Raw genomic sequence first — 44,289 nt, 5'->3', positions numbered from 1 at the left:
CTTTTTGTTGCTCAGGAACTTATAAATAAAGTTAAATTATAGTGTTGCGGAATTAAGGGAAAAGACATACCCCAGGATGTAACTACCTTTACCCCGATATGTAACGGCCTTTACCCCGGTGTGTAAAGAGTCTTTCCCCGGCATGTAACGTCTTTTACATAAGGATGTAACAACGCTGTAAATGTAATGTATTGACAATAAGCCCCTAAACCCATCCATCAGTTTACCACTTCTTATACTGCAAATGACTATTTCTGCCATCCTCCTTCATCGTGGAATATAGAATTAAATAATAATCACACAAAGTATATTTTCAGCAAAAAACTTTTAAATAAATAATAAAAACACCACCTTTGTAGTTCATTCTTTCAGAGTCTATGTGGAATAGTACTTTACTATACAAAGACACTACCATTCAGAATGCGTAAATGTAAGATGAATCAATATGCAGAAAGAAAATGATACTTTATTGGTAGCCAAGTTGAGAGAAGGCAATAAATTTGCCTTTGAAGCATTGTACGAAAAATACAGTGCCAGGCTGTACAACACCATCGTCCTTCTCGTATATGACAAATCATTAGCCAAAGACATCACCCAAAGCAGCTTCATGACGATATGGGAAAAACGCAGTAATCTGGATACCGAGAAAAGTTTTCCGGCATATCTATGCACCATCGCACGCAACATGGTATACAAAGAAACCGAACGAAGATTATTACACAACAAATTTGTAGAAAACAAGCTGAAAACAGAAGCAGAGGCTATCGAGGAAGATACGATGGATATGGACGTCTCCATCATTGAAAAACAGATAGAGCAACTTCTGCAAAGCCTGCCAGAAGTTTCACGGGAAGTCTTTCAGCTGAAAAGAGCAGGAAAACTGTCCAACAAGGAAATCGCCTCACAGCTAGATTTGACGGAACGTGCCGTAGAGGCTCATTTCTACCGTACTATGAAACTACTGAAAGAAGAATTACGCAAATTCATCATGCTTTTCCTCTCCTTCTACTTTCTAAATAATTGTTAAAGCACGAAAATCCGTGAGTGTTTTGGCAGGCATACAGATATATACTACAGAACATGGATAAAAAAGACAGTCATATTGAACTTTTGGATCGTTTCTTTCGAGGACTGACCAGCCCTGAAGAAGATGTACAGTTGAAATCATGGATTAAGCGACCGGATTTTCAACAGAAATTTTCCGCATACTATCAGCAATGCTGGGCACTGGCTCCGGACACGATGGACAAAGCCGTACAAAATGAAATGTTCACCGAACTTTTAAGCCAGATAGACGCAAGTTCCACCACGGAAACGAAGGTCCTGAAAACAAGGAACCGTTTCCTGCGTCAGATTGGGCGCTATGCTGCAGTTGCCTGCATCATATTGGCAGTGGGAAGCGGAGCCTATTATGCAGGAGTCAAACGACCGGCCGATGACGCCAATACAGAAGTCACCATGTCCGTATCCAACGGGCAGAAGGCCGACATCATTTTGGCTGACGGCACAAAGGTCTACATCAATTCTGATTCAAGAATTGTATATGACAACACTTACAACAAGAAAACACGTATGGTCTCCCTGGAAGGAGAGGCCTATTTTGAAGTTGCAAAGGACAAGGAAAAGCCTTTCATCGTGAAAGCAAATGGCATCAATGTACAAGCGTTAGGTACAAGCTTCAATATACGTGCACATAAAGACGATAAATCAGTAGCTGTAAGCCTGATAAGTGGAAAGGTTAAAGTAGACGACGGCAGACACGAGGCATATATGAAGCCAAACGAAAGGCTCGTTTGCAACCTGACCAATGGACAGTTCGAAAAAAGCGAGCTTCATCCTAATGCAAGTTATTTGCTATGGAGAAGCAATGAACTAGCGTTCTACGGTGAATCTTTTGAAGAAATTTGTACCATGCTTACACGAATGTATAATTGCAAATTTATATTCAAAAACGAGAAAGCCAAACAATATACTTATCATGGCATCATTAAAAACGGCAGTTTAAACAATGTATTGGAATACATCAGCCAAGCTGGCGGCATTAATTACAAGATAGAATCTGACAATACGATTATAATATATTAGTAGTGTAAAATAGCCCTTTATATTAACTAAAACAAAAAGTATATGGAATAGATTTTATAGGATTTTTACCTCAGACACAATGACCTACTTCTGGCAGCGACAATAAAATTTAAACATTCGAGAAATATAGTTTTAATATACTCTAATAGCTTAATTAGGGTTAGCCTTTGTCGTACCTTCCTTAAAGTAAAAAAGTAATTAACCTGATATGATAAGACATGAGACAAAATAAAATAATTACGCGATTTTCAATATTACTGGGAGTGCTGTTCTTCTGGGGAAATAGCTTTGCCCAAATCAGTTTATCTATAAACCAGCAGACTATCAAGCAGATTATACCTCAAATTGAAAAGACTAGCGGCTACAATGTATTCTATACCGACAAACTGCCCAATCTTGATACCCGAAAAGATTTGCTGGTATCCAATGCCCCACTTGAAGCCACCCTAAAGGAATTGTTCAAAGGGACCAAAATTACTTTCGAAATAAAACCCAACAAGCAGGTTCTACTATTTCAACAAGCCAACAAGCCCTCAGGCAATAGGAAACAAGTACCCAGCAAGTTATTGGTGGAAGCAGAAAGCTTTGACAGAAAGGGGGGATGGGTAGTAGACCAGCAATTCATGGACCTCATGGGTTCACCTTATCTGATGGCTCATGGAATGGGAGTCCCGGTTGAGGATGCCTCCACTACCATTTCTTTTCCTGAAGACGGTACATATTATGTATTTGTACGCACCTACAACTGGACTTCTCCCTGGTATGATGGTAAAGGACCGGGAAAATTCACTTTAGCCGTCGACAATAAAAAGTTGCCAGTGGTTTTAGGGGACGAGGGCAAACAATGGATGTGGCAACCTGCCGGAACAGTCTCTGTAAAAGCAGGAAGCTCTAGTCTGACATTAAAAGATTTGACCGGTTTTAATGGCCGTTGCGATGCCATTTATTTTACTACGGAAAAAGGGCAGCTCCCTCCCGCTCAGGCCACACAACTGACAGATTTCCGTAAAAAGATGCTGGATATTCCAGCCGAACCGGAGCAATACTCCTATGATGTGATTGTAACTGGTGGCGGTATAGCCGGTATGTGTGCAGCCGCAACCGCTTCCAGATTGGGATGCAAAGTGGCATTAATCAACGACCGCCCAGTACTTGGCGGCAATAATAGCTCTGAAGTCAGGGTTCACTTAGGGGGCAATATCGGAGTAGGCCCCAATTCCGGACTGGGACGTATGATAAGAGAATTCGGACATTCTAAAGAAGGAAATGCCAAACCTGCCGCAAACTATGAAGATGAAAAGAAGGAGCTTTTTATCGCCAATGAAAAGAATATCACCCTTTATGCCAACTACCGGGCCATATCTGTAAAGCCCGATGGCAACAGAATAGAATCTGTCATCATCAAGCATATAGAGAATGGAAAAGAAGTGGAACTGAAAGCACCATTGTTCTCCGACTGTACCGGAGACGGCACCATCGGGTATCTGGCCGGTGCAGACTACAACATGGGACGCGAATCCCGTGCCGAATACGGAGAAGAGCTGGCACCGATTCAACCGGACAAAATGACAATGGGTTCATCCGTACAATGGTACTCTGCAGACAAAGGTAAACCTACCCGTTTCCCTATTTTCTCGTACGGTCTGCAATTCAATGAAAAAAATTGCGAAAAAGTGACGATGGGTGAATGGAAATGGGAAACCGGCATGAACTTCAATCAAATCGACGACTTCGAACGTATACGTGATTATGGCTTAATGGTCATCTATTCTAATTGGAGTTTTCTGAAAAATGAATTAAAGGACAACAAGAAATATAAGAACCGCGCATTGGACTGGGTAGCCTATATTGCCGGAAAACGCGAGTCACGCCGATTGTTGGGCGATTATATTCTAAAGCAAGATGATATAGATAAAAATGTCTATCACGAAGATGCCTCCTTCGTCACAACCTGGAGCATCGACCTGCATTTCCCGGATTCGCTCAATGCATCACACTTTCCTGATGCGCCTTTCAAAGCAGCAACCAAACACATCCATATATATCCTTATGCAGTGCCCTATCGCTGCCTATATTCCAGAAATATCGAGAATCTTTTTATGGCGGGCCGCAATATCAGTGTTACCCATGTGGCACTGGGCACTGTCCGCGTAATGCGTACCACCGGAATGATGGGCGAAGTTGTCGGGATGGCAGCTTCCTTATGTAAAAAGTACAACACCACTCCGAGAGGAGTATATCAGAAACACCTACCGGAATTGAAAGCACTGATGAAAGAGGGAGTAGGAAAAAAAGAAGGGATTCCCGATAATCAGAAGTTCAATGAACAAAAATTATTAAAAAAGCCTCGTATATTTGTCATTGAAAAAAACAAGAAGTAAGAAACACGTTGATACTACAATTTAAGTATTAATAAAACACGCATATCATGAAAAATATTCTAACATTATTATTTGTCCTTTTCGGAGGATATTCGTTACACGCACAAGATACCTGCTACGGCCTTCTGAGAAATGACACTTTAACCATCGGAAACAATTTGGTCGAACGTACCTTTTTGTGGAACGGGGGAAATATCATAACTTACCGCCTGACCGACAAGAGTAATGGAAAATCATGGAAGAACCACAGCCTTACTCCAGATTTCAGAGTAACGAAAAATTTGCCGCAACCATCAAACGGTTCACTCAAAGTAGTTCCCGTAAAAGAGACTAAAATATTTCCCGCTTATCTGAAAGTAGAAGTTTCTTTCAGCCTGGAGAAGCTAGATATAAAACGGGTATATCGTATTTATGATGATTGTCCAGCCATAGCCTGCGACACCTATTTAAGAGGAACAGTAAACAGTATTTTCGGAGGCAGAGAAGTTAGTGCAGCCGACCGGAAGAATATTGAATTCGCCGAAGACATGAAATCTAAAGAAGTAACCGCTGTACTAGACCAGTTCCATTTCCAAGGACAACATTGGCACGCTCGCAGCGTGGAATTTTCCGATGTGACCGACTGGCACAACAACCTGGTTTTCGAGAAAGAGATTATTTCCTACCGCAAACTGGGATATCGCGGCAATCTGCTGTTTGCCTTTAATGGCGAGGACAACTGTGGCATCTTCTTTTTAAAAGAGGCTCCCTGCTCTTCGGTACAATTAGCCTATCAAGGAAAGGATTTTCTGACTGATTTCGGAAAGTTTACAGTAACCGGTCTGGGCATTACCGAGAAAGACGTGACTCCCGACCGTTGGACCAAAACATACGGATGTGTATTGGGAATATACGGAGAAGATGAACTGAGCCGCCTACAAGCGCTTCGTTCATATCAGAAGAATATACGTACTTACCGGGCCGACCGCGACGAGATGATTATGATGAACACCTGGGGAGACCGTAGCCAGGACTCAAAAGTAAACGAATCCTTCTGTTTGAAAGAACTGGAACGCGCCGCCCGTCTGGGAATCACCCATTTCCAGATTGATGATGGCTGGCAAATAGGTAAAAGTCCTAATTCAGTTGTAGCCCGCGGTTCATTCAAGAACATTTGGGACAATAAAGACTACTGGAAACCCGATCCGCAAAAGTATCCACGTGGTTTGCATCCCATCGTAAAGCGTGGCAAGGAATTAGGTATTGAAATCGGTCTTTGGTTCAATCCCAGCATACAAAATGATTTTGCCGATTGGCAGAAAGATGCGCAAGCACTCATCAGCCTCTATCGCGAATACGGCATCAAAATATTCAAGATAGACGGGCTCACCATTCCCAGTAAAGAAGCCGAAACAAACCTGCACCGCTTATTCAACAAAGTGCTGGAAGAGACGGACGAGGAAGTGATTTTCAACCTTGATGCGACAGCCAGCCGCCGCGGAGGCTACCACATGTTCAATGAATATGGAAATATCTTTCTGGAAAACCGTTATACCGACTGGCAGAACTACTATCCTTACTGGACTTTGCGTAACCTCTGGATGCTTTCCAAATATGTTCCGGCAGAAAAGCTGCAAATAGAGTTCCTGAACAAATGGAGAAATACGGATAAATATAAAGGAGAAGTCTTCGCTCCGGAAAACTATTCATTTGAATATCTGTTTGCTACGACTTTAGCAGGACAGCCGCTTGCCTGGATGGAAGGTACCAATCTACCCGAGGAAGCATTTACATTACGAGAACATACAGAAGCCTACAAGAAATTTCAGCATGACATGCATTCCGGCACTATCCTACCCATAGGAGATGAACCATCGGGACGCTCTTGGACCGGCTTCCAGTCTCTAAAGAAAGATAGAGGATACTTGATTGTGTACCGTGAAAATCATCCAGAAGGGACTACAGAAGTCGATACCTGGCTGCCAGAAGGTGTCACAGTAAGATGTATCCCACTGATGGGACACGGCAAAGCTATGACAGCAGTAACCGGAAAGAAAGGAAGGCTGGAAATCTCTCTGCCATCAATCAATGACTATGTTGTCTACAAGTATGAAATTAAAAACAAACGCTAAAATAAATAACGACATGAGAACACTTTTCTTACTCACAACATTGCTTTTCATCATCCCGAACATGTTCGGACAAAAAGAATATCGCCTAAACTCACCGGACGGCAAGTTAGAGGTTACCTTATATATAGGTGACCGGATTACTTACGAGCTGACGGAAGAAGGGCATACATTGGTAGCCCCCTCTCCCTTATCAGTACATCTGGATAATGGGACAGTCTGGGGTAACGGCTCCCATCTTAAGAGAGTCAGTCATCGCCAGGCAAATGAGGTGATTCCCTCTCCTTTCTACAAACGCAGTGAAGTAAAGGATGTCTATAATGAAATGACGTTAAGTTTCCGGGAACATTTCAACCTCATTTTCAGAATGTACAATGAAGGAATGGCATACCGGTTCGCAGCGACCGGAAACAGACCGTTCAAAGTTACAAACGAAGAAGCCGCCTTCAACTTCAACAAGGACTACAAATCGATTGTTCCTTATGTAAAAGATGGCGATAAACAACCGATAGAAGCCCAGTTCTCCAACTCTTTTGAAAACACCTATACACATATAGAGCTATCCGGACTGAACCCCCAAAGACTGATGTTTACCCCCGTAGTAATAGAGCAGGAAAACGGCCGTAAACTTTGTATTGCCGAATCCGACGTGGAGAGCTATCCGGGCATGTTCCTCATCAACAGAAACGGGGGAACAGCACTCACTTCCGCTTTTGCCGCCGTCCCCAAAACAAAAAAACAAGGCGGGCATAACCAACTGCAAATATTAGTCACAGAGCGTGAAAACTACATTGCTTCCTGCCAGCCGAAAGCCAAACTACCCTGGCGCATCATTGTTGTGGCAAGAAATGACAAGGAGCTGGCAGATAACGATATGGTTTATAAGCTGGCTGCTCCATCACGCATGAAAGACATCTCATGGATACGTCCGGGCAAAGTGGCCTGGGAATGGTGGAACCATTGGGGAATCAAAGGCGTGGATTTCGAAGCTGGAATAAACAATGAAACATACATGCACTATATCGACTTCGCCTCCCGGCATGGCATCGAGTATGTGATTCTGGATGAAGGCTGGGCTGTCAACCTCAAGGCTGACCTTTTCCAAATTGTACCGGAAATTGATTTAAAAAAGCTCACGGCCTATGCCAGGCAAAAGAATGTAGGACTCATCCTTTGGGCAGGTTACCATGCCTTTGCCCGCGACATGGAACATGTATGCAAGCACTATTCCGAAATGGGCATCAAAGGATTCAAGATTGACTTTATGGATAGGGATGACCAGGAAATGGTAGACTTCCACTACCGGGCTGCCGAAACTGCCGCTAAATATAAGTTGATGGTAGACTTTCACGGCACGTACAAACCTACCGGGCTGAACCGCACTTATCCCAATGTCATCAACTATGAAGCCGTTCACGGGCTGGAACAGATGAAGTGGAGTGACATCCATACCGACCAGGTAACCTACGATGTCACCATGCCATTTATCCGTATGCTGGCCGGACCGGTAGACTATACACAAGGCGCCATGCACAATGCCAACAAACGGTGTTACCACTCCTCAATGGATACCCCAATGAGCCAGGGAACCCGTTGCCGCCAATTAGCTGAATATGTAGTATTTGAATCACCATTGAACATGTTGTGCGACAGTCCCACCAATTACGACCGTGAAGAAGAATGCACGGAATTCATCGCTACCATCCCTACCGTTTGGGAACAAACAATAGCCATGAACGGAGAAATTGGAAAATACATTACAATGGCGCGCAGGAAAGGAGATGTCTGGTATGTCGGCTCCCTAACCAATTGGGATGCACGTACTCTGACACTGGACCTTTCTTTCCTCGGTGCAGGCAGATGGAAAGCGGAAATGTTTCATGACGGAGTGAATGCCAACCGCCTGGCTTCCGACTACCAAAAGACCGTCACAGACATTCCTGCATCCCGTAAACTGACCGTCAAAATGGCACAAGGAGGCGGATGCGCATTGAAAATATACAAAGAATAATTCATAGGCTTTTTAAACGTTAACTGATACATACGATTTATGAAAATTAAAAGATTAATGATTACTTGTTTGCTCGCAGTGTCTGTACTGGGAGGCAAGTCACAAGCACAAGACTTATTGTCCAATGTTTACGGACGCGATTACCAGCTACTGAATGGGAAGTGGGGAGCCATTGTAGACCTTTATGACCAAGGAGAAAGGATGCAGGTGTACAAAAACAGAAAACCTCAAGACAACAAGCAATTTTATGAATACTCTTTCGACGGAGGTTTGGTCCTGAATGTACCTGCCGATTTCAATTCACAAATGCCCGAGTTGAAATTTTATGAAGGAACAGTATGGTACGGACGCTCTTTCGATACCCCAAAGACTGACGGCAAACGTTTGTTTCTCTATTTCGGTGCGGTAAGTTACCGTAGCAAAATATATCTGAACGGGGAGAAAATAGCCAGTCATGAAGGCGGATTCACTCCCTTCCAGGTGGAAATCACAGATAAGGTAAAGCAAAAGGACAACTTCCTGGTGGTGAAAGTCAACAATACCCGCACCACAGATGCCATCCCTGCCATGTCCTTTGACTGGTGGAATTACGGCGGCATCACACGCGATGTAATGTTGGTAAGCGTTCCACAAAGCTACATCAAAGACCATTTCATCCAGTTGGACAAGGTACAATCCAACCTGATTCGTGCCAAAGTAACCTTATCCGAAGCAAAGCCTGGCATCAACGTACAAGTCGCCATCCCCGAATTGGGCATCAGACAGAACATGACTACCGATGCCAACGGAATTGCCCAGGCCACTATCAAAACCAAAAAACTGCAACGTTGGTCACCGGATGCTCCAAAGCTGTATGATGTAACCATCACTTCGGAAAGTGACCGGCTCAACGAGCAAATTGGTTTCCGTAACCTTTATGTAAAAGGCGAAGATATCTATCTGAACGACCAGCCCATCTTCCTGCGCAGTATCAGCTTCCACGAGGAAATTCCGCAACGCCGCGGGCGTGCCTTCTCTGAAGCGGACGCAACAATGCTGTTGGCCGAAGCCAAAGAGCTGGGTGCCAACATGATTCGTCTGGCACATTATCCACAAAATGAATATACTGTCCGCCTAGCAGAAAGAATGGGATTTCTTTTATGGGAAGAGATACCTATCTGGCAAGGGATTGACTTCAAAAATACCGCTACCCGTGAGAAAGCAGGCAGAATGATTAAAGAGATGGTGATGCGCGACAAAAACCGTTGTTCCGTTGCCTTTTGGGGGATTGCCAATGAAACAGCCACTTCCGCCCCGCGCAATGAATTTCTGAAACACATGAAACAATGTTGCCTGGACATCGACTCAACCCGTCTGATTACGGCCGCCTTCGATTTGGTACGCTTCAACCGCGAAAGCCGGAACTTTGAGATGAATGACTCCATTATCAACATCCTGGACATGGTAGCCATCAACAAATATATGGGATGGTATCATGACTGGCCACTGGCTCCGGACCAGGCTGTCTGGAATGTAGCTCCCGGCAAACCTCTTTTCATTTCCGAGTTCGGAGGCGAAGCGCTCTATGGCAAACATGGCGACGCGGAAGTCAAGAGTTCTTGGAGTGAGGATTATCAGGCACAACTCTACAAGGACAATCTGGAAATGTTCAAGCATATCCCCAACCTGCGCGGAACATCGCCGTGGATTCTTTTTGATTTCCGTTCTCCCTTCCGTTTCCATCCACACCAGGGAGGGGAATGGAACCGTAAAGGACTGGTTTCCGACCAGGGACAACGCAAAAAAGCATGGTACATCATGCGTGATTACTATAACCAAAAGAAAACAGAACAATGAAGCACAAAATAAAACACTACATGGCTGCCCTCCTCCTGACCTCTATGGTCTGGAGCGGGCATGCCCAAGAAAAGAATGAAATGGACTTGTCTGGTGAATGGGCATTCCAGACAGATGTCATGGACTTCCGGAGAGGTTCACTGGACGTACGTTACTGCCATCGCCTGCAGGAAAGCATCGTTCTGCCGGGAATTACAGATGACTATAAAATAGGCTACAAATCTCCTTACCGCCACCTGGATAGGCTGACCCGTGTCTACGAATATATGGGCCCCGCATGGTACCAGCGAGAAATAGAAATTCCTGTGGCATGGAAAGGCAAACGCATTTTCCTCTATTTTGAACGTACACACTGGCTCAGTTCGGTATATGTAGGCAAAGAAGAAGTGAGTAAAATAGACTACATCAGTATTCCCCACAACCACGAACTGACCCAATGGCTACATCCAGGCAAAAAAGAACTGATAACTTTCTGTATAGACAACCGCTACCAGTACGATACCCATAAATGGGACCATGCCCACTCCGAATTTACCCAAATAAACTGGAACGGAGTATTGGGCGAAATTAAGCTGGTAGCTGTAGACCCAGTCTATGTAGATGACATGCAGGTCTATCCGGACATCAAGAACAAAAGCATCAAAGTCAAAATGACTGTCCGCAACTGTACAGAACATACCGCCAGCGGCAAAATATCCTTCCACGTGACAGGAAAGGACTATAGACTACAAAAGGAAGTACCAGTAACAGTGACCGATTCCATTACTTATATCGAGGAAGAAATGTTTTTGGGTAAGGATATCCATTTGTGGAATGAGTTCCATCCCAATCTTTATACGTTGGACTGTAAGTTGACTTCCAGTGTAGAGGGCCAATCCTATGCGCATGAGAAAAGCACAACTTTCGGTATGCGCGAAGTAGAGGCTGGTGAGGACCATATCATCCTTAATGGCGAACCCATACACCTGCGCGGTACCGTTGAAAACGCAGTGTTCCCCAAGACCGGCTATGCTCCCGTGGACGATGCCTCTTGGGAACGTGTACTCCGTATCCTAAAAGAATATGGTATGAACCATATGCGCTTCCACTCCTGGTGTCCTCCTGCCGCTGCGTTCCGTATGGCAGACAAGCTGGGTGTCTATCTGGAGGTGGAAATGCCGATGTGGGGTAAAGATGCCCAACCCGATGAGAAGCGCTGGAATTTCTTCCGTCGCGAGCTGCGGGGTATCTTGAAAGAATATGGGAATCACCCTTCCTTCATTCTCTACTGTAACGGAAACGAAATTACCGGCGATTTCAGTTTCATAGAAGAGCTTACCGCCACGGCCCGCCAGTTGGATAACCGCCGTCTATACAGCGGTTCCACAGCCCGCACACGTGTCAAATCAGACCAGTTCTACATTACCCATCAGACTACCAAAGGACACATGGCCATCTACGAAGGACGTCCTTATACAAACTGGGACAAAAACAAGGAACTGGGAGTAGGCCTGCCCATCATCTCGCATGAATCCGGACAGCGGTGCATCTATCCCAATTTCGAGGAAATAAAGAACTTCACCGGCCCCGTACAAGCGCGTAATTTCGAGATATTCCGTGAACTGCTGGACAAAAACCACATGCTCGACCAAGCACATGACTTCTTCCGTGCTTCTGGAGCCTTGACCGCCATAGAGTACAAGGATGTCATAGAAGCCCAGTTGCGCACTTATCTGAAAGGCGGTTTCCAATTACTGTCTCTGAATGATTTTACCGGACAAGGATATGCACCGGTAGGCATTCTCGATCCTTTCTGGAATACCAAAGGGCTCATCACACCGGAAAAGTGGCGCGAGTTCTGTGCACCGACTGTTGCATTGCTCCGTTTCGACAAACGCGCACTTTACAATGATGAGGTATTTGAAGGAAAAGCGGAAATATACAATTATGGACCTACCCTATTGAAAAACGCAAAAATCAATTGGAGTATCACCGACAGCAACGGTAAAACCCTTAAGAGCGGAAAACTGAAAACACAAACTGTCGGAAAGAACGGGGTATTTCCACTTGGCAGTTTCAGTTATGCATTGAACAATATCACTGAACCACAGAAGCTGACGGTCCATCTTTCTGTTGCACACGTAAAAAACAGCTGGGATATCTGGGTATATCCCCGTCATAGCAACTTAATGCAGTCCACTAGTGAAGTGCTCTACACCACAGTATTCGATGAAAAAGCAAAACAACACCTTGCCGATGGCAAGAAAGTGGTACTCTGCCCCAAACCTTCCAAAGTAAAAGGTCGTAAATCCGTGTTCCACAATCACTTTTGGAATCCGATAATGTTCAAATGGCCTCCTATGACCATTGGCTGTCTGATTCATGACGACCAGCCTATATTCGAGCATTTCATAACTTCCTACCATACTGACTGGCAGTGGTGGGACATTCTGGAAAATGCCAAGGTTATTGAGATGAAAGATGCTCCGGCAGCACTGCGGCCTTTCATACAAGTAATAGACCATTACGACAATAATGAAAAGCTCGGTATTGGTTTCGAAGCAAAAGTGAAGAAAGGCAGTCTACTGGTACTGGCCGTAGATACCCAGAAAAACATCAACGAACGTCCTGCCACCCAGCAATTGCTGGAAAGCATTGACCGCTACGTAAAGAGTGACAAATTCGCTCCACAAATTACCGTTGACGAGTCCTACATTGAATCATTCTTAAAGAAATAAATAAAGGAAATATGATGAAATTATTCTTGCTTTGGGCTCTTTTGTTGCTGCCGGTCGGACCGGCAGCAGCACAAGAGATAAAAATGTCACAAACAGCTCCATTGGAACAAGTTTATGGAGAAACTGTAGAAGATGATGCCTTACTGCCCATGAATGAGCTGGATATGGATTTTGGCTATGCCCTCTATGAGACAACCGTTGATGTGGAAGAGGAGAATCCCACACTAACTATTGAAAACGTACGGGATTATGCTGTGGTCTATGCAGACGGCAAACTGCAAGGATATTTAAAAGATAGCAGTAAAAGCTTGAAAACCAATCTACCGATAGGTATACACAAACTTAGTATCTATACTGAAAATATCGGACGTATTACCTATGGTCCTGAAATTCTGGACAATTCAAAAGGTATCTACGGCAGCATAACATTGGGAAAGACAGATTTAGAAGGCTGGAAGATGACCCCATTGGAAATTAAGGAATGCGATGTGGCCGGAATAACTTTCAAAGAAGGTACCTCCTCCATCCCTTGCTTCCGTAAAGGTGGTGTCACAGTAAGCAATCCGGCACAAGAGACCTTTCTTGACGTGTCTGGCTGGGGAATGGGAGAAGTCTGGATAAACGGGCAATACTTGGGTGCCTACTGGGAAGAAAATACAGAAAAGACCCTGGAGATACCTGCTGGTGCTCTGATAGCAGGTAATAATGAAATAGTGGTATTTGAACTAAAAAATAACGAACAAGCTTCCATGACACTAACCGATAAGCCTATTTTCAAATAAGCCCTTGCATGTACTTGTTTATATTCCTTAAAAAAACGACCTTTGTGTAGGAGCAGATTCCGAAAAACGTGTCTTATTTAATGAGAATAGCATAATTATATATATCATGAAGAAACTAACATTTATCAGTTGCCTCCTTTTAAGTGGTTGCCTGGCCGGAGCAATGGCTGCAAACAAAAAGCAACCCATCTACAAAGATGCCAAAGCTCCCATTGAGGAGCGTGTGAATGACCTGGTCAGCAGAATGACACTGGAAGAAAAGGTACAACAACTCAACCAGTACACTTTGGGGCGGAATAACAACGAGAACAATCGTGGTGAGGAAGTAAAAAAAATTCCTGCCACATTAGGCTCCCTCATTTATTTTGATGAAGATGCCAATCTGCGTAACGAGGCTCAGAGAAAAGCAATGGAAGAATCACGTCTGGGTATCCCCATCCTTTTCGGATACGACGTCATCCACGGGTTCCGTACCATTTATCCCATCTCTTTGGGACAAGCATGTTCTTGGAATCCCCAATTGGTAGAACAAGCATGTGCCGTTGCCGCCCAGGAAGCACGCATGTCCGGGGTAGACTGGACTTTTTCCCCTATGATTGACGTGGCAAGAGACGGACGCTGGGGACGCGTTGCAGAGGGCTATGGCGAAGACCCTTATACCAATGCTGTATTCGGTGTCGCATCTATCAAAGGATACCAAGGTGAAGACATGTCCGACAGCAAGCGAGTAGCCGCCTGCCTTAAACATTATATCGGATACGGCGCTTCTGAAGCAGGACGTGACTATGTTTATACGGAAATCTCCAATCAGACTCTGTGGGACACCTATATTCCTCCCTATGAAGCTGGCGTAAAAGCCGGTGCCGCTACTTTAATGAGTTCATTCAATGACATCAGCGGTACTCCCGGAAGCGCCAACCATTACACGATGACAGAAATTCTGAAGAACCGTTGGAAACACGACGGCTTTGTTGTTTCAGACTGGTCTGCAGTACCGCAACTTATTGACCAAGGCCATGCTGCCGACCGCAAAGAAGCTGCCCGTCTGGCTTTCAACGCCGGCCTGGAAATGGACATGATGGGGCATTGCTATGACAAGCATATGGCAAAGCTGGTGGAAGAAGGTAAAATAAGCATGCAATTGGTGGACGATGCAGTGAAACGCGTGCTCCGTATCAAATTCCGCCTTGGACTTTTTGACAATCCCTACACCCCGACATCTACAGAAAAAGAGCGCTTCCTCCTTCCACAAAGCCTGGCTATTGCAGAGAAACTGGCAGAGGAGACCATTGTTCTACTGAAGAATGAAAACAAGGTACTCCCTCTGGCAAACGGGAACAAGCCAACTATCGCCGTCATGGGGCCTCTGGTACAAAACAGTGCCGAGCTCCTGGGGTCATGGTATGGACATGGACATGCAGAAGATGTCCTCCCCATCAAAAAGGCGCTGGATGCAGAATTTGCAGGCAAGGCTGAACTGATTTATACCGAGGGTTGTGGTTTCGACGGTAACGACACTTCCAAATTCAGTGAGGCACTGGCTGTAGCCCGGAAAGCAGATGTCATTCTACTCTGCATGGGTGAAAAGAAAAAGTGGAGTGGCGAAAACGCATCGCGTTCCATCATAGAACTGCCTGCCATTCAAGAGGAATTCATTGCTGAAATGAAGAAAGCAGGCAAACCGATTGTTCTGGTACTGGCTAACGGACGTCCTTTGGGACTCTCTAAAGTGGAACCTCTCTGTGACGCCATCGTTGAAATGTGGCAACCGGGAGTACCTGGCGGTAAACCATTGGCAGGTGTCTTGTCCGGCCGGGTAAATCCTTCGGGCAAGCTTTCCATTACTTTTCCACGTTCCACCGGACAGATTCCAATCTATTACAATCAGCGCAAAACAGCCCGTCCACAAAGTGGCAAATATCAAGACATCTCCTCTTCCCCACTGTATGAATTCGGATACGGCTTGAGTTATACCACCTTTAATTATGGTAATATCAACTTGCCCAAAGAAACCATCAGACGCGGTGAAAAGTTGGTAATGGAAATCCCAGTCACCAATGTAGGCAAACGTGACGGTGCAGAAGTGGTGCATTGGTTTATCTCAGACCCATTTAGCACGATTACCCGTCCATGCAAAGAATTGAAGCACTTCGAAAAGCAACTAATTAAAGCAGGTGAAACACATATATTCCGCTTTGAAATAGACCCGATGCGTGATCTTGGTTTTGTAAATGCCAATGGTGAACATTTCCTTGAAAATGGAGAATATTATGTAATAGTGAAAGACCAGAAAGTAAAATTCACGGTTATAGATTAATCTTCTTTTTATATTGCAGGCCATCCTCCTTTCATCCTTCTAAAAGACAGATGGCCTGCAATTTCTATTTTAGAACAAATAAGTATACTGTTCTCCTAAAAATTTCTTGATATGCTTCAAGGCTTTGGTTATTTGGGCCTCCACCGTCTTGACAGAAATCCCCATTTCCCCGGCAATTTCTTGATTAGTCTTCCCTTCCTCCCTACTTTTGCGATAAACCTGCCCACATTTGTCCGGAAGGGAACAAACAGCTTCTTCAATCAATCGGTTCAGTTCTTCCATCTCCACCGAAGTATCAGCCGCAAGAGCATATCCATATTCTTCTCCTCCCTCGATGGGAACCGTATCCTTTTCATCGCGTAAAGCATTCAGGCAACGATTGCGTGCAGACTGGAAAAGATAAGCCTTGAATGAGATTTTAAGAGTCAAGTCGGCCCTACCCTCCCACAAATTCATAAAGATGGAAAGGGCCAGTTCTTCTATCTCCTGCTTGTCTCTCAGATAAAGGGACATGAAGCGGCAGAGTGAAACAAAATAAGTATCGAAAAGGTGCTTGAAAGCCTTCTCGTCATCTTGTTTGATTAACTGTAACAATAGGATATCATCTTCTGCAGGCATATCGAAGTTATATTAGATAAGGGCTTCTTGAGCGGCAAAGATACTAATATTATTTGTTCCTCGAAATTTATTAAAAAAATAATTGGAATTGGAATAAGGGTTAAACCCAAGTGATGTGTCATATAAGTGAAGGCCTATAAAAACATCATGATCATGAAAAAAAGTGTTCCTTGGAATTTAATCATTCCTAAGTTGAAACAGGAAATTTCCGCAGACGAAGAGCGGCAATTGGAGACTTGGTTACGCAGCAGTAACAACGAAGCGTTATTCAAGGAATTGCAACTGTTATGGGAAAAAATTCAGGCAAATGTAGAAAACTACACGCCCAATACCGAATATTATTGGAATGAACTTGTCAACCGTATGCACGCCAGCGAGCCTAAGCAGACTGAAAAACCTGCAAAGAAACGCTTCGAACTGAAACGGATATACCGCTACGCAGTAGCTGCATGTATAGCTGTTACCATCGGTTGCTCATTCTACATAGGATTCCTTAACGGACAGCCTGAAGCCATGCCGCAGTTATACTCTAATTTGTCGGGTAAGTCTAAGGTTCTCCTTCCTGACGGAAGCGAAGTATGGATGCATACAGAGACCTCTTTGCAATACGGATCACAAATGAATAAGGATGAGCGTATCGTAAATGTAACTGGTGAAGCTTACTTCGATGTAGCACACGATGCTGACAAACCTTTTATTGTGCAGACAGAAGGTATGCGTATCGTAGTTCACGGAACCAAATTCAATGTCGATGCATTCCCCGGTTCGGAAAATACATTGGTGAGTTTGGTAGAAGGGTCCGTCTCTTTGGAAACCGAGACAGAGAACCGTTTCCTCAAACCGGGCGAAACAGCTACTTTTAATCGGAAAACCCTTACACTTAAGGTAGAAAAAGATGATGTACATTTTGCCTCTTCGTGGGCAAATACACAACTCGTATTCAGAAACCGTTCATTGGGAGACATTTGCAAACTGCTTTCTAAATGGTATCGGATAAAGATAGACGTGGATCCTACATTATCCAATAAATATTTCTATACGTTTACGTTGCGTAGCGAACCGCTGGACGAAATACTCCGCATCATGGCACGCATCCAACCTATGAAATATACCTTTAACGAAGAGAATGAGTTGACAATTTCGTTTGCAGACACAAAACAAAAAGTAAAATGAAACAGTAACAAAATTAAAAACTTATGCCAAACAAACAAATGAGAAATGCACATTATTTAATAATTAACGAAAAGTAAACACCTACATTAATCTTTAAATTTAAGACAATTATGGATATAAGAAAACAACTCATCATTCTTATACTGGTACTTCTATGTGCCCCGGTTTCTGCACAAAAGAAAGAGAAACTGATCACACTGAAGTTCACAAATATCCCATTATCAGAGGCTATGCCAAAAGTGGAAAAGCAAAGTGGATACACTTTCTTCTATGAATCGCAGCAAATAGACATCAAACAGAAAGTCAGCTTGAATGTTAAGAATGAAACTATTAATAAGACAATAGCAGCCTTATTGAAAGGGACCAATGTTAAATTTGAAATCGACGCAACACACATTATTTTATATACCGGAAAGAATAACAAGGCAATATCCGGACAACCACAGAACATCTCTGGTACAGTAATTGACGAAAGTGGTGAACCGATTATCGGAGCAAATGTCATGGTGGAAGGAACCAGTACTGGTGTCATTACAGATCTTGACGGAAAATACACAATCAACGCACCGGCAGGGAGTAATCTCAAAATCTCCTATATCGGTTATGTAACACAGACTGTAAAAGCTGGTAGAAACAGTACCGTAAAGTTAGTGGAAGACAGTAAAACACTGGCAGAAGTCGTGGTAATCGGCTATGGTACACAGCGTAAGTCCGACCTGACCGGAGGTCTGGTATCAGTAGACCAGAAGAAGCTGAACATGATAAATAGCAGTAACTTGATGGACCGTCTTGCAGGACAAATCCCGGGCTTAAGCGTAACTACTGGTGATGCGAAACCGGGTGCAGACCAAACCCTCCGTGTACGTGGTGAAAACTCATTAAGTGCTGACAATGCACCGCTCATCGTATTGGACGGTATTCCTTACAACGGTTCTTTGAGTGATATTGACCCAAACATCATCGAAAGCCTTAGTGTCTTGAAAGATGCTTCCGCAGCAGCTATCTACGGCTCACGCGGTTCCAATGGTGTCATCTTGATTCAATCAAAGAAAGGCAAGAAAGGTGCACCCCAAGTTACATACAAAGGGCAGTTCAGAATGTCGCAACCCCAACAGACCATTGATGTGATGACTCCAGACGAATACATCACATTTAAACAAGACATTGCACGCCTGAAAGATGGATGGAGCGGTGACCAATTGGCTCCTGAGAATATTCTGAGTGCCAGCGAACTTATAAATTACAAGAAAGGCGTTACAAACGACTGGCAGGACTATATTTTCCGCAATGCATTTACCATGGAACATCAAGTAGGCATTTCCGGAGGTACTGAAAGCACCACTTATATGGGGGCAGTTTCCTATCTGGATCAAGAAGGTGTAGTCTACAACTCCGCCATGAAACGTTACAATATCAATTTGAGTGTCACACAAGTATTAAATAAATGGCTGACTATCGGTATACAGACCCAATTTATTCAAAGAGATGGCGGTGGTATAACCCCGAATATTGAACATGCTGTAAAGCAAAGTCCTTATGGTATCTACAAAGATGAAAACGGCAAGTATTATGAAGAACCTATGGACCAATCTCTGATTATTAACCCGATGGCCAATGTCAATGCCGATCAAGATCAAACAAGACGTAACTTCTTCATCAACACCTATGCTGACATTCTGTTGCCGGTAAAAGGTCTTTCAGCCCGTACAACCTTTGGTTACAACTATCGTAGCGACTTTACCGGCACATACTATGGCCGTGACACCAAAGACGGTAGAACAGCCAGCGGAAAAGCCAGCATCAACAATGAACACTACTGGGATTACACTTGGGAAAATCTGCTCAAATATAATCGTGAATTTGGCAAGCACCGTTTCGACGCTACAGGTTTGTTCAGTGTACAACAAACTCAGAAAAAGACTTCCAAGTCAAGTGCCGAAAGTTTTGTAAACGATGATTCCAGTTATCATAACATCAATGCAGGTGAAAAGAATAAAACCGTAAGTTCTGGTTTATCAGAAACCTCGATGTTGTCTTATATGCTTCGCTTGAACTATTCATATGCAGGGAAATACATGCTGACTTTGACCGGACGTTCCGACGGTTATTCTGCCTTCGGTGCAAACAACAAGTATGCATTCTTCCCGTCAGTGGCTGCTGCATGGAACATTGCTTCCGAAAGTTTTATGGAAAATGCACAAAACTGGCTGGACCAATTGAAGCTCCGCGTATCTTATGGTTCTAACGGTAACCAAGCCATCAACCCCTATCAGACATTGGACCGTCTGCACCTCACAAACTATATCTGGGGTGACGGTGGAGCAGGTGTCAACGGTGCTTATCTGGCCAACGACGGTGTCGGAAATCCGAATCTAAAGTGGGAAACAACCCAAACATTCAACGTCGGTATCGACTATTCATTCTTCAACGGCCGTATCAACGGTAACATTGAAATGTATGTCGCCAACACAAAAGACTTGCTGATGAAGCGTACTGTTCCTATCATGAACGGCTATAAAACCATTTGGGATAATGTGGGTAAAACACGCAATAAAGGTGTTGAATTTACCTTGAACACCGTCAACATACGTAATAAGGACTTCGAATGGAGCACCGGAATCATCTTTTCACTGAACCGTGACAAGATTGTAGACCTACGTGGTGACAAAAAAGATGATATCACCAATAAATGGTTCATCGGCAAACCCTTGCGAGTTTACTACGACTATGACGTCGACGGCATCTGGCAGGAAGGTGACAAATTCACCTATACCGCAGCAGACGGTACAGAAAAAGAGATCCAAAAAGGTGCCAAACCAGGTTCTGCCAAAGTGAAAGATGCAGACGGAAACGGTTATATTGACTCCAATGACAAAGTTATCATCGGTTCAAAGAATCCAAGCTTCCTCATGTCTATGAGCAATACATTGACTTACAAGAACTTTTACTTGTCATTCCTCCTGAATGGAACCTTCAAAGTTACACGTGAGTTGAACGAAGCCAATATCGGAAGTTGGAGTTACAACCTATACAACTATCTGCATAATGCCGATTACTGGACACCGGAACACACCAATTCCAAATATGCTTCTCCAGCATATAACAACTTCGACGGACACAGCTATTACAAAGACTTTACATACATCCAAATAAAGAATATCACTTTAGGATACAATTTTGAAAAGAATTTTGTAAAGAAATTGGGACTGAGCGGTTTGGGAGTCAATATCAGTGTGGAGAATCCTTATACATTCTGTGATATACGCAGCGTATTGAACTATGACAACAGTTGGTTTGCCTCTTACCCGACTGCACGTTCCTACGTACTTGGACTGAACTTATCATTCTAAACTTACTTAAATATATATACAATGAAAAATTATATATCAAAAGCAACTCTAGCTCTGTTAGTAGCTCTGTCTGCTACCGGTTGCTCTGACTTTCTGGATGAGAAACTGAAAAGTGAACTGGCTCCGGACAACACATATACAAGTTCCTATGGTTTCGAAGTAGGTTCTACCGGACTTTATGCCGAAGCACGCTCTGAATACAACACTTGGGGTGAAAACGGTGCCTTCATGCACAATGCCGCTTGCCCTTACGAAGCATTGCAGATTGCCACTGACCTTGCTACCATGGGCACTAAAGACGGTTCTATCCAACCGTTCGGTTTTTTGACATTAACTCCAAATACCGGTATTGTGGGTTCCTACTGGAACTGGGCTTATAGCCTGATTGCAGGAGCCAATGAGATGTTGAAATACTCGGAAATAAACACGAACTGGGATAATAGCACAGACAAGGCGCTCTATCAGGCAGAATCACGTTTTTTCCGCGCCTATGCATACCGTACATTGGTTTATCTGTATGGAGACGTTCCTTATGTAGACAAGATTCAAGATCAGTTCAGAATCGATTTTACCCGTACACCGAAGGAAGAGGTTATTGCCCACATGGTAGAAGACCTTCAGTTTGCTGTCGAGAACCTGCCTACTGACCCTGATGCCGTAAAAGTCGGCAAGCTGACCAAATGGGCGGCAGAACACTTACTAAGTGAGGTTTACTTGATGCAGGGTGATTATGCAAAGGCTGAAACTGCCGCAGAGAATGTCATCAACAGCGGATATTTCCACTTGATGGAAGACCGCTTCGGTGAAAAGGTAAAAGCAAACGGCGATGTGTTCTCCGACCTATTCGTTGAAAACAATCAAAATCGCACATCCGGCAATATGGAAAGCATTTGGGTCATGCAGTTTGAATATAACACTACTGGTGGCGGTACAAATTCCGATGACTGGACACGCCGTGCCTGGGAACCCAAATACTTCGAAATTACCGGTTTTGTTTTGGCAGACTCACTGGGTGGCCGCGGCTTGTCGCAATTGGTACCAATGAAATGGTGGATTGGAGAAGATACCGGTTTCTTTGATGAAGAAGACATTCGTAATTCCGAATACAACATCAAACGTAACTGGTATTACAACAACGAGAACATGCCCGACCTTTATGGTAAAAAAGCCACGATTACAGACGAAACATGGTTTACCACCTTCCGTCTTTATCCGGCTCTGACAAAATTCTTCTATGGCCGTTCCGAAAACCTTTCTTTGACCGGTTCCTACCGTGACCGCATGAAGTTCCGTTTGTCCGAGACTTATCTCTTACTCTGCGAAGCAAGGTTGGGGTTGAACGATATTTCAGGTGCCCGCGAAGCAATCAATGTTGTACGCCGTCGCGCACATGCTCCTGAAATTACGGACAGTGAAATGACCATGGACTTCTTGCTGGACGAACGTATCCGCGAGTTGGTAGGTGAAGAATCACGCCGCTTTACCTTATGCCGTACCGGCAAATTATTGGAGCGTACCCGCAAATACAATACAGAATCGGGGCCCGTTATGCGTGATTACCACACATTATGGCCGATTCCTCAGAGCATAATCGATTCAAATACGGGTGCAGAATTCCCGCAAAACGAAGGATATTAACAGCACAAAGACAAAATAAAACACGAATAAAGGTAAAAAGATAGTTTTCAAGATTCTCATAAAGGGAATTGTCCGCGTCCATTGAGAACAAAGGCAATTCCCTTAATTTTATCAATAAACAATCATGAAGATACACAGACAATTAACAGCAGCAGCCTTTCTGTTTATCAGTATGGCAATCATGGCACAAGTGCCATTCAGCAAAAAGGAAGTAAAAGAGAAAATGAAGCAAGTGGCAGACTGGCAAATTTCCAATCCTAACACTGCCCACGAACACCACGACCTGGATTGGACCAATGGAGCACTTTATGTAGGTATGGTAGATTGGGCTAAACTGGCAGAAGAGGAGTACAATGACAGCACCTACTATCAATGGCTCTATAAAATAGGAAGACGAAACTGCTGGCAACCCCATCAGCGGTTGTACCATGCAGACGATATAACCGTTTCCCAATCATTCATTGACTTATACCGTAAATATAAAAAAGAGGAAATACTGGCTCCTACCCTGGCACGTACGGAATGGATTGTCAACCATCCATCCAACGGTACATTCAAACTGGAGTATGGTGACAACAAAACCCTAGAACGCTGGACCTGGTGTGATGCCTTGTTTATGGCCCCCCCGGTTTATGCCAAGCTATACCGTGAAACCAACAACCGGAAATACCTCCAATTCATGGACAATGAATACCGGGCTACCTACGAATACCTATTCGATAAGGAAGAGAACCTTTTCTACCGCGATTGGCATTATTTCGGTAAAAAAGAAGCCAATGGCAAAAAGGTGTTCTGGGGACGTGGAAATGCCTGGGTACTGGCCGGTCTGGCAGAAGTATTGCAGGAGTTGCCCAAAGGCTTGATGGAACGCGCTTATTACGAAGAACTGTTTATCCGGTTATGCACACGTATCGCCGGATTGCAGAACGAAGACGGTTATTGGCATGCCAGCCTTCTGGATCCGGCTTCTTATCCTTCTCCCGAAACCAGTTCCACCGGTTTCTTTGTATATGCGTTGGCCTATGGCGTAAATGCGGGACTCTTGAATGAAGACGATTTCATGCCAGTCATTATAAAAGGCTGGAAGGCACTGACCGATGCTGTAGATGCAAGCGGTAAACTTGGCTGGGTACAGCCTATCGGTGCCGACCCCCGTAAAGTGACGCGTGACATGACAGAAGTTTACGGTGTCGGTGCGTTTCTTGCAGCAGGATGCCAGATATACAAGATGGCTGTAGATACGGAAGCTGATTATATAAAAATCTGGCCAGACAGAAAAACCATGCAGGGAAACCCTTTAAGTGGTTGGGTTGTTTATGCAAATGAGAATGTCAGCGATGACTTCTGGAAGAAATACGACCATATCTATGTACCGGAAAAAGGAACAACCGTGAAAATCTCCGATTATGCACGCACACTCTATATCCGTACGCATTGGAGTACCTTCAATCCCGCCGAAGGAGTCTACGGCTGGGATACCAACGAAAAGTTGAAAAAAGTAATTCAAGGGGCACTCGACAGAGGTATGCGTCTCTCTTTCCGTGTAGTTGTCGACAGCCGCGACCGAAAAAATGAAGCCACTCCGGCCTATGTATTCGATGCAGGAGCCAAATACTATACAGACAATGGAAAACGCTCTCCCTATCCTGATGACCCTATCTTCCAGGAGAAATATGCAAAGTTCATAGAAGCATTTGCCCAAAAATACAATGACCCTGACCTGGTGGAATTTATAGACGGCTACGGTCTTGGCAAATGGGGTGAGGCACACACTATGAAGTACATTGACCCCAAGAACCGGGAAGCTGTGTTCAATTGGATTACAGACCTCTACGTCAAACACTTCACCAAAGTACCTTTAGTTATCAACTACCATCGTTGGATGGGTGCAGGCAAAGACTGGGCAGGTGAGGAGAATTTTGATCCCGATAGTAAACGCTTGTTGGACAGCGCTTGCGAGAAAGGCTTTTCCTTACGTCATGATGCTTTCGGAATGAGAGAGTATTACGGCCAGTGGGAGCGAAACTATGTGAAACCTTGGATTATGAAACGCCCGGTTCTACTGGAAGGTGGATGGATTGTGAGCAAGCACCCTTATCACAATGACCCGAGCGGTTACAAAACAGCCAAAGATGTGCGTATCGGAGAATTTGAAGACGGTCAGGAAGCTCATGTCAACATGATGGATTTCCGTGTAGGAGACGAAACCATGAGTTGGTTCCGTGATGCCTATCCTTTGGTTGAGCGTTTCATCTCCGAAGGAGGTTATCGTTTATATCCCGATTCCATTGTAGTTCCCAAAGAAATGAAGAGTGGTTCAAGAATAAAGATAGTACATCGCTGGAACAACTTAGGCTGGGGATATTGCCCAACCAATATACCACAATGGAACCAAAAGTATAAAGTAGCTTTCGCATTATTGAACCAAGACAATCAAGTAGTCTACTCTTATCTGGACAACAATACTGATTTATCCGTCTGGATAAAAGGCTATCCCACTTCCTATGAGTTCACTCCCAAACTTCACGGGGTAAAAAAAGGAACCTATACCTGGGCAGTAGCTTTAGTCGATACAACCAAAGGCAATGGAAGCAATGTTAAGGGGCTGGATATCTCTGCCAAGGGAACCTTCACTAATTCTGGTTGGTTAAAACTGTCAGAAGTAACTGTAAAATAAATAAGACACCCCATCGACTTTATAAACAAGAGGCTGAATTCAATCTTGAATTCAGCCTCTTGTTTATAAAGTCCAATCCATCTATTTCTTTTGCGGCAACCTCTTCAGCAAGTGGTCCACCGCCGCTTTCAGCTGTGCATCTTCTCCCTTCAAAACAGCTTCCGGTTCATTATAGACCAGGATATCAGGCTGCAACGTGCGGTTCTCCAGATAGTTGCCCTGCATATCCATGCAACCTACCTGCGGAATACCGAATACAATACTTGGATCGATCTGGCTTTCCCACCAGACAGCAGTCATGGTTCCTGCCACGGGAGCACCTATCAGCTTACCGATACCCAACGTCTTGTACACAAAAGGAGTACCGTGGGCATTGCTGTAATTATCCTCGCAAACCAGCATACACGAAGGTTTCAGCCATCTGTCAAAAGGATCGCTGCCGATGTACTGGCCACGCGGCACAAAGCGTTCATACTCCTTGCCGCTAAGTAACGTCGCTACTTGTTCGTGCAGCCACCCGCCTCCGTTATGGCGGGTATCCACCACAACAGCCTCTTTCTTACGACTGCTTTCGCTCAACAAATCGGAGTAAATCTTACGGAAGCTCGGACTATCCATACCTTTGATGTGAATATAAGCAATGCGTCCGCCGGAATATTCATCCACCTTTTTGCGGCAGTTTTCCACCCAGCGCTTATACAACAGCTCATTCTGGGCACCGTAAGATATGGGCTTCAAGGTTTCTTCAAACCGCTTTCCGGTAACAGGATCATAGACCGAGAGAATCACCTTGCGGCCTGCCTTACCTTCGAGTAACGGGAAATAATCAGCGCCAGCCTTAATGGCAACACCATCCACTTTCTCGATAATACAGCCCGGCTTGACATCCGTCTTTTTCTTCGTCAATGGACTCTGAGCTATAATTTCTTTAATCTTCAATCCATCGCCCGCATAAGCTTCATCATAGAACACTCCCAAAGCAGCCGTAGGAAGTGCTGCGCCCGAAGCATAATAACGCGCTCCCGTATGAGAACCGTTCAATTCACCCAGCATCTCACTCAGCATTTCCGCAAAATCGTAGTTATTGTTGATATACGGCAAGAAGCGCTTATAAGTTTCTTTGTATCCATTCCAGTCCGTACCTTGCAAGTCTGCCACATAGAACTTATCATTTACCTGCTGCCAGATGTGGTCGAAGATATATTCACGCTCACCATAAGGGCGGTAATCGAAGAAAGCCTCAAATTCAATTGGAGAAATCTTGCTGCCTTCAATCTCTATCTTCTTCATTCCGTCGCGGGCACAAAGGAAGATATTCTTCCCTTCCTTGTCAGGCTGCAAAGCGCCTGCACCTACTTTCTTCAAAAGAACTTTTGTAACATTCTCTTTCAGATTGTGTTCCCAAAGATCGTACCCATCCTCGAAAACAGAAAGATAATAGAGTTTATCCCCTTTAGCAGAAAGCATGGCATCTGCCATATGCGAGGAGTTGACGGTCAGGCGTACAATACGGTCAAAGCGGTTTGCGAGGTCGAACTTTAACGGCTCTACCTTTTTCTCCTTATCTTTGTCGGCATCCCCTTTTTTCTTCTTGGCATCCTTTTCGTCTTTCTTCCCAGCTTTTTCCTTCTCTGCCTTCTCCGCTTCCTCGAGTAAAGCGGTTTCTTCCTTGTTCATCAAAAAACGGTCGTATGCTTCAGCATCAAAGAACATGATATAAGTATCGTCTTCGGCTCCCCAACTGCCGTGGCTGCGATACCCCGCACGGTCACTGGTCCAAATCATGGCTTTTCCACCCAATACCCATTTGGCATTGCCATCGTTGTATCCGCTCTCGGTCAGGTTCACCATTTCACCCTTGCCATCGGCATTCAGCAGCACAACATCTTTGTTGTTCCATCCACCTACACCGATATAGTCCGAAAGAATCCATTTGCTGTCCGGACTCCACTGAAACCACTGGTCACCGTCCGAATAAGAGTATTGATACTTGCCATCCATAACGGTACGCACATCCTTTGTCTTCAAATTGATGACACGGATGGTGCTGCGTTTTTCGAGAAAGGCAATCTCTTTACCGTCAGGGCTGTATTGGGGTTGAAAAGAAGCGGCATCCGAGTTTGTCAAGCGTTCTTCCTTCAGCTCTGTGGCATAGGTAAACAGCTTTTCATCCTTACGCACAATCGTCGAAGTGTAAAGTTGCCAAAGCCCGCCACGTTCGGAAGCATAAACCAGTGTTCGGCCATCGGGGGCAAAGTCTACGGTACGTTCCTGACAAGGAGTATTCGTTATCTGCTTCGTAGTCTTATATTCCACTGAAGTGACGTAGACATCGCCGCGCAAAACGAAAGCCACTTCCTTACCATCCGGAGACACTGCCATTTCCGTGGCACCGCTACTCTTAATCTGGCGGATAATATCCTTGTCGTTTCTGTCGGAAACAATGCTGATGTTCACCTTTTGCGCTTCTCCACCGGGAAGCAGGGTGTAAATCTCACCATCAAATCCATAGCACAACCTTCCGTCCGTAGCGGCACTGAGATAGCGTACCGGATTTTTGGTATAGTGCGTCAACTGCACGGCCTTCGCATCTCCGGGAGTACGTCGGTAGATATTGAAAGAGCCGTTTTCCTCACTCAGATAGTAGAATGTTTTTCCATCAGGAGCCCAAACCGGTTCACGGTCTTCTCCTCCGAAAGTAGTCAGTTGGCGGTACTGCGGTTCTTTTCCCGGAGTATACATCCAGATGTCCCGGGCAATGGGCGATACGTGATGTTTACGCCAGTAGTCCTCGTAACCTTTCTTATCCTGATACAACATCGCTCCCTCCTTATTGATGGAGATGCACTCCATAGGCATGGACGAAATCATCGTCGGGCGCCCTCCCTCCACTGATACTCGATAGACCTGGTTGAACTGCCCGTTAGAGGGAAAGACAACAGCCTCGGCAGACGGCATGATGCCCGCAGAGAACAGGATATGTCCGGCATCTGTAAAAGCAAGCGGCGTTTCGCTTCCCGAGTGGGTAGTCAGCCGTCGTGGTTCGCCTCCGTCTTTGGACACAATGTAGACGTCCAGGCTTCCCATACGGTCCGAAGCAAAAGCAACCTGCTTACTGTCCGGACTCCATACCGGATCCGTATCATATGCAGGATTGGTAGTTATCTGCATGGCACGTCCACCGGTAACCGGCACCGTATAAATATCTCCCTTATACGTAAAAGCAATGGTGGTCCCATCGGGAGAGATAACACTATGACGCATCCAGAGCGGAGCATCTTGCGCAAAAGTAAAACCTGCCAGGCAAGCGGCAGCAATACCTAATAGTAGTTTTTTCATAATGATTCTTTTTGGGGGATAAAAAAAGCCTCACGTCTTTTCCTTGTCAGAAAAAGTCCGTGAGGCTTGCTTATTTCTCTTTAAGTTACCCTCAATTAGAGAGCACCTACTTCCTTCAAAGCGGCATTTGTCTTGTGAACGGCAGCAGCGCTGGCAGCAAATTTAGCTTTTTCGTCAGCAGTCAGTTCCAGTTCAACGATTTTCTCGATACCGTTCTTGCCAAGGATTACGGGAACACCGATACAGATGTCTGATTCACCGTATTCTCCTTCCAGATATACTGAACAAGGAATCATCTTCTTCTGGTTGTGGATGATAGACTCAACGACATAAGCGCCTGCCGCACCCGGAGCATACCATGCAGAAGTACCCAGCAACTTAGTCAGTGTAGCACCACCTACCATAGTAGAAGCTACCACTTCGTTCAGTTTTTCTTCGCTCAGCAGTGTGCTTACCGGCTGTCCTTTGTAAGTAGCCAGACGAGCCAACGGAATCATGGTAGTATCACCGTGACCACCGATAACCATGCCTTCCACTTCGTTGGCGTTGCAGCCCAAAGCCTGAGACAAGAAATATTTGAAACGAGAGCTGTCCAAAGCACCACCCATACCGATGATACGGTTCTTCGGCAAGCCCAGAGACTTCAATGACAGATAAGTCATGGTATCCATCGGGTTGGAGATAACCACAAGGATAGCATTCGGAGAATATTTCAAGATGTTCTGTGCAACCGACTTAACGATACCTGCATTAACACCGATCAATTCTTCACGAGTCATACCCGGCTTACGGGGAATACCGGAAGTAATCACTACAACGTCGGAGTTGGCAGTCTTCTCATAATCGTTGGTACAACCTACAACAGTGGTGTCGAAGCCCAGCAGTTGAGCAGTCTGCATCATATCCATTGCCTTACCTTCTGAAACGCCTTCTTTCACGTCCAGCATTACCACTTCGTCAGCCACTTCATTAAAGGCTAACACATTAGCGCATGTAGCACCTACGTTACCTGCACCTACTACGGTTACTTTTGACATAATTTCTAAAGTTTTTTGTTTATAAGTGTTCTTTAAAGATGACGCAAAAGTACAGCGAACTTCGTAATTAGAGAAATATTTCCGTAATAATTTTAGTTAAATACACATTTAGCCAATGATTAGTGGACGATGATTAATGATTAATGATTAATTTTGCGGACGATTAATGAATGTAGGACGAATAATCAGCCACCAACCATTAATCACTTAACCATTAATCATTATCAAAAATGGCAGTTAAGAAGAATACACTTCTCATCGTGGCAGGCAGCCTCCTTATCTTATTATTAATAGGAGTTACCATTCTGCTGATTTCCGAAAAGCAAACCAACAAGGAACTGGTGATGGAATTCAATCTGGATAAAGAAGACCTTGAAAATCAATACACAGACTTCGCCAGACAATATGACGAACTGAAGTTGACAGTCTCCAACGACTCCCTCTCCGTACTCTTGGAGCAGGAACAATTGAAGACCCAACGTTTATTGGAAGAACTCCGCACCGTGAAGAGCAGCAATGCCACCGAGATACGCCGTCTGAAGAAGGAACTGGCCTCTCTCCGCAAAGTCATGATAGGCTATATCAACCAGATTGACTCGCTAAACCGCCTGACTGCTCAACAGAAGGAAATCATAGCCGATGTCACCAAGAAGTACAACGCCGCTTCCCGGCAAATCAGCAACTTGTCCGAAGAGAAGAAGAACCTGACCAAGACCGTGACACTTGCCGCCCAACTGGACGCCACCAACATCTCTGTGCAGCCCACAAACAAACGCGGCAAGACTGCCAAGAAGGTGAAAGACATCGTGAAGTTCAAAATAAACTTCTCCATCGTGAAAAACATCACTGCAGAGACCGGCGAACGTACCCTCTACATCCGCATCACCAAACCGGACAATGACGTGCTGACCAAAAGTTCCTCGAACACCTTCCCATACGAGAACCGGGAACTGGTATATTCCATCAAGAAGTATATAGAATACAACGGAGAAGAGCAAGCCGTCACCGTATATTGGGATGTAGAAGAATACCTCTATGCAGGCACCTACCGCGTAGACATTTTTGCTGACGGTACCCTTATCGGTTCGCAATCATTCAGCTTGAATTAATACAAAAAAATCTAAATTATTTTGCAATATCATTGAAAGCCTATACATTTGCATCGTTGTTTATGCAATTATTGTTGCTGTATAAACAACAGATTCATCACCTTAATTAATGTATAGCCCAATGAAAAAGTTCTTCTGTTTCATCTGTTTGGCATACCTATCCTTCCCCATGAAGGCCCAGGAAGCATTAAGCTTGGATAGTTGCCGTGCATTGGCAATCTCCAACAACAAAGAACTGCTGATAAGCCAGGAAAAAATCAACGCTGCCCACTATCAAAGGAAAGCGGCATTTACTAATTACCTTCCCAACATTTCGGCCAGCGGCGGATATATGCGCAGTCAAAAAGAGTTGTCCATCCTCAGCGACGCTCAGAAAGGAGCCTTGTCCGGATTGGGTACAAGTCTCAGCGGACCGTTACAGCAGGCTGCCCAAGTCATCGCACAGCTTCATCCAGAACTGGCAGGCCAATTGCCGGCTTTAGGACAAAGCCTGGTAGGTGCCCTCGACGGTGCAGGCCAATCCTTGGTTGACGCCTTTCGTACAGACACCCGCAACATGTATGCGGGCGCACTGACCTTGACCCAACCCCTATATATGGGCGGCAAGATACGTGCCTACAACAAAATTACCAAATACGCCGAAGAGCTGGCCCGCCAGCAGCACAACACCGGTATGCAGGAAGTAATCCTGAGTACAGACCAGGCATATTGGCAGGTAGTGTCCCTTGCCCATAAAAAGAAGCTGGCAGAAGGTTATCTGAAACTACTGCAGAAGCTCGACAGCGACGTTGACAAAATGATTGCCGAAGGCGTTGCCACCAAAGCAGACGGACTCTCCATCAAAGTAAAAGTGAATGAGGCCGAAATGACCCTGACCAAAGTAACCGATGGCCTGAGCCTTGCCCGGATGCTGCTGTGCCAATTGTGTGGTCTCGACCTTTCCACTCCCGTCATGCTCACAGACGAACAGAAGGAAGACCTGGCTCCCACTACTCCGGAAAACGGTGCCATCGACATCAACAATGTTTATGCTACCCGTCCCGAAGTGCGTAGCCTGGAACTTGCCACGCAGATTTATAAGCAGAAAGTAAATGTCACCCGTTCGGAATATCTTCCTTCCATAGCACTAATGGGCAGCTATATGGCAACCAACCCTTCCGTCTTCAACAGTTTCGAGAAAAAGTTCAAGGGGATGTGGAATGTGGGTGTCATGGTGTCGGTACCCATCTGGCACTGGGGCGAAGGCATCTATAAAGTAAAAGCAGCCAAATCGGAAGCACGCATCGCCCAATACCAGTTGGATGACGCCAAAGAAAAGATAGAGCTGCAGGTCAACCAGTCGGCTTTCCAAGTGAACGAAGCTGCCAAGAAACTGACCATGGCCGAAAAGAACCTGGAAAAAGCCAACGAGAACCTGAGATACGCCACACTTGGCTTTGAGGAAGGCGTTATACCTGCCAGCAATGTGCTCGAAGCGCACACCGCATGGCTTTCTGCCCAATCGGAAAAGATAGACGCACAGATTGACGTAAAACTGACGGAAATCTATCTGAGAAAGGCAACGGGGGAATTGACAATTGATAATTGATAGTTTCTTCAATCGTAAATAGTAAACAGTCAAATAGTAAATAATATGTTGGATACAAAATCACAAAACAGTAACATGTTGTTGGCATTCCTCACGCTGACGGGAGTGATTGCCATCGTTGCCCTTGTAGGTTTCTTCATGTTGCGTAAAGGACCGGAAATTGTGCAAGGACAAGCAGAAGTAACGGAGTATCGAGTATCGAGCAAAGTGCCGGGACGTATTCTGGAATTTCGTGTAAAAGAGGGACAAAGCGTACAAGCCGGAGACACCCTTGCCATTTTGGAGGCTCCGGACGTGCAGGCCAAACTGGAACAAGCACGCGCCGCCGAATCGGCAGCCCAAGCCCAGAACGAAAAAGCTCTAAAAGGCGCCCGTCGGGAACAGATACAAGCTGCCTATGAAATGTGGCAAAAGGCACTGGCCGGACTGGAGATTGCCGAAAAATCCTACACGCGTGTGAAGAACCTGCACGACCAAGGCGTGATGTCTACACAAAAGCTTGACGAAGTTACCGCCCAACGCAATGCAGCCCGGGCTACGGAGAAAGCCGCCAAAGCCCAGTATGATATGGCCAAGAACGGTGCGGAACGCGAGGACAAAGCCGCTGCCGCTGCCTTGGTGGAACGTGCCAAAGGAGCTGTGGCCGAAGTTGAATCGTACATCAAGGAAACTTACCTGATTGCACAGACTGCCGGTGAGGTATCCGAGATATTCCCCAAAGTAGGCGAGCTCGTGGGCACGGGTGCTCCCATTATGAACATCGCCATTCTGGACGATATGTGGATAACCTTCAATGTACGCGAGGACTTGCTGCAAGGGTTGGGTATGAATACCGAATTCGAGGCGTTCATCCCTGCACTCGATAAGAATATCCGCCTGAAAGTGTACTATATGAAAGACCTCGGCACATATGCCGCCTGGAAAGCGACCAAGACTACCGGCCAGTTCGACCTGAAAACATTCGAAGTAAAAGCCGCTCCGCAAGAGAAGGTGGAAGGACTGCGTCCGGGAATGAGTGTTGTATTGAAGAAGTAAAGGAGTTATGAGTTATTGGAGAGGATGATGGAAAGAAATAAGAAACATACGGCTTTGTGGAATGTAGCAAGACGCGAATGCCGCCGTCTTGTTTCCCGCCCGCTCTATCTGTTCTGTATGGTGATAGCACCGTTGTTCTGCTACATATTCTTCACCACGCTGATGGACTCCGGGCTTCCTACGGACATGCCCGTAGGTGTGGTGGACCAAGACATGAGTGCCACTTCACGCCAGCTGATACGTAACTTGGACGCTTTTGAGCAGACAGCCGTCGTCGCCCGCTACCCTACCATCAACGAAGCCCGTACCGCCATGCAGCGCGGAGAGATTTACGGTTTCTTCTACATTCCCGAAGGTACCTCTGCCAAAGCGCAGGCCGGACGGCAGCCCAAACTCTCTTTCTATACAAACAATACCCTGCTCATCGCAGGTTCACTCCTCTTCAAGGACATGAAGATGATGAGCGAATTGGCATCCGGTGCCGCAGCACGTAGCACCCTATATGCCAAAGGAGCTACCGAGGAACAAGCGATGGCCTTCCTCCAACCCATCGTCATAGATACACATCCACTCAATAACCCGTGGCTGAACTACTCCGTATATCTGTGCAACACCTTTGCACCGGGCGTATTGATGCTGCTTATCTTCATGGTAACCGTCTATTCCATCGGAGTCGAGATAAAAGACCGCACCGCCCGCGAATGGCTGCGCATGGGCAACAACTCCATCTGGATTTCCCTTGCCGGCAAACTGCTGCCGCATACCGCCATCTTCTTCCTGATGGGAATATTATATAATGTATACCTCTACGGTTTCCTCCATTTTCCCTGCAACAGCGGCATCCTGCCGATGCTGCTTGCCACCCTTTGCCTGGTGCTGGCATCGCAAGGCATGGGAATATTGATGATAGGAACCCTGCCTACCCTGCGTCTGGGACTCAGTTTCGCTTCCCTATGGGGCGTACTCTCTTTCTCCATGTGCGGATTGTCATTCCCTGCCATGGGCATGCACCCCGTATTGCAGGCATTGGCAAATCTGTTCCCCCTGCGCCACTATTTCCTGATTTATGTGGACCAGGCACTGAATGGATACCCCATGATTTACTCGTGGGTCAACTACGTAGCGCTGCTTATTTTCATGATGCTCCCGTTCCTTATAGCCCATAGGCTGAAAGGAGCGTTGGTTTACTATAAATACATGCCCTAATGAAAGACCTGACGTTCAGACAGAAAGTGATACAAGGCATTCATGACTTGTTCTATATATGGAAACGGGAATTCGGCACCACCTTCCGCGACCAGGGCGTGCTCATCTTCTTCGTGCTCGTTCCGTTGGTCTATCCGTTGATATACGCTTTCATCTATACCAACGAAACTATCCACGAAGTGCCCACTGTCGTGGTGGATGACTCACGCTCCTCGTTGAGCCGCGAATACCTGCGGAAAGTGGACTCCAGTCCCGAAGTGAGCCTCGTGAGCTACTGCGCTGATATGGAAGAAGCCAAACTGATGTTGAAGGACCGCAGGGCATACGGTATTATCTACATCCCCTCCACCTTCAGCGACGACATTGTACGCGGTAAGCAGACGCAGGTCAGCATCTTCTGCGACATGAGCGGACTGCTGTATTACAAAGCCTTGCTGACTGCCAACACCAACGTGTCGCTCGCCATGAACGCAGACATCAAAGTGGAGCGAAGCGCCAATACCACCGACCGCCAGGACGAAATTACCGCCTACCCGATAGAGTATGAGGATGTCGCCCTCTATAATCCGACCAACGGATTTGCCGCTTTCCTGATTCCGGCAGTATTGGTATTGATTATCCAGCAAACGCTGCTACTCGGCATCGGCTTGTCTGCCGGGACGGCACGCGAGCAGAACCGCTTCCGCGACCTGGTGCCTATCAACCGCCACTACAACGGCACACTACGCATTGTGATGGGAAAAGGGCTGAGCTACTTCATGGTATATTCACTGGTATCGGTATATATACTGTGTGTGGTTCCATGGCTTTTCAGCCTCAACCAAATAGCGATACCCGGTGTCCTGACTCTGTTCACCCTGCCCTACCTGGCCGCTTGTATTTTCTTTGCCATGACAGCATCCATTGCCATCCGCAACCGCGAAACGTGCATGCTGCTGTTCGTGTTCACCTCCGTGCCGCTGCTGTTCCTCTCCGGCATTTCATGGCCGGGAGCTGCTATGCCCGCTTTCTGGAAGTACTTCTCGTACATCTTCCCTTCTACCTTCGGCATCAACGGCTACGTACGCATCAACAGCATGGGAGCCACACTCAATGAAGTCTCTTTCGAGTACCAAGCACTATGGATACAAACGGGCTTCTACTTCATCACCACGTGCCTGGTATATCGCTGGCAGATATTGCAGAGCAGGAAACATGTGATTGAAGAGTATAAGAAGCATAAGAGTATAGAAGCGTAACACATTGTTCCAAGCCTACGAAACAAAGTGTTCACATGCGTTTGAACACTTTGTTTCAGCGTATCAGAACAATTTGTTCCAATATATAAAAACAGTTTGTTCGCCATATTGAAACAGTCTGTTCCCTTATAGGAAACAGACTGTTTTGTTAAAGGAAACAAATAGTTGCCCTACAGCATCGGCAAGGCAGCAAACAGACAAACGGTTGTAATACCTAATTACGGTCGCATGTGTTTCTCCAATATCGGGTAAAGTATCTCAGCATACCTCATAAAGCCCAAATCGGTAAAATGAATGCCGTCTACTGTAGCCTCCCCGTCGTGGCCGATGATGTCACGGGAAGCAAGGAAATAGATGTTTTTCTCTCCACGTTGCTTCAAAGAACGGAAAAAGGCATTCAATGTCTCATTCTTGTCCTTTACCTCCTTGGCAATCCTGGTGTCAAAAGGAGAGTGGGTAAAGAGAGGGTCTTCCACGAAAAGGACAGGCGTATCGGGATGCTTGCTGCGGATAGTGGTATAGAATTTATCGGCACGCTCTCTCATTTGCTCCACGGTAGCATTGGGCACAAAGTCGAGGACAAACATAGAAGCGTCCACACCGGCTATGACATCGGCAATCTCCAGGTCGAGCAAGGCATTGCCGCTAAATCCCAGATTGATGCACTCACGATTGAGCCAACGTTCCAGAATATTGGTATGCGCCATGCCGGGACGGGAAGCGCAGCCTCCCTGCAAGATGCTGGTACCATAGAATACCACCGGCTTCTCACGTTTCGGCAAGTCTACTGCCGGCAGGGTAATGGCGGATAAAGAATCCACGCCGATGGAAAGCGAGGTAACCCCGTCATATAAAGAAAGGTACAAGAGATATTCACGCTCCTCAGGCAACATATTACTTACAATAGTCGCCTTGTTGACTTTGCCCTGCGGACGCCCGCTACCGGCAAATATCCACTTACCGTCTTGCAAGCAGTAGAGGTCGAGGCCTTTAATGCCGGTCGGTGTCATGTGGTTCATACTCATATTGTTCCTTACTTCCCATTTGGCGGAAATGCTTGTAGAGTTGGAACGGAAGCGCACGGCGAGTCCGGCACTGTTGCGGCCTAAGTCCCACAATGGCTTGCGGGAGATGTTCTGCAGAGAGTCCGGCAGACGCTCATAGCGGGTAAGGGTAGATTCTGTTGCTTTGCCCAGAAGGGGGAAGGTGGAAGCATCATGATAAACAGTCTGGGCATTGGCAACAGCGGCCAACAACAAGCCCATCAGAAGAATTCGGATTCTCATATGACAAGATATTAAGTGTTAAGTATTATGTGGCAAAGATACAAGGTTTCTTTGAAAAATGAAGAAATAGGAGCATTTTACATCAATTAACTCCCACATGCTTGTTTCTTTACGAAACATTCGTAATTTCGCAAAAAACAATCCATATGAGACACATCCATTTCATCTTAGCAGGCTTCCTACTGTGTATCTGCTGTACCCTGCAAGCCAAAAACCGAGTGATTGACCAACCACCGTTTATCGTAAGAAACACGACTTCCATCGAAGTGAGTAAAGTAGTCATCAGTGACACGGCAACCGTGCTCCACATCTATGCCAAGTATCGTCCCAAGTACTGGATACAGATTGCACCCGACAGCTACCTGACAGACAATAACGGAGAAACCTACCAACTGCGTTCCGGTATAGGCATCATACCAGGTAAAGAATTTTGGATGCCCGAATCGGGCGAAGCGGAATTCCAGTTGGTCTTTCCTCCCCTATCCGACAATGCTACCTCCTTCGACTTCACCGAAGGCGAAAAGGTGGAAAACGGATTCAGCGTCTGGGGAATACAACTGAAAAGCAAGAAACTGCCGGAACTGGCACTTCCCCAGAACGCCGTAGTACACAAAGCCGACCCTAATGCCGAACTTCCCGAACCGGTCATCCAATACGGAAAAGCCATGCTGAAAGGAAAACTCCTGGATTCACGCCCCAATATGGGAATGCCAATCAGTATTGCCGTGTGGGAGAATATCAAAGGAGACATCACGGACATACCACTCGACATCCAGCCTGACGGCAGTTTCACCAAAGAAGTAACATTGCCCGGCACTACCCCATGTACCATATATTTGGGTAGAGAGCATATGCTCCAGTTCTTCATGGAACCCGGCAAGACAACAGAAATATACGTCAATCTACGCGAAGCTTCCCGGCGCAAGTCTAAATTCCACAGCGAAGGGAAACCCTATGGAGAAATGGTATATATCAACGGACCGCTGGAAACCGTGGCACAAGAGTTGAACGGAAACCACCTCGGCATCGACATGCAAGACAAGCTCTATCAAAACATAGCTGCACTGGCTGGCAAGGATATTGATGCAGCCAAAGCATACGTACTTCAAATATCCGACGAAACACAAGAAGCAATAGACAAGTTGCCTTATAGTGCTTCTACCCGACAACTTTTGACTATCAATAACAAACTGATTACAAATGCCATGCTGTCTTCCGTTGCCAGCATCTTGACATCGGCTGCCCTACACGCCAATCTCATCAAACGGGAGGAAGCAAACAACTACTATCAGGAACTTGCCCGGAAAGTACCCGCCAACTACGTGTCCGACGAAGATATGAGTATATTGAATGTGCCGCAAGCAGTCTTGTCCAACCAGTATGTACAAATGGCTTCAAGGAATGTCGAACGGAGTGGAGAATTGGCCAAAGCCTGGGGAAGCGACAAAGGTATCTTCTTCGATATAGCCCGTAATGTCACCCTCTACCGGGGTATCAAGAACTTCACCCCGCTCACCGACGAGCAAAAGGCCACCGTTGCCGCCATGCCCGCCGCATACCGTGAAATGCTGACTGCCGCCAATGACGAACTGCTGGCACAACTCGAAGCCAACAAGAAAAAGACGGGCTACACCATCAACCAAGTGGACGCCAACGTCAGCAACGAAGATTTGTTCACTTCTATCATCAGCAAATTCAAAGGAAAAGTATTGTTAGTAGATTTCTGGGCCACTTGGTGCGGTCCATGCCGTATGGCAAACAAGACGATGGCCCCCATGAAGGAGGAACTGAAAGACAAGGATATCCTATATCTGTACATCACCGGCGAAACCTCCCCCTTGAAGACCTGGGAGAATATGATTCCCGACATCCACGGCGAACATTTCCGTCTGACAGATGCCCAATGGAAATACCTATCGGATGCATTCAAGATAGAAGGGGTACCGACTTATCTGATTGTAGACCGCGAAGGAAACACCACGTTCAGACAAACCGGCTTTCCGGGAGTGGAGAAGATGAAGGAAGAGTTGCTGAAAGTGACTAAATGACAAACTGATAAAAAAAAACAGCAGGCTTATCACCTGCTGTTTTTTGTTTTATCAGTATACCGCTATTACTTTTCAGCCCATTCCTTGGCTCCCTGCTCTTTCAGTTTAGCAGTAAATGCCTTTGCCTTCTCCATAGCAGCCGCTTCCTCTTCCGGAGTTGCATATGCATGCTTGTAGCCCTTCACCACATTCCATTCACCACGGGTGAAATCGGGGAATGCCACAGCCGCACAACCGTTGTCCATAGAAAGTTCTCCCAATTCTGCAAGGCAGCACCACTCAGCAAGGTCGTATACATCCATATCCAAAGGAAGACCGTTTTGCAGGCAATATACCAGACGGCTGTCCATCACGAAGTCCATGCCACCATGACCTCCTACTTCCTTCGCCATCTCACCGTACTTCTTTAAAATGGGATGCTGGTATTTCTCCACGAGTGCCTCCATCTCCGTCTCCGGCAGGAAACCGTGTGAATTCAAATCATCCACTTTGGGCTGAACGCCCGATGCACTCAGCTGGTCAGCGTCAAGCGCATACCCTTCTACCGGATATTTGTTGGCGAATCCCTTGGTACCCGTAAGCTGATACAAACGGTTATAAGGCTGTGGTGTCATTACATTGTGCTGAATCTCAATCACCTTTCCATTGGCTGTACGAATCATGGTCGTGGTATGGTCACCGTTACGGAATTCCTTGCACTCCTCGCCGGTTCTTTTTTCTACCAGCTCCTTGCCCACTACAGACTTGGTATCCATGGCTACCAACGTTTCCATACGGTCACCACGGTGAATATCCAGTGCTTGCGCCACCGGGCCAAGGCCATGGGTGGCATACACGTCACCACGATGCTTCATGTTGTAGTCCAAACGCCAGCCCAGCTTGTCATTTTCTCCATTCTTCCAATAATGGTCCCAAAACGGGCTCAAATTATGTATATAAGCACCCTGCGCACGGATAACTTCACCGAACACGCCATGCTGCGCCATGTTCAGCGTATTCATCTCGAACCAGTCATAGCAGCAGTTCTCCAGAATGAAGCAATGCTTACGGGTAGATTCACTCAAGTTAATCAAATCCCAGCATTCCTGCAGATTCATAGCCGAAGGCACTTCTATCGCTACATTCTTTCCATTCTCCAACGCACACTTGGCAACGGGGAAGTGATGCAGCCAGTCTGCAGCAATATAAACCAAATCTATATCATCACGTTTGCAGAGTTCCTCGTATCCTTTGTCACCGGAATAGACGGCGGCTTTGGGCATGGATGCCTTCTTCAAGAGCTCCTGACATTTATCTGCACGGGCCTCTTCATAATCACAAAGAGCCACTACCTGCGTACCCGGAATATAAGTGAAACGCTCCACTGCTCCGGGGCCACGCATCCCCAAACCAACAAAACCCACACGGACTGCCTCCAACTTCGGAGTAGTCAGTCCCAATACACTCTTCTGTCCTGCCGGACGCTCGGGAGTTTTGACAACAATGGTACCATTCTGCCATTCCCATTGAGTTCCCTTCTCTGTGGTTTGCACAGTAGAAGTCTGGCTTGTGCATGCACCCAATACGAAGCACATTCCCAGCAACAACGATTTAACTGTTCCCATATTTCTGCTTTATTTAAGGTAAAAGAATTCATTGCAACAAAGACAGCGCAAACCGAATGCAGAATAAAATGAACCCGTTCATTTTTTATGCTGAGGTGCCGCCAGTCTTCGCTTCTTCTGCAAAGATAGACAATCTTAGCCAAAAGAAGATTATCAACAGCCATGTTCTTTTCAATCTGGCAAAAGAATATACACACAGCAGGAACATTTAGATTAATTAACTCACTGTTTGATGTTTATTTACGAAATATTCGTAGATTTGCATTGAATTCATTTAAATACTTTATCCATGGAAAAGTTAACGATACAAGAAGAAGAAGCAATGTTGTACATTTGGGAACTGGGCAGTTGCTTCGTAAAAGACATTGTTGCCAAATATCCCAAACCGGCGCCTCCCTACACAACTGTAGCATCTATTGTGAAAAACCTGGAGCGCAAGCAGTATATCCGTGCCGCACGTGTAGGCAACACTTACCAGTATACCCCGCTTATACGCGAAAGCGAATACAAACGTACCTTTATGAGCGGTTTTGTGCGCAACTACTTTGAAAATTCTTATAAGGAAATGGTTTCGTTCTTCGCCAAAGACCAGAAGATTTCGGCCAATGACCTGAAAGACATTATAGACATGATAGAGAAAGGAAAGGAGTAAACATGTTAGCCTATTTTCTGAAAGTGAATGTAGCGATAGTACTGTTTTATGCATTCTATCGGCTGTTCTTCTACAAAGACACGTTTTTCGGCTGGCGCAGAACCGCACTGCTCTGCTTCTTTGCCGTTTCTGCCGCCGTACCTCTGCTGAACATACAAACGTGGATTACGGAGCAGGAACCGATGGTGGCCATGGCAGACCTCTATGCCAGCGTTGTGCTACCGGAACTCACAATAGGCACCGAAGCGGCTCCTACCGACTGGAAAAGCATCCTTTCAGAATATGCCAATATCGCCTATTGGGGAATAGTGGCATTGCTGATGATACGCCTCATCATGCAACTGGCGGGCATCATCCACCTGGCATGCCGATGCCGCAAGGTACAAATAGGCAACACAAATATACATCTGCTTCCCAAAGCAGACGGGCCTTTCTCCTTTTTCCACTGGATTTTTATCCATCCGTCCTCGCATACGGAAGAGGAATTCAACGAAATATTGACCCATGAGCAGACACACGCCCGGCAATGGCACTCCATTGATGTCATCATCAGTGAACTGGTGTGCATTTTTTGCTGGTGCAATCCCTTTGCCTGGCTCATGAAACGGGAAATCCGCACCAATCTGGAATATATGGCCGATGCCCGCGTATTGGAGAACGGCTATGACTCCAAAACCTATCAATACCATTTGTTAGGATTATCACATCAAAAGGCTGCAGCAACCATCTATAACAGTTTCAATGTTTTACCTCTAAAAAAACGCATCAAGATGATGAACAAAAAGAGAACAAAAGAAATAGGAAGGACCAAATATCTGATGTTCCTTCCTTTAGCGGCCTTACTTATGATTGTCAGCAATATCGAAGCAGTGGCACGTACCACAAAGAAGATTGCAGCGGAAGTCATAGAGGCTGTAGACGCCAAAACCGGACAAGCGGTACCGGAAGTTCAAGCCCCTCAAGTAGCTCCCCTACCGGAACAAGATACGAAAACAGTGACTTACAAAGGAAAGGTAGTGGATAAGGATACTCTCGACAATCCGATTTTTGAGGTAGTGGAACACATGCCCGAATTCCCCGACGGAGGCATGTCTGCACTAATGGAATACTTGAGCAAGAACATCAAATATCCGGAAGCAGCCATGAAGAAAGGTACGCAAGGACGGGCTACCGTGCAATTTGTAGTGGAGAAGGATGGCAGTATTACCAATGTAAAAATACTGCGCGGCATTGACCCGGAATTGAATAAAGAAGCCGTACGCGTAATCAGTGCCATGCCCAAATGGAAACCCGGCACACAAAAAGGAGAAGCCGTGCGGGTAAAATATACAGTTCCCGTGATGTTCCGTCTGACGGAAAACAATACACAGGTTAAGTATGCTCCCATTGAAAGCAAAATAGATGAAATGGTGGTAGTGGGTTATGCTCCCGAAGAGGCAACCTACCCGGAGGAAGTAACCGTTTTCGAAGTCGTAGAAAAAATGCCGGAATATCCCGGCGGCATGTCCGCAATGATGGAATTCATCGGCAAAAATATCAAATATCCGGTAGCCGCACAAAAAGCTAAGATTCAGGGAAGAGTGGTCATACAGTTTATAGTGGATAAAGAAGGGAACATCATCTGCCCCAGAGTAATCCGTGGTGCCGACCCACTGCTAGACGCTGAAGCAATCCGTCTGACTACTATCATGCCCAAGTGGAAGCCCGGCATGCAAAGAGGACAAGCTGTAAACGTAAAATATACAGTCCCCATCATGTTCCGTCTGCAAGAACCGGAGAAAAGCCCTGCTGTCCAGAATGCCACTGTTACTCCAACTAAATAAACTAATTTTCTCTCTAAACAAGTCTAAATGAAAAAGGAGCAGTTACCCGTCGCCGGGTAACTGCTCCTTTTTCATAAGGAAAATATCCATGTTTATTTATGCACTTCCACAATCCGTGTCGGCGCCATTTCCATATTTCTGCGGTCTACCTGACGGACTACGGCAGCAGCCAGTTGCAGGAAAGCGCGCCCGGTCACCGTATTCTCATCCAAAGCAACCGGAGTCCCCTTATCACCGCTCTCGCAGATACTCTGCACAATAGGAATTTGTCCCAGCAAGGGTACGTTCATTTTCTCAGCCAGTCTCTTTGCGCCTTCTTTCCCAAAGATATAATACTTGTTTTCCGGCAATTCGGCAGGCGTGAACCAAGCCATGTTCTCCACCAAACCGAGAATGGGCACATTCACCTTATCATTGGTAAACATATTGATGCCTTTGCGGGCATCTGCCAGCGCCACAGCCTGCGGCGTGCTAACAACGATAGCTCCTGTCAGTGCCAAAGTCTGCACCACTGTCAAGTGAATGTCGCTCGTTCCGGGAGGAAGGTCGATAAGGAAATAATCCAGTTCTCCCCAATCGGCATCACCAATCAGCTGCTTCAAGGCATTGCTTGCCATACCTCCCCGCCACA

26 protein-coding genes and 1 pseudogene are annotated in these 44,289 nt (G+C 45.8%); 21 read left to right on the top strand and 6 right to left on the bottom strand.

The genetic code is table 11. The features are described 5' to 3' along the window. Positions 1–445: 445 nt before the first annotated feature. From DWY55_RS13890 to DWY55_RS13850, 9 genes are all read left to right on the top strand, one after another. Positions 446–1,027 carry an RNA polymerase sigma factor gene (locus DWY55_RS13890; RefSeq protein ID WP_005829818.1) on the top strand — a complete coding sequence of 194 codons (582 nt, stop codon included), beginning with the start codon at positions 446–448 and terminating at the stop codon, positions 1,025–1,027. Positions 1,028–1,080: 53 nt separating this feature from the next. Further along, positions 1,081–2,085, top strand: a complete 1,005-nt coding sequence (locus tag DWY55_RS13885; RefSeq protein ID WP_117879211.1) for a FecR family protein — start codon at positions 1,081–1,083, stop codon at positions 2,083–2,085. A gap of 218 nt (positions 2,086–2,303) precedes the next feature. After that, a complete protein-coding gene (locus DWY55_RS13880) occupies positions 2,304–4,466 on the top strand; it encodes an FAD-dependent oxidoreductase (RefSeq protein ID WP_117703927.1) in 2,163 nt (720 codons plus the stop codon). Between the two features lie 47 nt (positions 4,467–4,513). Then, on the top strand, positions 4,514–6,577 hold the full coding sequence (locus tag DWY55_RS13875) for an alpha-galactosidase (RefSeq protein ID WP_117879005.1): 2,064 nt from the start codon (positions 4,514–4,516) through the stop codon (positions 6,575–6,577). Positions 6,578–6,590: 13 nt separating this feature from the next. After that, positions 6,591–8,585, top strand: a complete 1,995-nt coding sequence (locus tag DWY55_RS13870) for a glycoside hydrolase family 97 protein (protein ID WP_117879004.1) — start codon at positions 6,591–6,593, stop codon at positions 8,583–8,585. 39 nt (positions 8,586–8,624) lie between these two features. Continuing rightward, positions 8,625–10,421, top strand: a complete 1,797-nt coding sequence (locus DWY55_RS13865; RefSeq protein WP_117879003.1) for a glycoside hydrolase family 2 protein — start codon at positions 8,625–8,627, stop codon at positions 10,419–10,421. After that, the gene (locus DWY55_RS13860; RefSeq protein ID WP_117879002.1) at positions 10,418–13,138 is read left to right on the top strand and encodes a sugar-binding domain-containing protein; all 2,721 of its coding nucleotides are present in this window, start codon (positions 10,418–10,420) and stop codon (positions 13,136–13,138) included. The genes DWY55_RS13865 and DWY55_RS13860 overlap by 4 nt, the downstream gene beginning before the upstream one ends. An 11-nt stretch (positions 13,139–13,149) precedes the next feature. Then, positions 13,150–13,920 carry a hypothetical protein gene (locus tag DWY55_RS13855; RefSeq protein ID WP_005829796.1) on the top strand — a complete coding sequence of 257 codons (771 nt, stop codon included), beginning with the start codon at positions 13,150–13,152 and terminating at the stop codon, positions 13,918–13,920. Between the two features lie 106 nt (positions 13,921–14,026). Beyond that, complete coding sequence (locus DWY55_RS13850) at positions 14,027–16,237, top strand: glycoside hydrolase family 3 N-terminal domain-containing protein (protein WP_005829794.1); 2,211 nt, start codon at positions 14,027–14,029, stop codon at positions 16,235–16,237. Positions 16,238–16,306: 69 nt separating this feature from the next. On the opposite strand, the gene DWY55_RS13845 is transcribed toward DWY55_RS13850, so the two are convergent. Next, on the bottom strand, positions 16,307–16,855 hold the full coding sequence (locus tag DWY55_RS13845; RefSeq protein ID WP_005829791.1) for an RNA polymerase sigma-70 factor: 549 nt from the start codon (positions 16,853–16,855) through the stop codon (positions 16,307–16,309). Positions 16,856–17,008: 153 nt separating this feature from the next. On the opposite strand from DWY55_RS13845, the gene DWY55_RS13840 reads away from it, so the two are divergent. The 4 genes and pseudogenes from DWY55_RS13840 to DWY55_RS22385 form a co-directional block, all read left to right on the top strand. Next, positions 17,009–18,028, top strand: coding sequence for a FecR family protein (locus DWY55_RS13840; protein ID WP_117879007.1), 1,020 nt, complete (start codon positions 17,009–17,011; stop codon positions 18,026–18,028). Positions 18,029–18,138: 110 nt separating this feature from the next. Further along, positions 18,139–21,378, top strand: a complete 3,240-nt coding sequence (locus tag DWY55_RS13835) for a TonB-dependent receptor (protein ID WP_057097597.1) — start codon at positions 18,139–18,141, stop codon at positions 21,376–21,378. Positions 21,379–21,399: 21 nt separating this feature from the next. Beyond that, the gene (locus tag DWY55_RS13830) at positions 21,400–23,016 is read left to right on the top strand and encodes a RagB/SusD family nutrient uptake outer membrane protein (protein WP_005829785.1); all 1,617 of its coding nucleotides are present in this window, start codon (positions 21,400–21,402) and stop codon (positions 23,014–23,016) included. A gap of 124 nt (positions 23,017–23,140) precedes the next feature. Further along, positions 23,141–24,250 (top strand): annotated as a pseudogene (locus DWY55_RS22385) (glycoside hydrolase family 105 protein); the annotation flags it as partial. A gap of 1,524 nt (positions 24,251–25,774) precedes the next feature. On the opposite strand, the gene DWY55_RS13820 reads toward DWY55_RS22385, so the two are convergent. Continuing rightward, positions 25,775–29,032 (bottom strand): S41 family peptidase, encoded by a 3,258-nt coding sequence (locus DWY55_RS13820; RefSeq protein WP_057097598.1) that lies wholly within the window; start codon positions 29,030–29,032, stop codon positions 25,775–25,777. 95 nt (positions 29,033–29,127) lie between these two features. Continuing rightward, on the bottom strand, positions 29,128–30,069 hold the full coding sequence (gene mdh, locus DWY55_RS13815) for a malate dehydrogenase (RefSeq protein WP_005829779.1): 942 nt from the start codon (positions 30,067–30,069) through the stop codon (positions 29,128–29,130). Positions 30,070–30,299: 230 nt separating this feature from the next. On the opposite strand from mdh, the gene DWY55_RS13810 reads away from it, so the two are divergent. The 5 genes from DWY55_RS13810 to DWY55_RS13790 all read left to right on the top strand — a co-directional run bounded on the left by DWY55_RS13810 (position 30,300) and on the right by DWY55_RS13790 (position 36,245). Further along, a complete protein-coding gene (locus DWY55_RS13810) occupies positions 30,300–31,178 on the top strand; it encodes a hypothetical protein (protein ID WP_005829777.1) in 879 nt (292 codons plus the stop codon). A 121-nt stretch (positions 31,179–31,299) separates the two neighbouring features. Next, complete coding sequence (locus tag DWY55_RS13805) at positions 31,300–32,766, top strand: TolC family protein (protein WP_008664221.1); 1,467 nt, start codon at positions 31,300–31,302, stop codon at positions 32,764–32,766. A gap of 45 nt (positions 32,767–32,811) precedes the next feature. Further along, entirely contained in the window at positions 32,812–33,801 is a 990-nt protein-coding gene (locus tag DWY55_RS13800; RefSeq protein ID WP_005829771.1) for an HlyD family secretion protein, read from the top strand. A 27-nt stretch (positions 33,802–33,828) separates the two neighbouring features. Beyond that, positions 33,829–35,007, top strand: coding sequence for an ABC transporter permease (locus DWY55_RS13795; protein ID WP_009037852.1), 1,179 nt, complete (start codon positions 33,829–33,831; stop codon positions 35,005–35,007). Continuing rightward, positions 35,007–36,245: an ABC transporter permease gene (locus tag DWY55_RS13790; RefSeq protein WP_005829766.1), complete on the top strand. Its 1,239-nt coding sequence runs from the start codon at positions 35,007–35,009 to the stop codon at positions 36,243–36,245. Before DWY55_RS13795 ends, DWY55_RS13790 begins: the two co-directional genes overlap by 1 nt. 218 nt (positions 36,246–36,463) lie before the next feature. Here the strand turns inward: DWY55_RS13790 and DWY55_RS13785 are convergent, their stop codons facing one another. Then, the gene (locus DWY55_RS13785; RefSeq protein WP_120178113.1) at positions 36,464–37,531 is read right to left on the bottom strand and encodes an SGNH/GDSL hydrolase family protein; all 1,068 of its coding nucleotides are present in this window, start codon (positions 37,529–37,531) and stop codon (positions 36,464–36,466) included. A 146-nt stretch (positions 37,532–37,677) separates the two neighbouring features. Here DWY55_RS13785 and DWY55_RS13780 point away from each other — a divergent pair, with 146 nt between their 5' ends. Further along, positions 37,678–39,579 (top strand): TlpA family protein disulfide reductase, encoded by a 1,902-nt coding sequence (locus DWY55_RS13780; RefSeq protein ID WP_005829764.1) that lies wholly within the window; start codon positions 37,678–37,680, stop codon positions 39,577–39,579. Between the two features lie 65 nt (positions 39,580–39,644). Here the strand turns inward: DWY55_RS13780 and DWY55_RS13775 are convergent, their stop codons facing one another. After that, positions 39,645–41,183: a Gfo/Idh/MocA family protein gene (locus DWY55_RS13775; RefSeq protein ID WP_005829763.1), complete on the bottom strand. Its 1,539-nt coding sequence runs from the start codon at positions 41,181–41,183 to the stop codon at positions 39,645–39,647. 289 nt (positions 41,184–41,472) lie between these two features. On the opposite strand from DWY55_RS13775, the gene DWY55_RS13770 reads away from it, so the two are divergent. Continuing rightward, a complete protein-coding gene (locus tag DWY55_RS13770; protein WP_005829755.1) occupies positions 41,473–41,835 on the top strand; it encodes a BlaI/MecI/CopY family transcriptional regulator in 363 nt (120 codons plus the stop codon). A gap of 2 nt (positions 41,836–41,837) precedes the next feature. After that, the gene (locus DWY55_RS13765) at positions 41,838–43,658 is read left to right on the top strand and encodes a M56 family metallopeptidase (RefSeq protein WP_005829752.1); all 1,821 of its coding nucleotides are present in this window, start codon (positions 41,838–41,840) and stop codon (positions 43,656–43,658) included. A gap of 92 nt (positions 43,659–43,750) precedes the next feature. On the opposite strand, the gene DWY55_RS22380 is transcribed toward DWY55_RS13765, so the two are convergent. Continuing rightward, a partial coding sequence (locus DWY55_RS22380) for a P-loop NTPase (protein WP_243633666.1) occupies positions 43,751–44,289 on the bottom strand: 539 nt, incomplete at its 5' end.

Origin of the sequence: Bacteroides sp. AF25-38AC (assembly GCF_003602995.1) — a bacterium.
Taxonomy (GTDB): Bacteria; Bacteroidota; Bacteroidia; order Bacteroidales; family Bacteroidaceae; genus Bacteroides; species Bacteroides uniformis.
This window is presented reverse-complemented; position numbering and strand designations above follow the sequence as displayed.

What these genes read in the sequence shown, in the direction of transcription:
- DWY55_RS13795 (WP_009037852.1), top strand. Translation starts at nt 33,829, where the DNA reads ATGGAAAGAAATAAGAAACATACGGCTTTGTGGAATGTAGCAAGACGC.
- DWY55_RS13880 (WP_117703927.1), top strand. Translation starts at nt 2,304, where the DNA reads ATGAGACAAAATAAAATAATTACGCGATTTTCAATATTACTGGGAGTG.
- DWY55_RS13830 (WP_005829785.1), top strand. Translation starts at nt 21,400, where the DNA reads ATGAAAAATTATATATCAAAAGCAACTCTAGCTCTGTTAGTAGCTCTG.
- DWY55_RS13770 (WP_005829755.1), top strand. Translation starts at nt 41,473, where the DNA reads ATGGAAAAGTTAACGATACAAGAAGAAGAAGCAATGTTGTACATTTGG.
- DWY55_RS13845 (WP_005829791.1), bottom strand. Translation starts at nt 16,855, where the DNA reads ATGCCTGCAGAAGATGATATCCTATTGTTACAGTTAATCAAACAAGAT.
- DWY55_RS13860 (WP_117879002.1), top strand. Translation starts at nt 10,418, where the DNA reads ATGAAGCACAAAATAAAACACTACATGGCTGCCCTCCTCCTGACCTCT.
- DWY55_RS13765 (WP_005829752.1), top strand. Translation starts at nt 41,838, where the DNA reads ATGTTAGCCTATTTTCTGAAAGTGAATGTAGCGATAGTACTGTTTTAT.
- DWY55_RS13785 (WP_120178113.1), bottom strand. Translation starts at nt 37,531, where the DNA reads ATGAGAATCCGAATTCTTCTGATGGGCTTGTTGTTGGCCGCTGTTGCC.
- DWY55_RS13820 (WP_057097598.1), bottom strand. Translation starts at nt 29,032, where the DNA reads ATGAAAAAACTACTATTAGGTATTGCTGCCGCTTGCCTGGCAGGTTTT.
- DWY55_RS13885 (WP_117879211.1), top strand. Translation starts at nt 1,081, where the DNA reads ATGGATAAAAAAGACAGTCATATTGAACTTTTGGATCGTTTCTTTCGA.
- DWY55_RS13835 (WP_057097597.1), top strand. Translation starts at nt 18,139, where the DNA reads ATGGATATAAGAAAACAACTCATCATTCTTATACTGGTACTTCTATGT.
- DWY55_RS13810 (WP_005829777.1), top strand. Translation starts at nt 30,300, where the DNA reads ATGGCAGTTAAGAAGAATACACTTCTCATCGTGGCAGGCAGCCTCCTT.
- DWY55_RS13850 (WP_005829794.1), top strand. Translation starts at nt 14,027, where the DNA reads ATGAAGAAACTAACATTTATCAGTTGCCTCCTTTTAAGTGGTTGCCTG.
- DWY55_RS13780 (WP_005829764.1), top strand. Translation starts at nt 37,678, where the DNA reads ATGAGACACATCCATTTCATCTTAGCAGGCTTCCTACTGTGTATCTGC.
- DWY55_RS13805 (WP_008664221.1), top strand. Translation starts at nt 31,300, where the DNA reads ATGAAAAAGTTCTTCTGTTTCATCTGTTTGGCATACCTATCCTTCCCC.
- DWY55_RS13790 (WP_005829766.1), top strand. Translation starts at nt 35,007, where the DNA reads ATGAAAGACCTGACGTTCAGACAGAAAGTGATACAAGGCATTCATGAC.
- DWY55_RS13890 (WP_005829818.1), top strand. Translation starts at nt 446, where the DNA reads ATGCAGAAAGAAAATGATACTTTATTGGTAGCCAAGTTGAGAGAAGGC.
- mdh (WP_005829779.1), bottom strand. Translation starts at nt 30,069, where the DNA reads ATGTCAAAAGTAACCGTAGTAGGTGCAGGTAACGTAGGTGCTACATGC.
- DWY55_RS13865 (WP_117879003.1), top strand. Translation starts at nt 8,625, where the DNA reads ATGAAAATTAAAAGATTAATGATTACTTGTTTGCTCGCAGTGTCTGTA.
- DWY55_RS13870 (WP_117879004.1), top strand. Translation starts at nt 6,591, where the DNA reads ATGAGAACACTTTTCTTACTCACAACATTGCTTTTCATCATCCCGAAC.
- DWY55_RS13800 (WP_005829771.1), top strand. Translation starts at nt 32,812, where the DNA reads ATGTTGGATACAAAATCACAAAACAGTAACATGTTGTTGGCATTCCTC.
- DWY55_RS13840 (WP_117879007.1), top strand. Translation starts at nt 17,009, where the DNA reads ATGAAAAAAAGTGTTCCTTGGAATTTAATCATTCCTAAGTTGAAACAG.
- DWY55_RS13775 (WP_005829763.1), bottom strand. Translation starts at nt 41,183, where the DNA reads ATGGGAACAGTTAAATCGTTGTTGCTGGGAATGTGCTTCGTATTGGGT.
- DWY55_RS13875 (WP_117879005.1), top strand. Translation starts at nt 4,514, where the DNA reads ATGAAAAATATTCTAACATTATTATTTGTCCTTTTCGGAGGATATTCG.
- DWY55_RS13855 (WP_005829796.1), top strand. Translation starts at nt 13,150, where the DNA reads ATGATGAAATTATTCTTGCTTTGGGCTCTTTTGTTGCTGCCGGTCGGA.